This window comes from Bradyrhizobium yuanmingense (assembly GCF_029167105.1).
GTDB lineage: Bacteria > Pseudomonadota > Alphaproteobacteria > Rhizobiales > Xanthobacteraceae > Bradyrhizobium > Bradyrhizobium yuanmingense_A.
Map to the genome: position 1 here is coordinate 288358 of NZ_JARFML010000004.1, position 57671 is coordinate 346028.

50 protein-coding genes and 1 pseudogene (2 of these 51 only partly in view) are annotated in these 57671 nt (G+C 65.1%); 19 read left to right on the plus strand and 32 right to left on the minus strand.

Going from position 1 to position 57671, the window contains the following annotated elements; genetic code table 11:
• The 6 genes from P0R31_RS07760 to hpaR all read right to left on the minus strand — a co-directional run.
• Positions 1-1281, minus strand: the beginning of a protein-coding gene (locus tag P0R31_RS07760) for a DUF2126 domain-containing protein (RefSeq protein WP_275513554.1). 1989 nt of this gene lie to the left of the window's left edge; 1281 of the gene's 3270 nt are visible here — the first part of the coding sequence; the start codon lies at positions 1279-1281; its stop codon lies beyond the left edge, outside the window.
• Positions 1282-1616: 335 nt separating this feature from the next.
• The gene (locus tag P0R31_RS07765; RefSeq protein ID WP_275513555.1) at positions 1617-2921 is read right to left on the minus strand and encodes a methyl-accepting chemotaxis protein; all 1305 of its coding nucleotides are present in this window, start codon (positions 2919-2921) and stop codon (positions 1617-1619) included.
• Positions 2899-3417, minus strand: a complete 519-nt coding sequence (locus tag P0R31_RS07770; RefSeq protein ID WP_275513556.1) for a PAS domain-containing protein — start codon at positions 3415-3417, stop codon at positions 2899-2901. The genes P0R31_RS07765 and P0R31_RS07770 overlap by 23 nt, the downstream gene beginning before the upstream one ends.
• Before the next feature lie 230 nt (positions 3418-3647).
• Complete coding sequence (locus P0R31_RS07775) at positions 3648-5171, minus strand: UxaA family hydrolase (protein WP_275513557.1); 1524 nt, start codon at positions 5169-5171, stop codon at positions 3648-3650.
• 174 nt (positions 5172-5345) lie between these two features.
• Positions 5346-6122 (minus strand): HpcH/HpaI aldolase family protein, encoded by a 777-nt coding sequence (locus P0R31_RS07780; protein WP_128262697.1) that lies wholly within the window; start codon positions 6120-6122, stop codon positions 5346-5348.
• A gap of 114 nt (positions 6123-6236) precedes the next feature.
• Positions 6237-6755, minus strand: coding sequence for a homoprotocatechuate degradation operon regulator HpaR (gene hpaR, locus P0R31_RS07785; protein WP_275513558.1), 519 nt, complete (start codon positions 6753-6755; stop codon positions 6237-6239).
• A gap of 111 nt (positions 6756-6866) precedes the next feature.
• Here hpaR and hpaH point away from each other — a divergent pair, with 111 nt between their 5' ends.
• From hpaH to P0R31_RS07815, 6 genes are all read left to right on the plus strand, one after another.
• Complete coding sequence (gene hpaH, locus P0R31_RS07790) at positions 6867-7673, plus strand: 2-oxo-hept-4-ene-1,7-dioate hydratase (protein ID WP_275513559.1); 807 nt, start codon at positions 6867-6869, stop codon at positions 7671-7673.
• Between the two features lie 28 nt (positions 7674-7701).
• The gene (locus P0R31_RS07795; protein ID WP_275513560.1) at positions 7702-8100 is read left to right on the plus strand and encodes a 5-carboxymethyl-2-hydroxymuconate Delta-isomerase; all 399 of its coding nucleotides are present in this window, start codon (positions 7702-7704) and stop codon (positions 8098-8100) included.
• Positions 8093-9631 carry a 5-carboxymethyl-2-hydroxymuconate semialdehyde dehydrogenase gene (gene hpaE / locus P0R31_RS07800; RefSeq protein WP_275513561.1) on the plus strand — a complete coding sequence of 513 codons (1539 nt, stop codon included), beginning with the start codon at positions 8093-8095 and terminating at the stop codon, positions 9629-9631. The genes P0R31_RS07795 and hpaE overlap by 8 nt, the downstream gene beginning before the upstream one ends.
• A 134-nt stretch (positions 9632-9765) precedes the next feature.
• Positions 9766-10749 (plus strand): 3,4-dihydroxyphenylacetate 2,3-dioxygenase, encoded by a 984-nt coding sequence (gene hpaD / locus P0R31_RS07805; RefSeq protein ID WP_275513562.1) that lies wholly within the window; start codon positions 9766-9768, stop codon positions 10747-10749.
• A complete protein-coding gene (locus P0R31_RS07810; protein WP_275513563.1) occupies positions 10749-11618 on the plus strand; it encodes a fumarylacetoacetate hydrolase family protein in 870 nt (289 codons plus the stop codon). Before hpaD ends, P0R31_RS07810 begins: the two co-directional genes overlap by 1 nt.
• A 25-nt stretch (positions 11619-11643) precedes the next feature.
• Entirely contained in the window at positions 11644-13269 is a 1626-nt protein-coding gene (locus P0R31_RS07815) for a thiamine pyrophosphate-dependent enzyme (protein ID WP_275513564.1), read from the plus strand.
• Here P0R31_RS07815 and P0R31_RS07820 read toward each other — a convergent pair.
• From P0R31_RS07820 to P0R31_RS07840, 5 genes are all read right to left on the minus strand, one after another.
• On the minus strand, positions 13247-14488 hold the full coding sequence (locus P0R31_RS07820; RefSeq protein WP_275513565.1) for an MFS transporter: 1242 nt from the start codon (positions 14486-14488) through the stop codon (positions 13247-13249). The genes P0R31_RS07815 and P0R31_RS07820 overlap by 23 nt on opposite strands.
• 53 nt (positions 14489-14541) lie before the next feature.
• Entirely contained in the window at positions 14542-15195 is a 654-nt protein-coding gene (alkB, locus tag P0R31_RS07825) for a DNA oxidative demethylase AlkB (protein ID WP_275513566.1), read from the minus strand.
• Positions 15196-15204: 9 nt separating this feature from the next.
• A complete protein-coding gene (locus P0R31_RS07830) occupies positions 15205-15951 on the minus strand; it encodes a 2OG-Fe(II) oxygenase (RefSeq protein WP_275513567.1) in 747 nt (248 codons plus the stop codon).
• A gap of 278 nt (positions 15952-16229) precedes the next feature.
• Positions 16230-16916 (minus strand): DUF2848 domain-containing protein, encoded by a 687-nt coding sequence (locus tag P0R31_RS07835; RefSeq protein ID WP_275513568.1) that lies wholly within the window; start codon positions 16914-16916, stop codon positions 16230-16232.
• Positions 16909-18258, minus strand: coding sequence for an amidase (locus tag P0R31_RS07840; protein WP_275513569.1), 1350 nt, complete (start codon positions 18256-18258; stop codon positions 16909-16911). Before P0R31_RS07840 ends, P0R31_RS07835 begins: the two co-directional genes overlap by 8 nt.
• A gap of 187 nt (positions 18259-18445) precedes the next feature.
• Here P0R31_RS07840 and P0R31_RS07845 point away from each other — a divergent pair, with 187 nt between their 5' ends.
• The 3 genes from P0R31_RS07845 to P0R31_RS07855 all read left to right on the plus strand — a co-directional run bounded on the left by P0R31_RS07845 (position 18446) and on the right by P0R31_RS07855 (position 21055).
• Positions 18446-18859, plus strand: a complete 414-nt coding sequence (locus P0R31_RS07845; protein ID WP_188102081.1) for a Zn-ribbon domain-containing OB-fold protein — start codon at positions 18446-18448, stop codon at positions 18857-18859.
• A gap of 4 nt (positions 18860-18863) precedes the next feature.
• The gene (locus P0R31_RS07850; protein WP_275513570.1) at positions 18864-20003 is read left to right on the plus strand and encodes a thiolase C-terminal domain-containing protein; all 1140 of its coding nucleotides are present in this window, start codon (positions 18864-18866) and stop codon (positions 20001-20003) included.
• Positions 20004-20140: 137 nt separating this feature from the next.
• On the plus strand, positions 20141-21055 hold the full coding sequence (locus P0R31_RS07855) for an SDR family NAD(P)-dependent oxidoreductase (protein ID WP_275513571.1): 915 nt from the start codon (positions 20141-20143) through the stop codon (positions 21053-21055).
• Between the two features lie 69 nt (positions 21056-21124).
• On the opposite strand, the gene ppc is transcribed toward P0R31_RS07855, so the two are convergent.
• Entirely contained in the window at positions 21125-23923 is a 2799-nt protein-coding gene (gene ppc / locus P0R31_RS07860; RefSeq protein ID WP_275513572.1) for a phosphoenolpyruvate carboxylase, read from the minus strand.
• Between the two features lie 856 nt (positions 23924-24779).
• Here ppc and P0R31_RS07865 point away from each other — a divergent pair.
• Positions 24780-25424: a cation transporter gene (locus P0R31_RS07865; protein ID WP_275513618.1), complete on the plus strand. Its 645-nt coding sequence runs from the start codon at positions 24780-24782 to the stop codon at positions 25422-25424.
• Between the two features lie 108 nt (positions 25425-25532).
• On the opposite strand, the gene P0R31_RS07870 is transcribed toward P0R31_RS07865, so the two are convergent.
• The 5 genes from P0R31_RS07870 to P0R31_RS07890 form a co-directional block, all read right to left on the minus strand.
• Positions 25533-25937, minus strand: a complete 405-nt coding sequence (locus P0R31_RS07870) for a YccF domain-containing protein (RefSeq protein ID WP_275513573.1) — start codon at positions 25935-25937, stop codon at positions 25533-25535.
• A 167-nt stretch (positions 25938-26104) separates the two neighbouring features.
• The gene (locus P0R31_RS07875; protein ID WP_275513574.1) at positions 26105-27190 is read right to left on the minus strand and encodes a rhomboid family intramembrane serine protease; all 1086 of its coding nucleotides are present in this window, start codon (positions 27188-27190) and stop codon (positions 26105-26107) included.
• An 87-nt stretch (positions 27191-27277) separates the two neighbouring features.
• On the minus strand, positions 27278-28072 hold the full coding sequence (locus tag P0R31_RS07880; RefSeq protein WP_275513575.1) for an enoyl-CoA hydratase/isomerase family protein: 795 nt from the start codon (positions 28070-28072) through the stop codon (positions 27278-27280).
• Positions 28073-28099: 27 nt separating this feature from the next.
• On the minus strand, positions 28100-29644 hold the full coding sequence (locus P0R31_RS07885; RefSeq protein ID WP_275513576.1) for an acyl-CoA synthetase: 1545 nt from the start codon (positions 29642-29644) through the stop codon (positions 28100-28102).
• Positions 29645-29799: 155 nt separating this feature from the next.
• The gene (locus P0R31_RS07890) at positions 29800-30609 is read right to left on the minus strand and encodes a crotonase/enoyl-CoA hydratase family protein (protein ID WP_275513577.1); all 810 of its coding nucleotides are present in this window, start codon (positions 30607-30609) and stop codon (positions 29800-29802) included.
• 105 nt (positions 30610-30714) lie between these two features.
• Here P0R31_RS07890 and P0R31_RS07895 point away from each other — a divergent pair, with 105 nt between their 5' ends.
• A complete protein-coding gene (locus tag P0R31_RS07895; protein ID WP_271545324.1) occupies positions 30715-31587 on the plus strand; it encodes an SDR family oxidoreductase in 873 nt (290 codons plus the stop codon).
• Positions 31588-31766: 179 nt separating this feature from the next.
• Positions 31767-33344 carry a fatty acid--CoA ligase gene (locus tag P0R31_RS07900; protein ID WP_275513578.1) on the plus strand — a complete coding sequence of 526 codons (1578 nt, stop codon included), beginning with the start codon at positions 31767-31769 and terminating at the stop codon, positions 33342-33344.
• Between the two features lie 178 nt (positions 33345-33522).
• Here P0R31_RS07900 and P0R31_RS07905 read toward each other — a convergent pair whose 3' ends face one another.
• Positions 33523-34797, minus strand: coding sequence for an acyl-CoA dehydrogenase family protein (locus tag P0R31_RS07905; RefSeq protein ID WP_275513579.1), 1275 nt, complete (start codon positions 34795-34797; stop codon positions 33523-33525).
• A gap of 211 nt (positions 34798-35008) precedes the next feature.
• On the opposite strand from P0R31_RS07905, the gene P0R31_RS07910 reads away from it, so the two are divergent.
• A complete protein-coding gene (locus P0R31_RS07910) occupies positions 35009-35788 on the plus strand; it encodes an enoyl-CoA hydratase-related protein (protein ID WP_275513580.1) in 780 nt (259 codons plus the stop codon).
• A gap of 274 nt (positions 35789-36062) precedes the next feature.
• Here P0R31_RS07910 and P0R31_RS07915 read toward each other — a convergent pair whose 3' ends face one another.
• The 3 genes from P0R31_RS07915 to P0R31_RS07925 are packed head-to-tail and all read right to left on the minus strand — an operon-like array spanning position 36063 to position 38215.
• Entirely contained in the window at positions 36063-36440 is a 378-nt protein-coding gene (locus tag P0R31_RS07915) for a DUF6285 domain-containing protein (RefSeq protein WP_275513581.1), read from the minus strand.
• A gap of 3 nt (positions 36441-36443) precedes the next feature.
• Complete coding sequence (locus tag P0R31_RS07920) at positions 36444-37430, minus strand: phosphotransferase family protein (protein ID WP_275513582.1); 987 nt, start codon at positions 37428-37430, stop codon at positions 36444-36446.
• On the minus strand, positions 37427-38215 hold the full coding sequence (locus P0R31_RS07925) for an enoyl-CoA hydratase/isomerase (protein ID WP_275513583.1): 789 nt from the start codon (positions 38213-38215) through the stop codon (positions 37427-37429). Before P0R31_RS07925 ends, P0R31_RS07920 begins: the two co-directional genes overlap by 4 nt.
• A 166-nt stretch (positions 38216-38381) precedes the next feature.
• Between P0R31_RS07925 and P0R31_RS07930 the strand changes: the two genes are divergently transcribed.
• The 3 genes from P0R31_RS07930 (at position 38382) to P0R31_RS07940 (ending at position 41261) form a co-directional block, all read left to right on the plus strand.
• Positions 38382-39161 carry an SDR family NAD(P)-dependent oxidoreductase gene (locus tag P0R31_RS07930; protein WP_275513584.1) on the plus strand — a complete coding sequence of 260 codons (780 nt, stop codon included), beginning with the start codon at positions 38382-38384 and terminating at the stop codon, positions 39159-39161.
• 106 nt (positions 39162-39267) lie between these two features.
• Positions 39268-39648: a VOC family protein gene (locus P0R31_RS07935; protein WP_275513585.1), complete on the plus strand. Its 381-nt coding sequence runs from the start codon at positions 39268-39270 to the stop codon at positions 39646-39648.
• A gap of 335 nt (positions 39649-39983) precedes the next feature.
• On the plus strand, positions 39984-41261 hold the full coding sequence (locus P0R31_RS07940) for an acyl-CoA dehydrogenase family protein (protein ID WP_275513586.1): 1278 nt from the start codon (positions 39984-39986) through the stop codon (positions 41259-41261).
• A gap of 159 nt (positions 41262-41420) precedes the next feature.
• Here P0R31_RS07940 and yghU read toward each other — a convergent pair whose 3' ends face one another.
• Complete coding sequence (gene yghU / locus P0R31_RS07945; protein WP_275513587.1) at positions 41421-42293, minus strand: glutathione-dependent disulfide-bond oxidoreductase; 873 nt, start codon at positions 42291-42293, stop codon at positions 41421-41423.
• 284 nt (positions 42294-42577) lie between these two features.
• On the opposite strand from yghU, the gene P0R31_RS07950 reads away from it, so the two are divergent.
• Positions 42578-43711: a nitronate monooxygenase gene (locus P0R31_RS07950; RefSeq protein ID WP_275513588.1), complete on the plus strand. Its 1134-nt coding sequence runs from the start codon at positions 42578-42580 to the stop codon at positions 43709-43711.
• 141 nt (positions 43712-43852) lie between these two features.
• A complete protein-coding gene (locus P0R31_RS07955) occupies positions 43853-45361 on the plus strand; it encodes an acetyl-CoA acetyltransferase (protein WP_275513589.1) in 1509 nt (502 codons plus the stop codon).
• A 129-nt stretch (positions 45362-45490) separates the two neighbouring features.
• Here the strand turns inward: P0R31_RS07955 and P0R31_RS07960 are convergent, their stop codons facing one another.
• From P0R31_RS07960 to ltnD, 5 genes are all read right to left on the minus strand, one after another.
• On the minus strand, positions 45491-47185 hold the full coding sequence (locus P0R31_RS07960) for a methyl-accepting chemotaxis protein (protein WP_275513590.1): 1695 nt from the start codon (positions 47183-47185) through the stop codon (positions 45491-45493).
• Between the two features lie 229 nt (positions 47186-47414).
• Complete coding sequence (locus tag P0R31_RS07965; protein ID WP_275513591.1) at positions 47415-49106, minus strand: methyl-accepting chemotaxis protein; 1692 nt, start codon at positions 49104-49106, stop codon at positions 47415-47417.
• Between the two features lie 168 nt (positions 49107-49274).
• Positions 49275-50549, minus strand: coding sequence for a 3-oxo-tetronate kinase (gene otnK / locus P0R31_RS07970; protein ID WP_275513592.1), 1275 nt, complete (start codon positions 50547-50549; stop codon positions 49275-49277).
• On the minus strand, positions 50546-51328 hold the full coding sequence (gene otnI, locus P0R31_RS07975) for a 2-oxo-tetronate isomerase (RefSeq protein WP_275513593.1): 783 nt from the start codon (positions 51326-51328) through the stop codon (positions 50546-50548). Before otnI ends, otnK begins: the two co-directional genes overlap by 4 nt.
• A 13-nt stretch (positions 51329-51341) precedes the next feature.
• A complete protein-coding gene (ltnD, locus tag P0R31_RS07980; RefSeq protein WP_275513594.1) occupies positions 51342-52259 on the minus strand; it encodes an L-threonate dehydrogenase in 918 nt (305 codons plus the stop codon).
• Between the two features lie 105 nt (positions 52260-52364).
• Between ltnD and P0R31_RS07985 the strand changes: the two are divergent.
• A pseudogene (locus P0R31_RS07985) lies at positions 52365-53036 on the plus strand (aldolase); the annotation flags it as partial.
• 325 nt (positions 53037-53361) lie between these two features.
• Here P0R31_RS07985 and P0R31_RS07990 read toward each other — a convergent pair.
• The 5 genes from P0R31_RS07990 to P0R31_RS08010 form a co-directional block, all read right to left on the minus strand.
• Positions 53362-54066: an ABC transporter ATP-binding protein gene (locus P0R31_RS07990; RefSeq protein ID WP_275513595.1), complete on the minus strand. Its 705-nt coding sequence runs from the start codon at positions 54064-54066 to the stop codon at positions 53362-53364.
• A complete protein-coding gene (locus P0R31_RS07995; RefSeq protein ID WP_157281206.1) occupies positions 54050-54781 on the minus strand; it encodes an ABC transporter ATP-binding protein in 732 nt (243 codons plus the stop codon). The genes P0R31_RS07990 and P0R31_RS07995 overlap by 17 nt, the downstream gene beginning before the upstream one ends.
• Positions 54778-55761 carry a branched-chain amino acid ABC transporter permease gene (locus P0R31_RS08000; RefSeq protein ID WP_036004933.1) on the minus strand — a complete coding sequence of 328 codons (984 nt, stop codon included), beginning with the start codon at positions 55759-55761 and terminating at the stop codon, positions 54778-54780. Before P0R31_RS08000 ends, P0R31_RS07995 begins: the two co-directional genes overlap by 4 nt.
• On the minus strand, positions 55761-56594 hold the full coding sequence (locus tag P0R31_RS08005; RefSeq protein WP_240538114.1) for a branched-chain amino acid ABC transporter permease: 834 nt from the start codon (positions 56592-56594) through the stop codon (positions 55761-55763). Before P0R31_RS08005 ends, P0R31_RS08000 begins: the two co-directional genes overlap by 1 nt.
• A gap of 190 nt (positions 56595-56784) precedes the next feature.
• On the minus strand, positions 56785-57671 hold the 3' portion of the coding sequence (locus P0R31_RS08010) for an ABC transporter substrate-binding protein (protein ID WP_275513596.1). The gene runs 358 nt beyond the window's last position; 887 of the gene's 1245 nt are visible here — the last part of the coding sequence; its start codon lies beyond the right edge, outside the window — the gene reads right to left on this strand; it ends in the stop codon at positions 56785-56787.

Sequence of the window (57671 nt, forward strand, 5' to 3'; positions counted from 1 at the left end):
CTCGGCGTCCTTCACCTCGGCGCGACGCGGGTTTTCGATCTTCGCGATGAGGTCGGCGTTCTTCCAGATCGGCACGCCGTCCTTGCGCCAATAGAGGCCGAAGGCCCAGCGCGGCAGGCTCTCGCCCGGATACCATTTGCCCTGGCCGTAATGCAGCAGCCCGCCCGGCGCGAAGCGCGTGCGCAGCCGGCGGATCAGATCGTCGCCGAGCGCGCGCTTGGTCGGGCCGACCGCTTCCGTGTTCCACTCGCCGGCCTCGAGATCGTCGACCGAGACGAAGGTCGGCTCGCCGCCCATGGTGAGGCGCACGTCCGCGCTGGCGAGATCGCCGTCGACCTGCTCGCCGAGATCGTTGAGGCGCGCCCAGGATTCGTCGGAGAACGGCTTTGTGATGCGCGGCGCCTCGCGGATGCGCCTCACGCTCATGTCGAAGGAGAACTCGACCTCGGCAAAGCCGGCCCCACCGGAGATCGGCGCTGCCGAACGGTAGTGCGGCGTGGCTGCGACCGGGATGTGCCCCTCGCCTGCGAGCATGCCCGAGGTCGCGTCGAATCCGATCCAGCCGGCACCCGGCAGATAGACCTCGGCCCAGGCGTGCAGATCGGTAAAATCGTTCGCCACTTCCGGCGGTCCCTCGATCGGATCGATGTCGGGACGGATCTGGACCAGATAGCCCGAGACGAAGCGGGCGGCGAGCCCGAGATGGCGCAAGGTCTGGATCAAGAGCCAAGCGGAATCACGGCACGAGCCTGCGCCGGAGGCAAGCGTCTCCTCCGGCGTCTGCACGCCCGGCTCCATGCGGATGATGTAGCGGACCTTCTTCTGGATCTCGCGATTGAGGTCGACCAGGAAATTGACCGTGTTCGGGGCTTCGTGCGGAATCGAATCGAGGAATTTGGCGAACAGGCGATCGGGCTTGATGGTCTCGAGATAAGGCGCGAGCTCCGTCTTCAGATCCTTGGGATATTCGAACGGGAAGCTGTCGGCATAGGGCTCGACGAAGAAGTCGAACGGATTGACCACGGTCATCTGCGCCGTGAAGTCGACCTCGAATTTCAGCTCGGTGGTCTTCTCCGGAAAGACGTAGCGCGCCAGCCAGTTGCCCTGCGGGTCCTGCTGCCAGTTCACGAAATGATTGGAAGGCGTGACCTTGAGCGAATAGCTCAGGACCGGCGTGCGCGTATGCGGCGCCGGTCGCAGCCGGATGGTCTGCGGGCCAAGGTCGATCGGGCGGTCGTATTTGTAGTGCGTGACGTGGTGTAGCGCGACGTAGATCGACACGGGATGCGGTGCTCCAGCAGCTTTTTTGAGCAGAACACCGGAGGGGAGTGCGATCAAGCACTAACAACGGGCACGGGCTGCCTAGGTAAGGTGCGGGGCGGACGCTCGTGGATTCCTCTTCCCTTCCCCCCTTGTGAGAGAAGGTGGCATAGGCGGCCTCCGGCCGCCGTCTTCAAGAACGCCGAAGCGAAGCTTCGGCTACGGCGCCGGATGAGGGGTTCTCTCCACCCGCAAGGCTAGTCGTGAGGATAGAGACCCCTCACCCGGCTTCGCTTTCGGCGAAGCCACCCTCGCCGCAAGGGGAGAGGGTTAGCAGCGTGCCCTTGGCACGAACTCTACGCCGCAGAGGTCAGCCTTTGCAGGAACTGGGTCACTTCGCGGCGGAGCGTCTCGACTTCGCCGTGGACGCGTTCGGAGGCGTGATTGACGCGGGCAGCGACGCGGCCGGTGTCGGCGGCGGCCTCGCTGATGCCCGTCACGTTGGAGGAGACCTGCGAGGTGCCGGCAGAGGCTTCGTGAACGTTGCGGGCGATCTCGCGCGTCGCCGCCCCCTGCTGCTCGATCGAGGCGGCAATCGAGGCGGTGATGCCGTTGATCTCGGCGATGGTCTGCGCGATCGCCTCGACGGCCGCGACCGAATTGGTGGTCGATTGCTGCATCTCGCCGACCTTGGCGCTGATCTCTTCGGTCGCCTTGGCGGTCTGGTTGGCGAGGCTCTTGACCTCGGAGGCCACCACCGCGAAGCCGCGGCCGGCGTCGCCCGCGCGGGCCGCCTCGATGGTGGCATTGAGCGCGAGCAGGTTGGTCTGCGAGGCGATCTCGCTGATCAGCTTGACGACGTCGCCGATCTGCATCGCGGCGTCCGCAAGGCTCCGGATCTCGCTGCCGGCGCGATTGGCTTCGTTCACCGCCCGACCCGTGCTCGCGGTCGAGCCGGCCACCTGGCGGTTGATCTCGGCGATCGACGATGCAAGCTGCTCGGCGGCGCTGGCGACAGTGGCGACGTTGCGCGAGGCCTGGTCGGACGCGCTGAGCACGCCGGAGGTTTGCAGGCTGGTCTTCTCCGCCGCCGCCGCCATCTGGCCGGCATCGGATTCGAGATCGGTCGCGGCGCCCATCAGCGTGCCCGCAACCTGATCGAGATGCGTGCCGAATTGCCTGGCAAGGTCCGCGATCTCGACGACGCGGCGGCCGAGGCTGTCGGTGCCGGCATTGATCACGGTCGCCGAGCGGCGGAACGAGCCGGGCAATCCGCGCGCCAGGATCTTGCGGAAATACTTGCCGCGGCTGGCATACTCCATCGACGCCGAAGCTTCGCGCTGGAACGCATCGGTAATGTCGAGCATGTCGTTGACCGATTTCTGGATGGCGCCGATGCGCCCGGCCTGCCGCTCGCTGAGGATGCGCGCCTCGAGATCGCCGTCCGCCGCCTTGCGGCACACATCAGCGACCTCATCGACGGCAACCGCGGTGCGGTGCTGGCACCAGACGGCATAGCTGGAGAGCGCGATCGTCGCGCCAAGAGAAGCGGCACTCGTGATACCGGTTATGCCGAGAAGCGAGAGAACGAACGCAACGACGGCAAGACCACACGCGAGCGCGGTTGCTCCCTGCGCCTTAGAGAGAGAGCACAAATTCATCGTAACCGACACCCTGTTGCTTGAGCAGCCCGACCATCGCCTCGAAGCTCGCCTGCATGCCCTCCTTGGCATTGGCATGCCGCGCCTCTTCGGTGCACAGCGTCTTGTAGATCGGCTTGATGCGCCCGATCTGCGCGGGATCCGGCTTGCGACGGTTGGAGTGATAGCCGACGATGTTGCCGCGCTGGTCGAATGTCGGCGTGACGTGGGCGAACACCCAATAGTGACTGCCGTCCTTCGCCAGATTGACGACGTAGGCGAAGATCTCCTGCTTGGACTGCAGCGTGTCCCACAGCAGCTTGAAGACGCAGCGCGGCATGTCGGGATGGCGGATCAGGCTGTGGGGCGCGCCCATCAGCTCCTTCCACGAGTACTTCGCCATGCGGATGAAGACGTCGTTGGCGTAGGTGATGCGGCCCTTGAGATCGGTCTTCGAGACGATCAGCTCCTCGTCGCCGAGGAGATTTTCTACCCCAGTGGGACGTATCGCTTGCATCGGTTCGATCCTTAAAGCGCGGCCGGCCCCACCACGCTGTGGAGCCGCACCACTCCCGTGTCTACGGCAACAATCTTAACCAGATGTAAGCCGGGGAACTCTTGCGGGCCGCGCCTGCCTCCGTATCACTACTTAGCGAGGGATCGTTGCATCGGGCGCAACTACACGCGGCGCCGTCATCGGCTTTTCAATTGCGACTGCGTTGCGATTGCGCCGTGCGCGCGGCGCGACTACATCGTCGCGCCCAGCACCCAGGGCGCGAACTCGGCGCCGCCGAAGTCAAAGCTCTCGCTCTTGGTCGGCTGCCCCGAGGCAGTCTTCAAGATCAACTCGAAGATCCGCTGGCCGCATTGTTCGACGCTCTCCTCGCCTTCGAGGATGGTGCCGCAATTGACGTCCATGTCCTCTTCCATGCGCTTGTACATGGGCGTGTTGGTGGCGAGCTTGATCGAGGGCGCCGGCTTGCAGCCGAACACGCTGCCGCGGCCCGTGGTGAAGCAGACGAGATTGGCGCCACCGGCGACCTGCCCGGTCGCAGCTACCGGATCGTAGCCGGGCGTGTCCATGAACACGAAGCCCTTCTTGGTGACGGGCTCGGCATAGCGCAGCACCTCGACGAGGTTGGTGGTGCCGGCCTTGGCCATCGCGCCGAGCGACTTCTCCAGGATGGTGGTGAGGCCACCGGCCTTGTTGCCAGGGCTCGGATTGGCGTTCATCTCGGCGCCTTCGCGCGTCGTGTATTCGTCCCACCAGCGCATCAGGTCGACCAGCTTCTCGCCGACCTCGCGGCTGACGGCGCGGCGGGTGAGCAGATGCTCGGCGCCATAGGTCTCCGGCGTCTCCGACAGGATCACGGTGCCGCCGTGGCGCACGATGAGGTCGCTGGCCGCGCCCAGCGCAGGGTTGGCCGATACGCCGGAATAGCCGTCCGAGCCGCCGCATTGCAGCGCCACGGTGAGCTCGCTCGCCGGCACCGTCTCGCGCTGGACCTTATTGGCGTCAGTCAGCGCCTCGCGCACGAAGGCGATGCCGGCCTCGACCGTCTTGCGGGTGCCTCCGACCTCCTGGATGTCCATCGCACGCAGGCGGCCGGCGAGCTTCTGCTCTTCCATCAGGCCGCCGATCTGGTTCACCTCGCAGCCGAGACCGAGCACGATGACGTGGGAGAAATTGACGTGGCGCGCATAGCCGCCGAGGGTGCGGCGGAGCAGCGCCAGCGGCTCGTTCTGCGTCATGCCGCAGCCGGTCTTGTGGGTCAGCGCGACGACGCCGTCGACGTTGGGGAAGTCGGCGAGCGGATTGTCGCCGGTGAAAGGATTCTTCTTGAAGACGTCGGCGACGAGGCTGGCGACATGCGCGCTGCAATTCACCGAGGTGAGGATGCCGATATAATTGCGCGTGGCGACGCGGCCGTCCGGACGGCGGATGCCTTCGAAGGTCGCCGGCAGGTCGAAATTCGGCGTCGGCTTGACGTCGGCGCAATAGGCGTAGTCCTTGGCGAAATCACCCATGCCGCAATTCTGCACGTGCACGTGCTGGCCCGGCGCGATGGCTTGCGTGGCAAAGCCGATGATCTGACCGTAGCGCCTGATCGGCTCGCCTGCCGCGATCGGCTTGATCGCGACCTTGTGGCCGGAGGGAATGCGATCGACCGTGGTCACGCCGTCGGCGACCAATGTTCCCGGCGGCAGGCTCGCGCGCGCGATCACCACGCCATCATCGGGATGCAGGCGGATGACGGGGCTGATGGTCATGGGAGTCTCCTTGGGTCTCTTACTTCACCTCTCCCCGTTCTTACGGGGAGAGGTCGGATCGCACAGCGATCCGGGTGAGGGGCAAGCCGCGCGCTCAATCGTTAGATTTAGTCGTGTTGAGAGAGGCCCCTCACCCTGACCCTCTCCCCGTAAGAACGGGGAGAGGGAAAGAGCTCAGGCTTTGCCGCCCGAATCCTTGCGGGTCGCGTTCACCTGCATCTTGGCGTAGGTCGTCATCAGTCCGACTTCGTTGGACAGCGTCACCAGCTTGAAGCCCATGTTGATCGCACGCGCTGCGCCTTCGGCGCCGCTGCAATGGATGCCCGGGTTGAGGCCGCGCTTGCCGCACTCCTTGATGATCTTCTCGTAGATCGCGAGGATCTCGGGCTCGCTGCGGTCGAGCTTGGGCTCGAGGCCGTAGGAGAAGCCGAGATCGGACGGGCCGATATAGACGCCGTCAATGCCTTCGACGTCGAGGATCGCTTCCATATTCTCGACGGCGGTCCGCGTCTCCATCATCGGCAGCAGCACGATCTCGTCGTTGGCCGTCTTCTGATAGGAGCCCGCGGTGCCGTACATGCCGGCGCGGATCGGACCGTTGGAGCGCACGCCCTTGGGCGGATATTTCGCATAGGAGACCAGGTTCCGGGCTTCCTGCGGGGTGTTGACCATCGGGCAGATCACGCCATAGGCACCGCCGTCGAGCACCTTGCCGATGATGCCGGGCTCGTTCCAGGGCACGCGGACCATCGGGGTAACCGGATGCTTGTCCATGGCCTGGAAGCATTGCACCATCGACAGATAGTCCTGCACGCCGTGCTGCATGTCGACCGTGACGCTGTCGAAGCCGCATTGCGCGATCATCTCGGCCGAGAAGCCGGAGGGGATGGCAAGCCAGGCGTTGACGACCGCCTTGCCCGACTTCCAGATCTCTTTGACTTTATTCGCCACGTTGCCTTTCCTTCCCTGTTGCTCTCACTCGCCGCGGATCGGGTTGGGCGCACTTTGAGCGAAAAAAAGCGTGAATGTCCATGGCTCTCGCCGCGCACGCGCGCATATCTGGTTTCACTCCCCGGCTATTGTCTCATCCGCGCCGCCGAGCCCCGCAAGGCTCCGTTCGAGCTCGCCGAGCATGTCCTGCAATTCGGCGAGCTTGCGGGCGCCGAAGCGCCGCGTGATCTCGGCATAGATCGCTTCCGAGGTCGGCGCGACAGAGGCCATCAGCTTCAGCCCCTCCTTCGAGATCGAGACCATGCTGCGGCGCTGATCCGCTTTCGCCGTCTTGCGCTCGATCAGGTTGCGCGCCTCGAGGTCGCGCAGGATGCGCGACAGGCTCGGCCCGAGCAGGAACGCGGTGCGCGCGAGTTCCGTGACCTCGACCGCCTCGATCGCCGCCAGCGCCCGCAGGATACGCCATTGCTGCTCGGTCAGGCCGTGCTCGCGCAGCGAGGGACGAAACTGCCGCATCACCGCTTCCCGGGCCCGCAGCAGCGACATCGGCAGCGAGCGCGAGAAATCGCGCATCGGCACCTGGCGCGCGGCCGGCGGGTGACCGTTGGCGGGATCGGCGGATTTCTTCGTCATGACGCCCTTTCAAGCCGCAAAACGTTTGCAGTGCAGCAAGCCGAATTTGTGTTTGACGCATTCACTTAACATGTTAAGTATCTCGCGGCACCACGATTTGTAAGATCACAAATGGCGCTTTCCAACGACGATATCCAAGCTTGTGCAAGGCGTCTGCATCAGGCGGAGAAGACCCGCACGCAGATCCGGCAGCTTTCGCAAGACTTCCCAGACATCAGCATCGCGGATGCCTACGCGATTCAGAAGGCCTGGGTCGACGTCAAGATCGCCGAGGGGCGCGTGGTCAAAGGCCACAAGATCGGCCTCACTTCGAAGGCGATGCAGAGCGCGCTTGGCATCGACGAGCCGGATTCGGGCGTGCTGCTCGACGACATGTTCTTCGCCGATGGCGGATTGGTACCGACCGAGCGTTTCATCGCCACGCGCGTCGAGGCCGAGCTCGCCTTCGTCATGAGCAAGCGCCTTTCAGGGCCCGACTGCACGATCTTCGACGTGCTCAACGCCACCGACTTCGTGGTGCCGGCGCTGGAGATTTTGGATACGCGGATCGAGCGCGTCGATTCCAGGACCAAGGCGACGCGAAAGATTTTCGACACCATCGCCGACAATGCAGCGAATGCCGGCATCGTGCTCGGGGGGCGGCCGATCCGTCCGCTGGATGCCGACCTGCGCTGGATCGGTGCGCTCTGCTTCAAGAACGGCCAGCTGGAAGAGACCGGCCTTGCCGCCGGCGTGCTCAACCATCCCGCCACCGCCGTCGCCTGGCTCGCCAACAAGATCGCCCCGCTTGGGCTGGCGCTCGAGCCTGGCCAGGTCGTGCTCGCCGGCTCGTTCATCCGTCCGATCGAGACCCGCAAGGGCGACACAATCCAGGCCGATTATGGCGCCTACGGCTCGGTGAGCTGCTACTTCGCCTAGGCGGAAGAAGACAGGGAGTGAAACCGCGATGCCGCATTTCACCATCGAATATTCGGCCAATCTCGACGGCCGTCTCGACATCGCCGCGGTGTGCGAGGTCGTGCGCAAGGCAGCCGTCGAGACCGGCATCTTCCCGCTCGGCGGCATCCGTGTTCGCGCTGTCAGGTGCGAGCATTATGCGATTGCGGATGCACGCAACGATTACGGTTTCCTCGACATGGTGCTGCGCATCGGCGAGGGGCGCGACCTTCCCACCCGCCAGAAGGCCGGCGAGCACGTCTTCCAGGCGCTCTCGCGACACCTCGATCCCGTCTTCGCCGCCAGCAAGTTCGCCCTGTCGTTCGACATGCAGATCAACGACAAGGACACCAGTTGGAAGCGCAACAACATTCACGACGCCCTGAAAGCGGAGGCCGCTCATGGATAAGCCCACGCCGAAAGCCGATCTGTTCCAGGCCAACCGCGACCGCCTCGCGCCGCTGCTGAAGAAGCTGCAAGCGGACGGTATCGGCCACATGATCGACGGCAAGACCGTCGCCTCGATCTCGGGCGAGACGTTCGAGACCAGGTCGCCGGTCGATGGCGCCGTGCTCGCCAGCGTCGCGCGGGGCAATGCCGAGGATATCGACGCTGCCGCGACCGCAGCAGCGCTCGCCTTCAAGTCCTGGCGCGACATGGGGCCGGCGATGCGGAAGAAGCTGCTGCATCGGGTGGCCGACGCGATCGAGGACAATGCCGACGACATCGCAGTGCTCGAATGCATCGACACCGGCCAGGCCTATCGCTTCATGGCCAAGGCCGCGATCCGCGCCGCCGAGAATTTCCGCTTCTTCGCCGACAAATGCGCCGAGGCACGCGACGGCCTCAATACCCCGAGCGACGAGCACTGGAACATCTCGACTCGCGTGCCGATCGGCCCGGTCGGCGTGATCACGCCATGGAATACGCCGTTCATGCTCTCGACCTGGAAGATCGCCCCTGCCCTGGCGGCCGGCTGCACCGTCGTGCACAAGCCGGCTGAATGGTCGCCGGTGACGGCCTCCATTCTGGGAAGGCTCGTCAAGGAAGCCGGCGTTCCCGACGGCGTGCTCAACACCGTGCACGGTTTCGGCGAGGAAGCCGGCAAGGCTTTGACCGAGCATCCCGCCATCAAGGCGATCGGCTTCGTCGGCGAGAGCGCGACCGGCTCGGCCATCATGATGCAGGGCGCGCCCACGCTGAAGCGCGTGCATTTCGAGCTCGGCGGCAAGAACCCGGTGATCGTGTTCGACGACGCCGATCTCGATCGCGCGCTCGATGCCGTCGTGTTCATGATCTACTCGCTCAATGGCGAGCGCTGCACCTCTTCGAGCCGCCTGCTGATCCAGCAGGGCATCGCGAAAGAATTCGTGGAGAAGCTGACCGCGCGCGTGAAGGCGCTAAAGGTCGGCCACCCCCTCGATCCCGCCACCGAGATCGGGCCGCTGATCCATGAGCGGCATCTGGCAAAGGTCTGCTCCTATTTCGACGTGGCGCGCCAGGACGGCGCCACCATTGCAGTCGGCGGCAAGGCCTATGACGGCCCCGGCGGCGGGCATTATGTCGAGCCCACCTTGGTCACCGGCGCGCATGGCAAGATGCGCGTGGCGCAGGAAGAAGTGTTCGGGCCGTTCCTCACCGTGCTGCCGTTCCGCGACGAGGCGGACGCGATCGAGATCGCCAACGACATCCGCTATGGCCTCACCGGCTATGTCTGGACCAATGACATGGGACGCGCACTGCGCGTTGCCGATGCACTGGAAGCCGGCATGATCTGGCTGAACTCGGAAAACGTCCGCCATCTGCCGACGCCGTTCGGGGGCATGAAGGCTTCAGGCATCGGCCGCGACGGCGGCGATTACTCGTTCGACTTCTACATGGAAACCAAGCACGTCTCGCTGGCGCGGGGCACGCACAAGATTCAGAAGCTGGGAATTTAGCGGCGGTGTAATTCCGGGGCGGCTCGAAGAGCCGAACCCGGAATCCATCGAGCAGCAGAGTTGGTGGATGAATGGATTCCGGGTTCGTGCTTCGCACGCCCCGGAATGACGAAGCCGAGAGAGGGGAAACGCACATGCCGGTACCGCAACATGTCTTCGAACCGCCGTTCAACATCATCCGCTCCAGCCATGTCGTGCTCGACGTCACCGATCTGAAGCTGAGCCGCGAGTTCTATGAGACCGTTGTCGGCCTGCATGTCGAGGATTCTGACGACGAGGTCGTGTACCTGCGCGCGGCCGAGGAGCACCAGCATCACTCGCTGGTGCTGCGCAAGGCCGCGGTGCCGGCTTGCGCCCGGCTCGGGTTCAAGGTCGGCAACGACAAAGATCTCGACAAGGCCGCCGCGTTCCTGTCCGAGAACGGCCTCGCCTACGCCTTCGTCGACCAGCCGTTCCAGGGCCGCACGCTGCAATTCACCGATCCCTTCGGCTTTAGAATCGAGCTCTACGCGGCGATGGAGCGGCGGCCGCACCTCTTGCGCCGCTACGACCTCTACCGGGGCTGCCATCCGCAGCGGCTGGATCATTTCAACGTCTTCGCGGCCGAAGTGCAGGACACGATCGAATTCTACGCCCGGCTCGGCTTTCGCCTCACCGAATATGCCGAGGAGGACGGGCCGAACGGGCGCATTGCGGCGGCCTGGATGCATCGCAAGGGCAACGTCCACGATTTTGCCATCACCAACGGCAAGGGCCCGCGCCTCCATCACTTCGCCTACTGGACACCGACGGCAATGAACATCATCCATCTCTGCGACGTCATGGCTTCGCAAGGTTTTGTGAAGAGCATCGAACGCGGGCCAGGACGCCACGGCATCTCGAACGCGTTCTTCCTCTATGTGCGCGATCCCGACGGACACCGCCTCGAACTCTACACCAGCGACTATTTTACGGGCGATCACGACCACGAGCCGTTGCGCTGGTCGCTGCGCGATCCGCGCCGTCAGACGCTGTGGGGCGCTCCTGCCCCGCGGTCCTGGTTCGAGCAGGGCTCACCGTTCACGGGGCAGGCCGTGCGCGAGCCGAAATTCGTGGCCGATGTACTGGTGGCGGACTGATGAAGCTGCCTCGTCTCGCCACCTATTCCGTCAAGGGGGATGTCAGCTACGGCGCCGTCCTGGAGGGCGGCATCGTCGATCTCTCCGCGCGTCATGCAAGAGACTATCCCACGCTGCGCGAGGTGATCGCCGCCGGCAAGCTCATCAGCTTTGCCGAAGAGGCTGCCGGTCGCAAACCCGATCACGCGCTCACTGAGATCACCTGGCTGCCGCCGGTCCCCGCGCCGGAGAAGATCATCTGCATCGGCGTCAACTATCCCGACCGCAACGCCGAATACAAGGACGGCCAGGAGGCGCCGAAATATCCGAGCATGTTCATGCGCTCGCCCCGCTCCTTCGTCGGGCACGACACGCCGCTGGTGCGCCCGCGCGCCTCGGCGCAGCTCGACTATGAGGGCGAGATCGTGCTGGTGATCGGCAAGCCAGGCCGGCACATTCCGGAAAGCGCCGCGCTCGATCACATCGCCGCGCTCACGCTCTGCAACGAGGGCTCGGTGCGCGACTGGCTGCGCCACGCCAAGTTCAACGTGACGCAGGGCAAGAACTTCGATTCCAGCGGCAGCCTCGGCCCGTGGCTCGTGCCCTACACATCGGAATCGCAGATCGCGGACATCAGGCTCACCACGCATGTCAACGGCGAGCTCAGACAGGACGATCGCACCAGCCGGCTGATGTTTCCGTTCCGCTATCTCTTGAACTATATCTCGACCTTCGCAACCCTAGTCCCCGGCGATATCATCGTCACGGGCACGCCGACCGGCGCGGGTGCGCGGTTCGATCCGCCGCGATATCTGAAGCCCGGCGACATCGTCGAGATCGAGGCCGAGGGGATCGGACGCTTGAGCAACGGCGTGATCGACGAAGCCTGAACAACAAGCGAAATGGAATAGCCAAATGACCAGCCTCACCGGCGGCGAAGCGATCGTAAGCGGGCTTGTCGCCCACGGCGTCGACACCGTGTTCGGCCTGCCCGGCGCGCAGGTCTACGGCCTGTTCGACGCCTTCCACCAGGCCCAGCTCAAGGTGATCGGCGCGCGGCACGAGCAGGCCTGCGGCTACATGGCATTCGGCTATGCGCGCTCCAGCGGCCGGCCCGGCGTGTTCAGCGTGGTACCCGGCCCGGGCGTGCTCAATGCCAGCGCCGCGCTGCTCACCGCCTTCGGTTGCAACGAGCCGGTGCTGTGCGTCACCGGGCAGGTGCCGACGCAGTTTCTCGGCAAAGGTCGCGGCCATCTGCATGAGATGCCGGACCAGCTCGCGACCTTGCGCACCTACGTGAAATGGGCCGAGCGCATCGAATATCCGGGCGATGCGCCTACGATCGTCGCGCGCGCGTTCCAGGAAATGATGTCGGGACGGCGCGGCCCCGCCTCGGTCGAGATGCCCTGGGACGTCTTCACGCAGCGCGCCGACGCGGCGCCTTTCAAGGTGCTGGAGCCGCTGCCGGCGCCGCAGCCCGATCCTGATATGATCAAGCAGGCGGCGACGCTCATCAGGACCAGCAAGGCGCCGATGATCTTCGTCGGCAGCGGCGCGATCGAAGCGGGTGAGGAAATCCTCGAGCTCGCCGAGATGATCGATGCGCCCGTGGTCGCCTTCCGCAGCGGCCGCGGCATCGTCTCCAACGCGCACGAGCTCGGGCTCACCATGGCCGCGGCCTACAGGCTTTGGCCGAATACCGATCTCATGATCGGCATCGGTACGCGGCTGGAGCTGCCGACCATGTCGCGCTGGCCGTATCGGCCCGCTGGCCTGAAGAGCATCCGCATCGACATCGATCCGGTCGAGATGCGGCGATTCTCGTCCGACACCGCGGTCGTCGCCGATGCCAAGGCCGCGACCCGCGATCTCGCCGCCGCCGTGCGCAAAGCCGGCTACAGCAAAACCTCCGGACGGCGCGGCGCGATCCGCGAGGCCACCGCGGCCGCGCAAGCCGAGATCCAGCGGGTCCAGCCGCAGATGGCCTATCTCAACATCCTGCGCGAGGTGCTGCCGGCGAACGCGATCGTCACCGATGAGCTATCGCAGGTCGGCTTCGCCTCCTGGTACGGCTTTCCTGTGTATGAGCCGCGCACCTTCATCACCTCGGGCTACCAGGGCACGCTCGGCTCGGGCTTTCCGACCGCGCTCGGCGCCAAGGTCGCCAATCCCGACAAGCCGGTGGTGGCCATCACCGGGGACGGCGGCTTCATGTTCGGCGTGCAGGAGCTTGCCACCGCCGTGCAGTTCAACATCGGCGTGGTGACGCTGGTGTTCAACAACAATGCTTACGGCAACGTCCGCCGCGACCAGCGCGAGCGCTTCGACGGCCGCGTAGTGGCCTCCGATCTCGTCAATCCGGATTTCGTCAAGCTCGCGGAGTCCTTTGGCGTGACTGCTGCGCGCGTCACTGCACCGGAGCAGTTCAAGGCGGCGATGGAGAAGGCGCTCGGCCACGGCGGGCCGGTGCTGATTTCCGTCGAGGTGCCCAGGGATTCCGAAGTCAGCCCGTGGACCTTCATTCACCCGCCGAAGCCTTGAGGCCGGACCTTCCCTGCAGCCGCGCGGCTGCAATCACCAGCAGACCCGCGCCTGCGACCGACCAGCAGGCGACCGGCGCCCAATGCAGCGGCGGCGCGTATTCCGGCATCTTCTGCAGGCCGCCGGCAACCGCCGCCATCCGTGCGAAGGTGCCGAGGGCGAGCGCCGAGAAGACGAGGCCCGTGACCTTGCCTTCCGCGCCGGTCGAGCCGATCGCGAGCGCAGCCGAGACCGCGCTCATCAGCATGCAGCCCCACGCGGCTCCGGCGAGAAATTGCGCGGCGATCAGCGTGTTGAGGTTGCCGGCGAATTCGGCCGCCGCAATCGCCACCGCACCGAACAGGCCGGCGACGCCCATCACGACGAGGCCGCCACGATGCTTGACGACCAGGCTTGCCGGAAACATTGCGATGTTGAAGCCGATCCAGAATACCGGCATCAGCCATTGCAGGTCGCCGGGAGCAGCAAAGCGCAGATAGGACGGCGCGCTGTTCATGGCAAAGTGCAGCTGGTAGCCGAGGGCGAGCGCGATCATCGCGACGATGAAGGCGATCGGAACGAGACCGAGCGGTTTTGCCCTTTCGTCCGGTGCGGGCGGCACGGTGTCGCGTGCCACGTCATGCTCGATGCGCGACATCCCGAGCGCAGTCAGGAGCAGCACCGCGCTGGAGATCACGAAGGGCAACCGCGCATCGTGCTCGCGCAGCACCACCCCGAGATAGGGCGAAACCGCCCCGGCGATGCCGTAGCCGAGCATGGCGAGCGCGGCGAGGAACGGCACCTGCGGCTTGGCGCGGTACTTGCCGAGCAAGGTCAGCGGCGGAGCGCGGAGCGCCGATGACGTGATCGACCAGATCACGATCAGCGCGATGAACCAGCCCTGCGCCGCCGCGCCGGCTGCGGCAACGAAGGGCAGCGCGACGAAGGCGCCGCAGGAGATCGCGCTCACGAGGGCGACGAACAGGCCGAGCCTGCCGACATGGGGCGCGAGCTTGTCGGCGGCGATTCCCATCGCGGTATCGGCAATGGTGAAGATCGCCTGATCCAGCATCAGGATGAGGATCACGGCGGACGGCGCGATGCCGACCTCGGCAGCCAGCTTTGGCAGGTAGACGACGTAGGTCGTCCAGCCCAGCGTGAACACCAATTGCAGGCCCGCGAGATAAAGCCCCGTGCGGTTCGCCGTGCCCGTGCCGGCCGCGCCCTGTGTGGTCGTCATACTGCCGCCTCCCCGCCCCAAGCTTAGACGAGGCAGGGCTGCGAGGAAACGCGTCAGCGCGTCCTGCGGAAGGTCAGATTGATCCGCTTCTTTCCCAACAGCGGATGCTCGCCGTCGGCGAGCGGCGCGACGCCGTGATAGGCGAGCCTGCTGGCCCCGCCCCAGACCACGACGTCGCCATGGACGAGCCGGAAGCGACGCGGCTTGTCATTGCGCGCGAGGCCGCCGAACAGGAAGGTCGCGGGCAGGCCGAGCGAGACCGAGACGATCGGCGCGGAATAGTCCAGCTCGTCCTTGTCCTGATGCAGCGACAGCCGCGTGCCCGGCTCGTAGCGGTTGACGAGGCAGGCATCGGGGGCAAAGCCATCAAAGCCGCCCTGCTCCGCGGCGCGGCGGGCGAGATCGCGGAGCAGCGGCGGCATCGCCGGCCATGGCGCACCGGTGCGCGGATCGATCGGGTCGTAGCGATAGCCGGTGTGATCGGTGATCCAGCCGCGCTCGCCGCAATTGGTCATCGCCACCGACATCAGATGGCCGCCCGGCGTCGTCATCCGCCGGAACGGCGACTGCGCCACGATGGCGCGCACGGCGTCGATCAGCTCGCTCTCGATCGGCTTGACGAAGCCGCGCAGCAGCACGGCCCCATCGGCGATGTTTTCGCACGACGGTTGGGCTTCGGCGACGCTATCGAACAAATCAGCCGTCAACGGATCCGCTCATTTGGCATCGTGAAAAATCACACCCAGCGTGTGGCGCTGGCCGGACCTGATCCGGCTGACGCCGTGGCGGAGATTAACGCGGTAGGTGCCGCGTGTCCCCTGCACCGGACGATGATGCACAGCGAAGGCGACCGCATCGCCCTGTGCCAGCGGCACCACCTCGGCCCGCGACTGCATGCGCGGGCGCTGCTCGGTCAGCACGAACTCGCCACCGGTGAAATCGCGTCCGGGCTCGGACAGCAGGATCGCGACCTGGAGCGGGAACACGTGCTCGCCATAGAGGTCCTGGTGCAGGCAATTGTAGTCGCCGGCCTCATATTGCAGCAGCAGGGGCGTCGGCCGCGCCTGCCCGGCGTCGTGGCAGCGCTTCAGGAACGCCGCGTGTGCGGCGGGATAGCGGATGTCGATGCCCATCGCCTCGTTCCAGCGGTTGGCGACGGCTTGAAGGTGCGCATAGAGCGCCGGGCGGAGCTGCGCGATCAGATCGGGCAGCGGATAGGCGAAGTACTTGTACTCGCCGCGGCCAAAGCCGTGGCGGCCCATGACGATGCGGCTGCGGAAGCGCGCATCGTCCGGGTAGAGCGCGGCGATGGCGCGGCACTGGTCGGGCGTCAGCAGGTTCTTCAGGACGGCGCAGCCCTGGGCGTCGAGCTCGGCGGCGATCTGCGGCCAGTCGAGGGCATCGACGTGGGCGGCGAGGTCGGCTCCAGAGTCTGGTGCGGCAACACGTTTGGCAGTGGCCATAGGGATATCCAATCCACATCCGTCATTCCGGGGCGCGCCACTTGGCGCGAGCCCGGAATCCATACTCCCGATCGTGGTTATGGATTCCGGGCTCGCGACTTCGTCGCGCCCCGGAATGACGGATGTGGGTGTGGCAAATCGCCAGCGCTACGGCCACCCGATTTCCGATGATCGTCTCCCCCGTCATTGCGAAAAGCCCTTGCGACGAAGCAATCCAGAGTCCCGCCGCGGAACCAGTCTGGATTGCTTCGCTTCGCTCGCAATGACGCGGAGAGGATTCAGCCCCTCACCGGCAGGGTCACCACGTCGTAGCCATGCCTGATGGTCCGCTTCAGCACGGGGTCTTCCAGCTCGAAGTCGAAGCGGTCGGCCGGGCGGATGCCGCCCTTGGCGGCGAAGGTGCCGCCGAACATGGCGCAGCCGTCGGGGAACTTGCCGCCGTCAAAGCCGCGCGCGATGAGCTCGGTGACCGGCAGCATCGCATCGAGCGTGCCTTCCTGGTAGAGCACGCGCTCGCCCTTGATGGTGGCGTAGGAGCGCAGGATCATCCTGTCCCAATGGCCGATGACGTCCTCGAGCTCCCAGAGCGTCGAGGCGATCGGCTTGTCGCACATCTGCTTGGAGACCGTGACGTTGTAGGCCTCGACCCTGCGGTCGGTGTGATCGGAGCCGCAGCCGACGAAGATGCGGCCCTGCCAGCCGATCAGCACGAACTCGACCTCGCCGCTAGAATCGCCGCCGGTGCATTCGATGCTGTCCTCCTGGGTCAGCCGCCGCGCCGAGGCGCGGTAATAGATCGGCGTCGAGGCCGGGCGGGCGATGCCCATCTCCTCCAGCTCTTTGATGTGCTTGTCGCGCGCGACCGTGTCGCGGCCGGTCCAGCCAGCGATAACCAGCTGGTCGATCGCCAGCGTCAGCGGCGTGGTGGTGTCCTGGGCGTCGACGGTGAAAGTGAGATCAAACACGAATGACGGCCTCCATGCCGGCAGCAAGCTCGAAGATACGGCGGTCGGAGCCGCCTGCGCCCGCCAGCATCAGGCCGACGGGAACGTCGCCTTCGCGATGACAGGGCAGCGAGATGGCGCAACCGTCGATCAGGTTGATCAGGCTGCAATTGCGCAAGGCGCGGATGTTCTCGCGGGTGAATGCCTGATCGTCGGCGAGGTCGGCGATCTTCGGCGGTGTGTTGGGCGTGGTCGGCAGCACCAGGGCATCATAGGGCGCGATGCGCGCGTTGACACGCGCGATCAGCGAGCGGCGTTCGTTAAGCAGGTCGATGTAGTCGGCCGCGCTCTGCGCCTCGCCGCGCATAATGCGCACCGCGACCCTGGGATCGTAGACGTCGCCCTTGGCCGTGATGAGATAGCGGTGCCAGGCATAGCTTTCGGACGCGGCAAAGCCGCCCTTGGCGTTCATCGGGCCGACGTCGTGGAACTCCGCCATCTCGATACGCTCGACGATGGCACCGTGATCGGACAGCGTCTTCAGCGCGCGCTCGAAGGTCTTGGCCACCTCCGCGTCGAGGTCATCGAGCGCGATCGTGGTGGGCACCGCAAGGCGCATGCCCTGGATCGGCCGCGGCCTCAAGGCGACGATCGGCTCGCCCGCGAGCACGGCATCGAGTATGGCACAGCAGCTGACCGATCGCGCCAGCGGCCCGATGCTGTCGAGCGAGAACGACAGCGGCACCGAGCCGTCGAGCGGCACGCGCCGCTGCGTCGGCTTGTAGCCGACGATGCCGTTGAAGGCGGCCGGAATCCGGCAGGAGCCGCCGGTGTCGGTGCCGAGCGCGCCATGCGCCATGCCGTCGAGCACGGACACCGCCGCGCCGGCGGACGAGCCGCCGGGCACGTGGCCTTCGGACCGGTTCCAGGCCCCCTTCGGCGTACCATAATGCGGATTGATGCCGATGCCCGAATAGGCGAACTCGGTCATGTTGGTGCGGCCGATGACGACGAAGCCGGCCGCGCGCAGCCGCGCCACCGTCGCGGCATCGTGCTCGGCCGGGGCTGAGTCGTCGAGCGCGCGCGAGCCGGCGCGCGTCACCTGGCCCTTGATGTCGAACAGATCCTTGATCGAGATCGGGATGCCGGCATAGCGCGACGGCGCCGCCTTGGCCTTGCGCAAGCCATCCATCGCATCGGCGGCCGCGAGCGCGGCGTCCTTGTCGACATGGATGAAGGCGCGCTGGCCCTCGCCGGCGGGATCGGCGATCCTGGCGAGGCAGGCCTCGACCAACTTGCGGGAGGTGGTGCGGCCGCTTTCGAGGTCTTCGGCGAGCTGCGCCAGTGTCGGAAAATCGGGCATGTCTGTCTCACGGAATATTTCGCGCGCAATCTATAGCGCTGGCTCAGCTCGACACAAGCATTGTGCGCATGATGGCATGCATGCGCATTGCTGGACCGTTGACGCGCCATGGTCGATTGTCGCATCAAGTTCGAAACCGGCGGGCGCGAGGCCTGTCGCTCGGAGTCTCTTGGGAGGAGCCGCCAACATGGCCGAACCGCAGCGCGCGCGACCGAAACCGACGCCGGAGACCCAGCACTTCTGGGACGGCACCAAGGCCGGCGAATTGCGCCTGCAGCGCTGCGATGCCTGCGCCCATGTCTACTTCCCGCCGCGCCCGTTCTGCCCCTCCTGCGCCTCGCGCAAGGTCAGCGTCTTCAAGGCCAGCGGCAAGGGCTTTCTCTACAGCTACGTGATCAACCATCGTCCGGCCGCGCCCGGCTTCACGCCGCCTTACGCCATCGCGGTGGTCGAGCTCGACGAGGGCCCGCGGATGATGAGCAACATCATCGACTGCCCGCAGACCCCCGAGGCGCTCGAACTCGACATGAAGCTCGAGGTCGCGTTCCAGGAGCTCGACGACAAGATCGCCCTCCCCGTCTTCCGCCCGGCGAAGGGGTAAGGCCATGCGCAAGAACCAGGTTGCCGTCGTCGGCGCGGCCGAGACCACCGAGCTCGGCGTCATCCCGAACGCCTCGCAGCTCCAGCTGCATGCGGATGCCGCGCTCAACGCCATTGCCGACGCCGGGCTGAAGCTGTCCGACATCGACGGCTTTGCCACCGCGGTTGAGACACCGCAGCAGGTCTGCCACTATCTCGGCATCAAGCCGACCTGGGTGGACGGCACCTCGGTCGGCGGCTGCTCCTTCATGCTGCACGTCCGCCACGCGGCGGCGGCGATCGAGGCGGGTCTCTGCAAGACCGTGCTGATCACCCATGCCGAGAGCGGCAAGTCGATGATCGGCAAATTGCCGCGCTCGACGCCGGCCGACAGCCTCAACGGCCAGTTCGAGGCTCCTTTCGGCGTCTACGGCCCGCCCAGCATGTTCCCGATTCCCGTGCTGCGCTTCATGAAGACCTACGGCATCACCCACGAGCAGCTTGCTTCGGTTGCGGTGGTGCAGCGGGAATGGGCGGCGAAGAATCCGCGCGCGATGATGAAGGACCCGATCACGGTCGCCGATGTCCTGAACTCCCGCATGATCGCCTATCCGTTCCGGCTTCTGCAGTGCTGCCTCGTCACCGACGGCGGCGGCGCGCTGATCCTGACCTCGGCCGAGCGCGCCAGGGATTTTCCGCGCAAGCCGGTCTACATCATGGGCACCGGCGAGAGCGTGGAAACGCCGATGGTCAGCCAGATGGAGACGTTCAACTCCTCGCGTGCGTTCAAGACGGCCGGGCCGCTGGCGTTCAAGGAGGCCGGCATCGCGCACAACGACGTCGACCATCTCATGATCTACGACGCGTTCGCGCATCTGCCGCTGTTCGGCCTCGGCGATCTCGGCTTCATGCCCTATGAGGAGACGGGCAAGTTCATCGCAGACGGCAACACGAGGCCGGGCGGCAAGCTGCCGCTCAACACCAACGGCGGCGGATTGAGCTACATGCATTCGGGCATGTACGGAATGTACGCGCTGCAGGAGAGCGTGCGCCAGATGCGCGGGATCGCGCCGGCTCAGGTGCCGAACGCGAAGATTTCGGTGTGCCACGGCGTCGGCGGCATGTTCGCCGCGAGCGGCACGATCGTGTTTACGAACGAGAGGTAGCGGCGCGGCAATACCCAGCCGTCATTGCCGGGCTTGACCCGGCAATCCATCTTCGTCTGAAGATGGATGCGCGGGTCAAGCCCGCGCATGACAAGCTGAGTTAGACGCGGCGATGGAGACAACATAGAGAGGCCCACATGACAAAATCACTGCAGGACAAGGTCATCATCGTCACCGGCGCAGGCCGCGGCATCGGGCGCGAGATTGCGCTTCTGTGTGCGGCCGAGGGCGCCAAGGTCGTCGTCAACGATCCCGGCGGGGCCGCCGACGGCGCGGGCGCGAACGCGGCGCCCGCCGAGGAGGTGGTCGAGGAGATCAAGAAGCGCGGCGGCACGGCGGTCGCCAATTTCGAGAGCGTCGCGGAAGCTATTCCCGCCAGCAAGATCGTGAAGACCGCGACCGATCATTTCGGCCGGCTCGACGGCGTCGTCAACAATGCGGGCATCCTGCGCGACATGATCTTCCACAAGATGAGCGTGGAGGCATTCGAGGCCGTCATCAAGGTGCATCTGATGGGCTCGTTCTACGTCAGCCACGCCGCGGCACGCATCTTCCGCGAGCAGGAGTCGGGCTCGTTCGTACACTTCACCTCGACCTCCGGCCTGATCGGCAATTTCGGCCAAGCCAATTACGCGGCGGCCAAGCTCGGCATCGTCGGGCTGTCGAAGTCGATCGCGCTCGACATGGGCCGCTTCAACGTCCGCTCCAACTGCGTCTCGCCGTTCGCCTGGACCCGCATGATCGGCACCATCCCGACCGAGACCGACGCTGAGAAGGCGCGCGTCGAGAAGATCAAGCAGATGGGCCCGGAGAAGATCGCGCCGCTCTGCGGCTATCTGCTCGGCGATTCCGCCAAGGACGTCACCGGCCAGATCTTTGGCGTGCGCATGAACGAGATCTTCCTGTTCAGCCAGAACCGTCCGATCCGCTCAGTGCAGCGGAACGAAGGCTGGACTCCGCAGTCGATCGCGGAACACGGCATGCCGGCGCTGAAGGGCTCGTTCTACAAGCTGGATCGTTCGGCCGACATCTTCACCTGGGATCCGGTGTAAATTGCCCGAATGGTGAGTGGCGAATGGCGAATAGGGGTTCTATTCGCTACTCGCCATTCCCAACTCGCTCTACCCCGTATTCCTCAACCCCGCCGAGATGCCGTTGATCGTCAGCTGAATCCCGCGCAGCACCTGCTCGTCCGGGTTCTGCGCGCGATGCTCCTTCAAGAGCTCGACCTGCACGTGGTTGAGCGGATCGAGATAGGGGAAGCGGTGGCGCACGGAACGCTCTAGCAGCGGGTTGCCCTGGAGCAGCCGGTCCTGGCCCATGATGTCGAGCAGTGTCTCGATACAGGAATGCCATTCGCGGCGGATGCGGCCGAAGATCTTCTCACGCAAGGCTTCGTCCGGCACCAGCTCGGCATAGCGCGAGGCGATCGCGATCGAGCTCTTGGCCAGCACCATGTCCATGTTCGACAGCAACATGCGGAAGAACGGCCATTCCTTGTAGAGCTCTTTCAGGAACGGCATGCCCTGCTCTGGATGCTCCGCGATCCACTGCTCGACCGCGCTGCCAAAACCGTACCAGCCCGGCAGCATCAGGCGGCATTGTGCCCAGGAGAACACCCAGGGAATCGCGCGCAGATCCTCGATCGCCCGGGTCTTCTTGCGCGAGGCCGGACGGCTGCCGATGTTGAGCGTGGCGATCTCGTTGATGACGGTCGACGACCAGAAGTAGTCGACGAAGCCTTCGGTCTCGTAGACGAGGCCGCGATAGGCCTTGAAGGCGAGGTTCGACAATTCGTCCATCGCGGTCAGATATTCGCGGCGCGGCGCGCTCTGGCGCGGATGCAGCAGACTTGCCTCCAGCGTCGCCGCGGCGAGGATTTCCAGATTGTTGCGGCCGACCTCTGTGTTGGAATATTTCGACGAGATGATCTCGCCCTGCTCGGTGATGCGGATCTGGCCGTTCACGGCGCCGCCGGGCTGCGCGATGATCGCGTCATAGCTCGGCCCGCCGCCGCGCCCCACGGAGCCGCCGCGGCCGTGGAACAGGCGTAAGCGCACATGGTGCCGCTCGAACACTTCGACGAGGCCGATCTCGGCCTTGTAGAGCTCCCAGCCCGAGGTGACGAAGCCGCCGTCCTTGTTGCTGTCGGAGTACCCAAGCATGACCTCCTGCACGCTGCCGCGGCTGTCGACGAGCCGGCGGTAATCGTGCAACGACAGCATGCGGTCCATGATGCTGCTCGAAGCCTGCAAGTCTTCGATGGTCTCGAACAGCGGCACGATGTTGATGGCGCTGCGGCCGGAGGGATGGACGAGGCCGACCTCCTTCAGGAGCACGGCGACCTCGAGCATGTCCGACATGCCCTTGCACATCGAGATGATGCATTGGGGAATGGCGTCCGAGCCGAATTTCGCATGCGCTTCCGCGGCGGCATGGAACACGTTGAGCTCGCCCATGGTCTCATCGCTGTATTTGACGAAGGGCGAGACCAGCGCGCGCGTCGAGCGCAATTCGTTGGTCAGCAGCGAGATGCGGGCGTCCTCGCCGAGCGCCAGATAGGACATGCCGGGATTGGCGGCGTCGATCAGCTCAGCGATGGTGCGCTCGTGGATGGCCGAGTTCTGGCGGATATCGAGCCGGGCCAAGTGAAAACCGAAGCAATCCACCGCGCGGCGCAATAGCCGCAGCCGACCGCGGGCGATGACGCGGGCGTTGTTGGAGATCAGCGAGCGGTGCAGCACGTCGAGATCGGCCAGCAACTCCCTGACGCTCTCGTAAGGCGCCGCTTTGCCGACCGGCCGGCGCGTGATCTCGACTTCGAGCTTTTCAGCCGTTGCCGTGAGACGGGCATAGATGCCTGATACCGCGAGGCGATAGGGCTCGCCGCTCCGGTGCGGCGAGGTATCCGGCGAGCGTTCCGCCAAGTTGCGCAGCTCCTCCGAGACGTCGGCGAGATGGGCCGCGATCGACAGCTCCGCGCCGAGCACGTGCAGCTCGTTCAGATAGAATTGCATCACCCGGCTCGACTGCAGCCGCAGCGTGCCGCGCATCACGTCGGCGGTGACGAAGGGGTTGCCGTCACGGTCGCCGCCGATCCAGCTGCCCATGCGCAGGAACGAGGCGAGCTCGCCGGCCGCCTGCTCGCCGCCCTCCTCCAGCCGGTCCTCCAGCGCGTTGATGAGCCGCGGCACCTCGCGCAGGAAGGTGTAGTCGTAGAACGACAGGCCGTTGGCGACCTCATCCAGCACGGTGAGCTTGGTCCGGCGCAAGAGATTGGTCTGCCACAGCGTCAGCACCTCGCGGCGGAGCTGCTCGTCGCTGGCAGCCGCCTCCTCCGCGGTCATGGCGACGCGCTCGCGTCGGTCGAGCAGGGCTGCGATCTCCATCTCGCGGTCCATGGTGCTCTTGCGGCGGACCTCGGTCGGGTGCGCGGTCAGGACCGGGCTGACCAGCGCGGACTTGAAGAAGCTGCGGAGCTGGTCGGGGCCGATGCCCGCCGTCTTGGCGTGCGCCAGAGTCTCCGCCAGCACGCCGGAGCCGCCATTCTTGGCCGCCGCGCGCGCGCGCATCTGTCGAATGTTGTTCTGGTCCTCGGCGATGTTGGCAAGGTGCGAGAAATAGCTGAAGGCGCGGACGATGCGCACCGTCTCGGAGATCGACATGCTGTCGAGGATCTGCTCGAGCTCGCGGCGGGCGAGCCGGTCCTCGTCGCGGTGGAACCGGATCGAGGTTTGGCGGATACGCTCGACCAGGTCGAACAATTCGGCTCCCTCCTGATCGCGCACGGTGTCGCCGAGAATGCGCCCGAGCAGGCGGATGTCGTCCCGCAGCCGGGCATCGGCCTCCATCGCCTGGACATCCTCAGGGCGGTTGGGGCGCTGCTCACTGGCGTCGGATGATACGGTCTGGAGGGACATGGCTCGCTCCCCTGCTCGCGCCCTTGGCGGCCCGGTCCGGCGGAGTGTGCGCTATTTTTCTACCGCAGTGCAAGGTGAAGTTGGGGGCGGTGCGGCAGGCGGCGACTACGTGGCAGGACACAGTTTGTCGAGCTCGCGGCGCAGGCGCCCGAAGTTTTGCTGTCCGTTTCGCCCTCATCGAGAAGCAAGGGCGCAGGGAAGGCAGGGCGCCAGCCGGCACCCAAGGTCCGCACGCGACAAGACGCACGCGGATTTGACCACAGGTGATGCCGGAACATCCCGGCCTTCCCTGCGCAATGGTTTTACGGCTTATGGCGCGCTCTCCCCGGGGAGCGATGCACTATTGCCCCCGTCGCCTTGCGGATCACTGATGCGCGCACCCGGTCGGGCCGCTTCACCACCGCAAGCCTTGACGCACAGACCCCGGGCGTCAGGACCACACGCTTTTGCCGTCCGCGGACGTCCCTCCCCGGACAGTCGGAAGCTCGCGCGTGCTCGCCCCCAATGCCGAAAAGCAACTTGACCACACCGTGTCGTGCCGCGGATCGCGATGGCTCACGGGTTTGCCCGCCCTGCCATCCCGTCACGCGCCGGCGCTGCCGCGTCCATCGCATCCCGGCCTACGTATCGTGACGATCGCGAAACGTCCCTTTGACGAGCCGGGATGGAATGCGGTTTAGCCGAAACAGTAGTTTCGGTCAATCAGAATTTTGTATGGCGATGGCCCTTGACCTGCATCTGGCGTGTTTTGCCCGTCGGGCACCGCGAGGGATCGTATGCGGGTGTCTCGACCGCGCGGCCGCGTTGCGAGATGAGCGGACTCGCAACACGCCTCGATCCGTCTTATCTTCGAGCCATGAATGACTGCTGTTGCGCGCCACCGCCTTTGGACCTGGGCGGGAACAGGAAGCGGGATGCCGCCTACCGACGGGTGCTCTGGACCGTGCTGGGGATCAACGGCGCGATGTTTGCCGTCGAAGTGGCAGCGGGTCTCGCCGCGGGCTCGGCGTCGCTGCAAGCCGACTCTCTCGACTTCCTCGGGGACGCCGCAAACTACGCCATCAGCCTGCTCGTCGTCGGCATGGCGCTCCGCTATCGTGCGGGCGCCGCCCTTGCAAAGGGCGCCACGATGGGCCTGTTCGGTCTATGGGTCGTGGCGGCCGTCATCTGGCATATTCTGCACGAAACGCTGCCGAATGCTTTTACGATGGGCACCGTCGGGGCTGCCGCTCTCGCCGCGAACGCAGCTTCGTTCGGACTGCTTTGGGCGTATCGTCATGGCGACGCAAACATGCGATCGGCATGGATCTGCACGCGCAACGATGTGCTGGGCAACCTCGCCGTGCTGTTGGCGGCGGCTGGCGTGTTCGGGACCGGTACGGGTTGGCCCGACGTCATCGTGGCGGCAGTCATGTCGCTGCTCGCGCTTCAAGGAGCGATAGTCGTCGTGCGGCATGCGATCGGAGAGCTGCGGATCGGCCGACTAGCGGCGGCCGAGTAGTACTTAGGATGGGTTGAGCTCTTGCGAAACCCATCATGTTTCGTCATCGGCGGACGGGTTGACGGGTTTCGCTGGCGCTCTGCCCAACCTACTGGCTACGCGTTCACCCTAGGCCGGCACGATCACCTTGCCGATCGGCCAGAGCGCAATGCCGGCGAGCTTCAGGTGGGCCCAGGCGAAGGGAATGCCGATGATGGTGATCGCGAGCGCCAGCGCGGTTAATAAGTGGCCGAGTGCCAGCCACCAGCCGGCGAGCACGAACCAGATGATGTTGCCGATCACCCCGAGCGGGCCGGTGCCGATATCCTCGACACCGGTGACGTCGTAGCGGTTGACCGCCCGGGAGCCGAACGGCAGCAGCGTGTAGACCGCAATGTTGAACGCCGCCCGCGCCCAGGGCAGGCCGATGATGGTGATCGCCATGATGACCGCGGCGACCACCCAGCCGAACGCCATCCAGGCGCCGCCGAAGAGGATCCAGAGGATGTTGAGCAGCATGGAAACGGGGGTCATGGCATGATCCGGAAAACGACGATCCCGTGCATATAGGTACGAAATCTGTCTCTGCTACGACAGTAACGTAGCCCGGATGGGCGAAGCGACATACGGGACTTGACTCTCACCCTCCCGGGTATCGCTGCGCTCACCCGGGCTACGGGCATATAGCACGTCCCGCAAGGTCATAGTCCATGACGCCGGCTGCGTTCCGCGCGCAGCGATGTGCCGACGAACCCGACATCCTCGATCCCGCGCGTAATCTCCTTCGCACAGAGCCAAAGCGTCAGCGCGGCGACCCCGACCGCGGCGAGCCCCGAGACGAGAATGGGATTTGGGCAGAACATGACCGGGAAAACGTCGAGCGGAAGATACCCAATTGGCATATGCGGCTGACAATAAAAGGCCAAGGCCCAACCGCACAGCATCACGACGGCGGCGTTCACCCCGGCCAAGGCCGTCACGACGATCGCGAGACCCTTCTTCATGGAGAGCCCGAAATCGACCAGCTTCACGACGGCACAACCTGCGACCGCGATCATGATCACCGGTGCCCAACCGGAAGCCCCCACGGCGATGGCCTGGGCCGGACCGCTCCAGACCCACAGTGCCATCACGCAGGCAAGCACGACCAGATTGACCTTCACGGCTTCGGGAAACTTGCAGCGAAGCAGATAGGCATTCGCCTTCTCGACCAAGTCCAGCAGTGCGCAGACGATCAGCCCGGCCGCAAAGCCGCCGAGGTGGACGCCCCAATCGATCCGCGAATTGCCGAACACGAACGCAATGTTCAAGCCGATGTTGATTGCGAGGAAATCGAACCCGACCTCGAGCTTGCCGAGGATCCACAAGCAAAGCAGCGCGCCCAGAATGCCCGACGTGGCGCCGGACGCGCCGACCATCAAATAGGGCGTGGAATGGATACCATTGCCTATGACGGCGCCGAGCACCATTGCGCAGAGATAGATGAGGAGGAAATAGGCCGAGCCGACCCGCCGTTCCAGATGCGCGCCCCAAAGCACGAGACACAGCATGTTCATGGTGAGATGAACGAAATTGACGTGCAGGAAACCATAGGCGACGAGGCGCCAGTATTCGCCCCGCGCGATCGCGCCCGCATACATGCCGCCGTAGCGATACAGCAACTCCGCCGGCGCCGCCGGACCGCCTGCCTGGATGAAGCAGAAACCCGACGCGAGGACCGTCACGGTCATCAGCGTATAGACGGCAGCATGGGGGACTTCGAAGAAGCCGGCACGATAGGAGGACATGGATGACCGCAACGAATTGGCGTGGGAACGCCAACCTAGCCGAGCCGTCCGATAATTGCTACTCCAGCGCGTACCAGGTAGTCTCGGCTACCGACCCTCGAACTTCGGCTCGCGCTTCTCCATGAAAGCCTTCATGCCCTCGGCCATGTCCCCGGTTTTGAACAGCGGCAGGAGCTGGAGATAGACGTGGTGGACGTGGTCGTGAAAATTCTCGTTCAGGCCCATCCGCATCATGCGCTTGGAGGCCTGCACCGCGAGCGGCGCGTTGGCGGCGATCTCGCGGGCGATCGCCGTGGCGCGAGTCATCAAGTCGGCATCCGGCACCACCTCGTTGGCGAGGCCCCAGTCCAGGCACTCGCGCGCGCTGAGCGTACGGCCGGTGAAGATCAGCTCGGAGGCCTTGGCCCAGCCGAGCATGCGCGGCAGCAGCCAGGTGCCACCGGATTCCGGAACCACGCCACGCTTGACGAAGGCGGCGGCGAGCTTGGCCGACTCCGCCATGATGCGGATGTCGCAGCCAAGCGCGGTGTCCATGCCGTAGCCGGCCGCGCCGCCATTGACGGCGCAGATGGTCGGCTTGTCCATCGCCTGCAGCACCGTCGGCGGGGTGTTGCGGAGGTTGATCGTGGTCGGCGATGAGGCGGCGCTGAGACCGTTGACGTCGCGCTCCTTGCGCAGGTCGAGGCCGGCGCAGAACGCCCTGCCCTTCCCGGTGAGGATCACGACGCGGACATTGTTGTCCTCATTGGCCTCGGTCAGCAGCCGGGCGAGGTCGTTCAGCATCGGTCCGGAGATGGTGTTCATGCGCTCCGGCGCGTTCAGCGTGATGGTCGCGATGTGGTCGGCGATCGTGTAGAGGACTTCGCTGGCGGTATCGGTCATGAACGCTCTTCCCTGTGTTCGTAGCCCTCATATCTTCCGCCCCGCCTGCTCCCAATAGGGATCGCGCAGGCGGCGCTTGAAGATCTTGCCGGAATCTTCGCGCGGCAGCGAGGAGCGAATCTCGATGTGCTTGGGCACCTTGTAGTCGGCCAGATGCGCCTTCAGCGCGGCGCGGACGGCGGCGGCATCGAGCGTTGCGCCCGGCTGCGGCTCGACGACTGCCATCAGCGCCTCGCCGAACTCGGCGTCGGGGATGCCGAACACGGCGCAATCATGCACGCCGGGCACCGCATGGAGAACGGATTCGATCTCGGCCGGGTAGATGTTGACGCCGCCTGATATCACCATGTCGCGCTTTCGGTCGCAGATGAAGACGTAGCCGTCTTCATCGATATAGCCGACGTCGCCGGAGGTGATGAAGCCGTCGCGGTCGATCTCGGCGCGCTTCTCCGGCTTGTTGTGATAGGTGAAATCGGCCATCTCGGCCATGCGGGAATAGATCTCGCCGATCTCGCCGACGCCGAGCACGCGGCCGTCGTCGCCGATGAAGCGCAGCTCGGCACCGGGGGAGATCCTGCCGACGGTGCCGGGCTTCCTCAGCGCATCCTCCGAGGTTGCGAAGGTCACGGCGCTGGATTCCGTCGAGCCGTAGAACTCGTAAATCACCGGCCCCCACCATTCGATCATGGCGCGCTTGACGTCGGCCGGGCACGGCGCGGCGGCGTGGATGACATGGCGCAGCGAGGAGACGTCGTACCTCCTGCGCACCTCCTCCGGCAGCTTCATCAGGCGGATGAACATGGTCGGCACCATGAAGATGGTGTCGATCTCGAAGCGCTCGATCGCCTGCAGAAATTCCTCCGCCTCGAAGCGCGGCATCAGCACCAGCACCCCGCCGAGCTTGCCGGCGCGGATGCCGAACGAGTTCGGCGCGGAATGATAGAGCGGCCCTGGCAGCAATGCGCGGGCGCCGGGTTTGAGCCCATAGATCATCGCACGCATGCGCTCACCGGCAGCCTGCTGCTCGGGTGTCGGCGCGTTGCGGCGGACGCCCTTGGGATGGCCGGTGGTGCCCGACGTGTAGATCATGTTCATGGGCTGCGGCACGATCGGACCGTCATAGGACGGATGTTGCGCGAGCCAGGACTCGAAATCGATCGCGAAGACAGGCGTCGTCAGATGATCGGGATCGATCTTGTAGTTGGTGCGGATCTCCGGCGGCGTCGGCACGCTGAGCACGGTGACGCCACGCGGGATCGCATCGCGCAAACCATGCAGCATGTCGGCATGCGCGATCAGCACGGCGGTGCCGGAATCCTTCAGGATGTAGGTGATCTCCTCCGGCTTGAAGTGCCAGTTGATCGGCACGCCATAGGCGCCCAGCCGCATCGCGGCATAAGCAGCCTCGATGAAGGCGATGTCGTTGCGCATCAGCATGCAGACGCTATCGCCCTGGCGGACGCCGATCTTGGCGAGGCCGGAGGCAATGCGGTCGGCGCGCTCAGCGACCTCGGCGTGAGAGCGGCGGCGGTCGCCGGAGACGATGCCGAGGAAGGGGGAGGTTTGGCTCATTGTTGGTTTCCGATCTTTCGTCGGGTTCGAGATCTTAGCCACAATCGCGGTCGTCATTCCGGGATGCGCCGAAGGCGCAGGCCCGGGATCCATACTCCCGATCGTGGTTACGGATTCCGGGCTCGATGCTTCGCATCGCCCCGGAATGACGGAATTTAATCCGCAAAATTCGGCGCACGCTTCTCCAGATTGGCGCGCACGGCTTCGGTCTGGTTGGGGCTCCCGATCAGTTTCTGCTGCTCGACGGATTCGGCGAGCAACGCCGGGCCCGGATCGACCGAGAGATTGTTCAGCATCCGCTTGGCCGCGCGGATCGCATCGGGGCTCTTGCCTGCGATCTCGCGTGCGACCTCCATAGCCGCAGCGCGCGGATCCTCGCAGATGCGCGTGGCGAGCCCGTAGGTCATCGCCTCCTGCGCAGAGAAGATGCGCCCGGTGTAGGTGAGGTCGCGCAGGATGTCGTCGCGCACCAGCGAAGCCAGGATCGGCGTGCCCGCCATGTCGGGCACGAGGCCCCATTTGATCTCCATGATCGACATCCGCGCATCCGGGCTGAGAAAGCGCATGTCGGCGCCGAGCGAGAGCTGGAAGCCGCCACCGAAGGCGACGCCGTGCACGGCCGCGATCACCGGCATCGGAAGCTGGCGCCAGCCCCACACCGCCTGCTGCGCGAAGTTGGCCTTGCCATATGTGCGAATTGTGAGATCGCGATTTTCGCCACCCGGAATTCCGTTGCCGCCCTTCTCCTTCATGGCGGCAAAACGCCCCATGTCCAGCCCCGCGCAGAAGGCGCGGCCTTCGCCCGAGAGCACGACGGCGCGCACGCCTTTCTCCTTCGAAAGCCGGTCCGTTGCGGCGACAAGGGCCTCGAACATGGGCTGATCCAGCGCGTTCATCTTGTCGGCGCGCACCAGGCGCACATCGGCGACGCCTTCCGAGATCGAGATCGAGACGCGATCGTCCATGGACGAATTCTCCCCTGTTCTTGTTCAGTGCCGCTTTACAGGACGCTGGCGGCCGGATTTAGTCAATCGACCAATTAACTGACAATCCCTACGGGGGAAACAGCCATGTTCAAGGAAAATCTTCTGGCCGGCCGGCGCATTCTCGTGACCGGCGGCGGCACCGGTCTCGGCAAGTCGATGGCGGCGCGCTTTCTCCAGCTCGGCGCCGAGGTGCACATTTGCGGCCGGCGCAAGATCGTGTGCGACGAGACCGCAACCGAGCTGATGGATCTCTACGGCGGCCGCGTCACCAGCCACGGCGTCGACATCCGCAACGCGCTTGCGGTCGAAGAGATGATCGAGACCATCTTCCGCGATGGCCCCCTCACCGATCTCATCAACAATGCGGCCGGCAATTTCATCTCGCGGACCGAGGAGCTCTCGCCGCGCGGCTTCGATGCGGTCGCCAACATCGTCATGCACGGCACGTTCTACGTGACACATGCGGTCGGCAAGCGCTGGATCGCCTTGAAGCAGCCCGGCAACGTCGTCTCGATCACCACGACCTGGGTGCGCAACGGCTCGCCTTACGTGGTGCCCTCGGCGATGAGCAAGTCGGCGATCCACGCCATGACGATGTCGCTAGCCACCGAATGGGGACGACACGGCATCCGCCTCAACACCATCGCCCCGGGCGAGATCCCGACCGAAGGTATGAGCAAGCGCATCAAGCCCGGTGACGAAGCCGGCGCGCGCACCAAGGCGATGAACCCGATGGGCCGCGTCGGCACCATGGAGGAACTGCAGAACGTGGCCGTGTTCCTGATCTCCGGCGGCTGCGACTGGATCAACGGCGAGACCATCGCCATGGACGGCGCCCAGGCGCTCGCCATGGGCGGCAACTTCTACCAGCTCCGCGACTGGAGCGACGACGACTGGAAGACCGCGCGCGAGAGCATCATGGCGCAGAACGAAAAGGACCGCGCGAAGCGGGGGTGATGTCGCAATGCAAAGGCGTGGACGTGTAAGGGACTGACGTTTTCACCACGCCCCCAGTTGTCGTCCCCGCCTAGTGCGCAAAGCGCACGGGGGCGGGGACGACAGCGGGGCCCATCTTGTCTTCACCCGCGGATGACGCCACACTCCCCGGCATAAAAACAAGACGCCACGGGAGAAACATGTCCACACAGCCATTGGCGAACCTCGCCGACATGGTGCGCGAGCGTGCGAAGAGCCGCGGCAGCGCTATTGCCTATGAATTCGAAGGCCGCACCACCAGCTTCGCCGAGTTCGACATCAAGACCAACAAGGTCGCGAACGCGCTCCTCGCGATGGGCGTGAGATGCGGCGACCGCATCGCCTATCTTGGCAAGAACAGCGATATCTATTTCGAGCTCCTGATGGGCGCGATGAAGGCAGGCGTCGTCATGGCGCCGGTGAACTGGCGGCTCGCGGGGCCCGAGGTCGCCTTCATCGTTTCGGATTGCAACGCGCCGGTGCTGTTCGTGGGACCGGAGTTCATCACGCTCGTCCGCCAGATCAGGGATCAGATTCCGGGCGTCCGCACCATCATCACCACCGAGGGCGGCGCGCCGGAATGGCCGGATTTTACGGCCTGGCGCAATGCGCAGAGCGGCGACGATCCCAAGGTGCCGATCGACACCCGCGACATCGCGATCCAGCTCTACACGTCGGGCACGACAGGTAAGCCGAAGGGCGCGATGCTGAGCCACGCGAACTTTCTGAACCTCGTGCAGACCGGCAACGCCGAGGACAAACCGGAATGGAACCGGTGGTCGACCGACGATGTCTCGCTTGTGGCGATGCCGATCTTTCACATCGGCGGCTCCGGATGGGGCGTCATGGGGCTCTATCACGGCGCCCGTGGCGTGATCGCACGCGAGTTCGATCCGACCAAGGTTTTGGATTTCTTCGAGCAGTCGGGCATCACAAAGCTGTTCATGGTGCCGGCGGCGATGCAGTTCGTGGTGCGGCAGCCCCGCGCCAGGACGGTCGACTTCTCGCGGCTGAAATACATGCTGTATGGCGCCTCGCCGATTCCTGCAGCACTGCTGAAGGAATGCATCGAGGTCTTCAAATGCGGCTTCGTGCAGATGTACGGCATGACCGAGACCACCGGCACCATCGTCGCGCTCCCGCCGGAGGATCACGTCGAGGGGCTGGAGCGGATGCGCTCGGCCGGCAAGGCGCTGCCGGGCGTCGAGATCGCGATCCTGGATGTTGACGGCAAGCCGCTGCCGCCGCGGCAAGTCGGCGAGATCGCAACGCGCTCGGGCTCCAACATGGCGGGCTACTGGAACCTGCCGGAGGCGACCGCTGCCACGCTCCGCGGCGACGGCTGGCTGCGCACCGGCGATGCCGGCTACATGGACGAGGACGGCTATCTCTACATCCACGACCGCATCAAGGACATGATCATCTCGGGCGGCGAGAACATCTATCCGGCCGAGGTCGAGAGCGCGCTGTGCGACCATCCCGATGTCGCGGAAGCCGCCGTGATCGGCGTGCCCGACGACAAATGGGGCGAAGCGGTGAAGGCGGTCGTGGTGATGAAGCCCGGCAAGGAGGCGACCGCCACCGACATCATCAACTTCACCCGGACGCGCATCGCCGGCTACAAGACGCCGAAGAGCGTGGAGTTCCTGCCGGCGCTGCCGAGGAATCCGTCTGGCAAGATCCTGCGGCGGCAGCTGCGCGAGCCGTATTGGGCGGGGAAGGATCGAAGGGTCAACTAGCCTCGAGGTGCAGCCATCGAGACTACCTTCTTTCAGAGATGCTGGATTGCTTCGCTACGCTCGCAATGACGGAGGAGAGAGCCGTTGCTCTCTCCGCGTCATTGCGAGGAGCCCTTGCGACGAAGCAATCCAGACTGCCTCCGTACGAAAATTCTGGATTGCCTACCCTCGTCATCAGTCAATGCTTTCCCGGCCCCATATAGCCGAACAAGAACCCCGCCACTTTCCGCATCTGGATCTCCTCGCTGCCTTCGGTGATCCGGTAGCGGCGATGGTGACGGTAGATGTGCTCGAACGGCTTGTGGCGTGAATAGCCCATACCGCCATGGACCTGCATGGCGCGGTCGGCGGACTCGCAGCAGAGGCGGTTTGCCCAGTAATTGCACATCGAGACGCGGTCGGACAGCGTGCGCTCGATCTGCTCCTCGTTGAGCTGGTCCATCTCCCAGGCGGTCTTGCGGATCAAGAGGCGCAGCATCTCGGCTTGGGTGGCGAGCTCGACCAGCGGGAACTGGATCGCCTGGTTCTCGGCCAGCGCCTTGCCGAACGGCTTGCGCTCACGCGCGTATTTCACACTCTCGTTGATGCAGTAGACCGCGGCGCCGAGCGAGCTTGCCGCCTGGCGAATGCGGTTCTGGTGCACGAAGCATTGCGCCAGCGACAGACCGCGGCCGACCTCGCCGAACAGCGCATCCTCCGGCACGAAGACGTCGGTGAAGCTGACGCGCGGGTGGTCGGTCGGCATGTTGAAGGTCCACATATATTCTTCGACCTTCACGCCATGGCTCTTCGCCGGCACCAGGAAGCAGGTGATGCCGCGGGCGTCGCCGTCGTTGCCGCTGGTGCGCGCAAACAGCGCGCAGTGCGTGGCCACATGCATGCCTGTCGTCCACATCTTCTCGCCGTTGATGATCCAGCCCTTGACGTTGTCGCGGGTCGCTGCCACCGCGCGCGTCTCCATGTGGGTGGCATCCGAACCGTGATGCGGCTCGGTCAGGCCAAAGGTGATGCGGTATTTGCCCCTGATCGAGCCGTCGATCATCGCCTTCTGGTCGTCACGGCCGTAGCGGTCGAGCATGGTGACGACGGGGAAATTGCCGACGATGGAATGCTCGTTCTGGAGGTCGTTGTGCAGGCCAAGGCCTTTGGCGGCAAAATGCTCGCGGATCACGGCCATCCAGAGGTTGGAGCCGTCCTTGCCGCCGTATTGCTTCGGCACCGGAAAGCGCAGATGCCCGGCGGCGTCGGCGAGGTCCTTGGCCTTGCGCAGCAGCGCTTCCCATTCGTGGCGCGGCAGGCCGCCGTTCTCGAAATCGGTGCGCGCCCATTCGCGGCGATGGTCGAAGAAGCGGATGTTGTCATCGGCCTGTTCCAGCGGCTTGATCTCGCGGTCGATGAAACGGTCGAGCTCTCCGAGATAGGCGACGAGATCAGCAGGCAATGTGAAATCCACAGGTTCTCTCCCGGATTGATTTTATCGTTTTGCGTTAAGGCGCTAGGCGCATTCTTGCTTGACTCGATTAAGGTGAGAAGAGCGCGTGCAAGTCAAGCAAGCCGAGACGTGAGGAGCGCAAGGCGCGCCCGCGCAATTCGATGGTGCTCTGGCGCACCCGCACGGTAGTATGGCGCCAATATTCCTTCACGAGAAAATGCGGGAGCGCGCGATGGAGCTGAAATTTTCAAAGGTGGAACGCAAGGGACCGATCACGATCGTGACGCTGTCGCGGCCCGAGGTCTACAACGCGCTGCACACCGATGCGCACTTCGAGCTTCAGAAGGTGTTTGACGATTTCTCCGCCGATCCCGAACAGTGGATCGCGATCGTCACGGGCAGCGGCGATAAGGCGTTCTGCGCCGGCAACGATTTGAAATGGCAGGCGGCGGGAGGAAAACGCGGCTGGGACAAGGGCGGCTTCGCCGGTCTCACCTCACGCTTCGACTGCGACAAGCCGATCATCGCTGCGGTGAACGGCGTCGCCATGGGCGGCGGCTTCGAGATCGCGCTCGCCTGCGACCTCATCATCGCTTCGGAGAATGCAACCTTCGCCCTGCCCGAGCCGCGCGTTGGACTTGCCGCGCTCGCCGGCGGCCTGCACCGGCTGCCGCGGCAGATCGGCCTCAAGCGCGCCATGGGCATGATCCTCACCGCCCGCCATGTCAGCGCCAAGGAAGGGCTCGAGCTCGGCTTCGTCAACGAGGTGGTGCCACAGGGCGAGGCGCTCGCCGGCGCCCTGCGCTGGGCCGAGATGATCGCCAAGAATTCGCCGATGTCGATCCGGGCCTCGAAGCAGGCGATCCAGAAGGGGCTTGGCGTGTCGCTGGAACAGGCGATCGCGGAGCAGCGGGATTATCCGGCCGTGCAAGCAATGGTCGCCTCGCAGGACTACATCGAGGGCCCGAAGGCGTTTTCCGAGAAGCGGCCGCCGAAATGGGTGGGGAAGTGACCGCGCTCTGCGCGGTCATTCCGGGCGCGCCCCTTAGGCGCGAACTATGATGCGCAATTGCGCATCTGAGAATCCATTGAGCATCAGAGACGGTGGATGAATGGATTCCGGGCTCGTCGCTCCGCGACGCCCCGGAATGACGGTCGAGAGTGGACACCGCTCTCGCCACACCGTCATTGCGAGGAGCGCTTGCGACGAAGCAATCCAGACTGCCTCAACGGATAGATGCTGGATTGCTTCGCTGCGCTCGCAATGACGGTGGATGGGGCACTACCTACCCGCCTCTCGAAAGCTCCCGCTTGTACGACGCATAATTCGGCTGATCGACCGCGAGCTTGTCCAGCGTGGTCGCCCAGAGATGTTCTGCGAGACCGGGCGTCGCCAGATCGACTTCGCCCCTGGCGATGCGCTCGGCGAGCGCGCGGTTCAACTCCATGACCGAGCCGTCGATGCCGAGCAGCGCGCGCAGGCGCTCCACCTCCTTCGCATCGCTCGCCACCTCCTGCGTCAGCTGGCGCGTGACGAGGTCGAGGATGTTGATGGCGACGCGCAGCTTGAAGGCCTGGTGGCCGGAGATCAACGGCGTGATGTCGCTGCGGAGGAAATCGGCGACTGCCTTGGTCAGCTCGATCGGGGTCGGCTCGTCCTGCATGTGTCAGCTCCCGCGCGGCGCCAGGAGGCGCAACAGATCGATCTCGGTCTCGCTGGCGCGGCGGCCGATCATGGCGCGCTCCATGGAATGGTCGGGCCCCTCGCGAAAGCGCTGCATCATGCCGCCGCACATGATGCCCCAGCGCAGCGTGCCCATCACTTCCCAGAATTTCACGCGCTCGGGGTCGACCCTGCGGCCCGCAGCCTCATAGCCGGCGAACAACTCCTCGCGCGTGCCAAAACCGCCGACGGGCTTGTCGATCTCGCCGAAACGCCAGGAATTGACGCAGACCCAGCCGAGATCCTCCATGGGGTCGCCGAGATGGGCGAGCTCCCAGTCGAGCACAGCGCGAACGCCATCCGCGCCGATGATGAGATTGCCGTTGCGGAAATCGCCGTGCACCAGCGTGGTCTCGGCCGAGGGGCCCGGATCGCGGTCGCTCAGCCAGCGCAGCGCCAGCTCGAACACGGGCTTGGGCCAGTTCAGGCTGCGATAGTCGCGCTCGAACTCGGCGATCTCCTGGGTCGCGCCCCTGCTGCGCAACGCAGGCAATTTGTCCTGCGGCAGCCGATGGAGACCTGCGAGAATGCCGCCGATCTGCCGCGCCAGACGCGGCCGCGCCGCCGCAAATTCCTGGTCGCGAAGAATCTTGCGCGCGATGGTCTCGCCCTCGACCCGCTGCATGATGAAGCCGGTGCCGAGATCGTCCTCCGGCACCAGCACATGCAGCACGCGCGGCGACGGCACGCCGGCCTCATAGGCGAGCTGCATCAGCTGCGCTTCCGCGCCAAGGCCAGCCGCACGGGTCGGCGCGGCGCCATAGCCCTTTGGCGAGCGGCGCAGGATCGCGCCGATCGGCCCGTCGGGATGGGTGATGTCGAAGCGCCAGGTTTCCTGGCTGGCGCCGCCGGAGAGCTTTGCCGCACAGGTCGCGCCGGTCGCCCCTTTGCACCAGCGCTGGACGCTGCGTGAAAGCGCCGCCTCGATCATTTGCCCTTGAACTGCGCGGGCCGCTTCTCGAGGAAGGCGCCGACGCCCTCGCGGAAATCCTCGGTGTCACCGGCGCGAAGCTGGCACTGGAACTCGAGATTGAGCTGATCCTCGAAGGAATTCTCCGGGCTGTCCCAATAGAGCTTGCGGATCAGCGACAGCGCCACGGTCGGGCCGCTGGCGAGATCGCGCGCCAGCTTCATCGCTTCCTCCATCAAGACGCCGTCATCATAGACGCGGTTGACGAGGCCCCATTCCAGCGCCTTCTCGGCCGGCAGCCGCTCGCCCATCAGCGACAATTCGATCGAGCGCGCGCGCCCGACGAGGCGCGGCAGCAGCCAGGTCGAGCCGCAATCCGGCACGAGGCCGATGCGGCGGAAGGCCTGCAGGAAATAGGACGAGCGCGCGCACAAGATCATGTCGCCGAGCAGGGCGAAGCTCATGCCGGCGCCGGCGGCCGGGCCATTGACCGCGGTGACGATCGGGCAGTGCAGGTTGCGGATGCGGCGCAGGAAGGGATGAAAGCCGGTCTCCAGCGTAAGGCCGGCCTTGGTCTTCTTCGCTTGGTTGTTGCGGCCTTGCAGATTGGCGCCCGTGCAGAACGCCCGCCCCGCACCGGTCAGCACCACGCAGCGCACCTCGTCCTTCTTCTCCTCGATCGCATCGAGCGCCTCGGAAAGACCGCCCAGCATGTCGACGGAGACCGCGTTCATCACCTCCTGATGGTCGAGCTTCAAGATCGCGACCGCGCCATCGAAATCGAGCGTGACGTGTTTGAACTGCATGGTTTCCTCGTCGGTTGCGGCCCGCATCAGTTTCGCAGGCCGGAATTCGTCTTGCCGGGGCGCATATTTGATTTTTGGCGCGGTCTTGTCCATGGTGATCGGAGCATAGCAAGCAATCTTGTGCGCAGCGGCTGATGCGCCGCGGTCTAAAAACAGGAAACGCGCCATGAACCTCTTCGACCTTTCCGGCCGCGTGGCCGTGATCACCGGCGGCAATGGCGGCATCGGGCTCGGCATCGCGCAGGCGCTCGCGGGCCAGGGCTGCAACGTCTCGATCTGGGGCCGCAATGCTGACAAGAACAACGCCGCTGCCGCGAGCATGGCGGGCCTATCCGGCAAGGTCGACAGCCGCGTCTGCGACGTCAGCGATCCCGCCTCGGTCGCTTCAGCGATGAAGGCGACGCTCGACACCTTCGGCCGGGTCGATGGCTGCTTCGCCAATGCGGGCATCGGCGGCGGCGGCCGGCGCGCCTTCATCGAGCGCACCGAGGAGGAATGGCGCACGATGTTCGCGACCAATCTCGACGGCGTGTTCCACGCGTTCCAGGCGGCCGCCAAGCACATGACGGATCGCGCCAATGCCGGCGATCCCTTTGGCCGGCTGGTCGCGACCTCGAGCCTCGCCTCGATCTTCGGCACGGCGCGCAACGAGCATTATGCGGCGACCAAGGCCGCCATCAACGCGCTGGTGCGCGCGCTCGGCGTCGAGCTGGCACGTCACGGCGTCACCGCCAATGCGATCCTGCCGGGCTGGATCAAGAGCGACATGACCGCAGGGCTCATGGCGAACGACAAGTTCGTAGCCAACGTGATGCCGCGGATTCCGCTGCGGCGCTTCGGCGAAGCCTCGGATTTCGGCGGCATTGCGGTCTATCTGATGAGCAAGGCGTCGTCGTATCACACCGCGGATACGTTCGTGATCGACGGCGGCTATACCGCGTTTTGATTCTCGTAGCCTGGATGGAGCGCAGCGAATCCAGGGCGGCCAAAAGCAAGCAAGACCCGGATTTCGCTCTGCTCCATCCGGGCTACAACACTGAGGGAACGGGCAAATGTTTTCACACGTCATGATCGGTACCAACGACCTGGAAAAGGCCAAGGCGTTCTACGACCAACTGCTCGGCACGCTCGAGGTGCGGCCGGCCAGGGTCGACGGCCACCGCATCTTCTACATCACCAAGACCGGCGTGTTCTCGGTGTCGAAGCCGATCAACGGCGAGCCGGCGACATGCGCCAACGGCGGCACGATCGGCTTTGCCGCCAATTCGCCGGAACAGGTCGATGCGTGGCACGCGGCGGGCGTTGCAGCCGGCGCAAAATCGATCGAGGATCCGCCCGGCGTGCGCCAGGGCCCTGGTGGCAAGCTGTATCTCGCCTATCTGCGCGATCTCGATGGCAACAAGATCTGCGCGATGCACCGGATGGCGAACTAGCCGCATGCTCAGTGTCGTCCCCGCCTAGTGCGCAATTGCGCACGGGGGCGGGGACCCATACACTCAGGGAGTAGTTGTCGGACGAACTGGTAACTACGCATCTTCGCCAAACTTCTCCCTGTGGTTATGGGTCCCGGATCTGCGCTCCGCTTCGCTGCGCTTGTCCGGGACGACACTTGGAGGGACTTCACCCAGCCCCATTCAAACAACATTTCAAACGGCCTTGCGATATTCCATCGCATGGCATGGCCTCGCGCGTGAAAATGCGCGCTCGCACTTTGTCGGCGCTGCGACTATCTTGCGCTCAACACATTCTAGCGATCCCGGGAGGACCAATGACAAAACACACCTACATTCCCCGCACCACCAACTACACGCTCAATCCCGGCGACGAGCTCAACGACTTGCGGATGTCGGACCAGGTCCGGCCGCTCTACGATCACGTCAAGAAGTTCATCCGCGATACCGTCGAGCCGATGTCGATCGAGTTCGCCAAGGCCGGCGAGGGCAAGGAAGATCGCTGGAGTTTTACGCCGAAGCAGCTCGAAGTGCTGGAGAAGGCCAAGAACAAGGCCAAGCAGGAAGGCCTTTGGAACTTCTTCCTGCCCGATGACGAGACCGGCCAGGGCCTGAAGAATCTCGACTACGCCTATATCGCCGCCGAGCTCGGCAAGAGCCCGCTGGCCTCGGAGACGATGAATTGCTCGGCGCCCGACACCGGCAACATGGAGGTGCTGGAACGCGTCGGCACCAAGGAGCAGAAGGAGAAGTGGCTGAAGCCGCTGCTCAACGGCGAGATCCGCTCGGCCTATGTCATGACCGAACCGAACGTCGCCTCCTCCGACGCCAAGAACATCTCGACCACCGCAAAGCTGGTCGGCGACGAATGGGTGATCAATGGCGAGAAGTACTACATCTCGGGTCTCGGCGATCCCCGCTGCAAGATCCTTATCGTGATGGTGAAGACCAACCCGGACGCGCCGCCGAGCAAGCAGCAGTCGCAGATCCTGGTGCCGCGCGACACGCCCGGCGTCGAGGTGCTCGGTCCCATGCACGTGTTCGGCCAGGACCACGCCCCGCGCGGCCACATGCACATGCGCTTCAACAACGTGCGCGTGCCGAAGGAGAACATCCTGCTCGGCGAAGGCCGCGGCTTCGAGATCTCGCAGCTCCGCCTCGGACCGGGCCGCATCCATCACTGCATGCGTACCATCGGCAAGGCCGAGAAGGCGCTCGACCTGATGGTGCAGCGTGGCCTTACCCGCGAAGCCTTCGGCAAGAAGATCGCCCATCTCGGCGGCAACATGCAGATCATCGCGCAGGCGCGCTGCGAGATCGAGGCGATGCGGCTGATGGTGCTGAAGGCAGCGAAGGCGATGGACGTGCTCGGCAACAAGGAGGCCCGCGTCTGGGTCTCCATGGTCAAGGCCATGGTGCCCGAGCGCGCCTGCAAGATCATCGACCAGGCCATCCAGATGCACGGCGCCACCGGCATCTCGCATTGGACCCCGCTCGCCGAGATGTACCAGGACGTGCGGCACCTGCGCTTCGCCGACGGTCCGGACGAGGTGCACTGGATGGTGGTGGGCCGCCACGAGCTGAGCATGGCGTGAAGGTCTCTCCTCCGCCTCTCCCCGTTCTTACGGGGAGAGGGTTGGGGTGAGGGGCCTCTCTCCACGCGTGAGATTGTCGAATGACCTGTACCCCCTCCCCCGGATCGCAAGCGCGATCCGACCTCTCCCCGCAAGCGGGGAGAGGTGAAGAACCCGTTACTACGTCGCGGGCACGAGCTTGTCCTGCGTCTTCGTTTCGAAATCGGAAGCGTCGTGGCGCTCGTGGAGCTGGCTGGCGGGATCGCCGGAGACGCGGTTGACCATGCGGCCGCGCTTCACGGCGGGGCGCTGCGCAATCTGGTCGGTCCAGCGTTGCACGTTCTTGTAGTCCTGCACCGACAGAAATTCGCCGGCGCCATAGACCAGCCCCTTGGCGAGCGCGCCATACCAGGGCCACACCGCCATGTCGGCGATGCTGTATTCCTTGCCCGCAAGATATTCGTTGTCGGCGAGACGCCGGTCCAGCACGTCGAGCTGGCGCTTGGTCTCCATTGCGAAACGGTCGATGGCGTATTCGATCTTGGTCGGCGCATAGGCATAGAAATGGCCGAAGCCGCCGCCGAGATAGGGCGCGCTGCCCATTTGCCAGAACAGCCAGGACATCGCCTCGGTGCGGGCCTTGACATCGTTCGGCAGGAAGGCGCCGAACTTCTCGGCGAGGTAGAACAGGATCGAGCCGGACTCGAACACCCGGACGGGTTCGGGGCCGGAACGGTCCATCAGCGCCGGGATCTTGGAATTCGGATTGATGTCGACGAAGCCGCTGCCGAACTGGTCGCCGTTGCCGATCCTGATCAGCCAGGCGTCATATTCGGCTCCCTTGTGGCCGAGCGCCAGCAGCTCCTCCAGCATCACGGTGACCTTGACCCCGTTCGGCGTCGCGAGCGAATAGAGCTGAAGCGGATGCTTGCCGACCGGCAGCTCCTTGTCGTGGGTGGGGCCGGCGATCGGCCGGTTGATGTTGGCGAACTGACCGCCGTTCTCCTTGTTCCAGGTCCAGACTTTGGGCGGCACGTACGGGGCGTCGGTCATGCGGGGGCTCCGGGGGAAAAAGATGCGTCTGCATTAATTAGACCGGGAACGGCCGATGGCAAGGGCACCGCACGCATTGCCGGATGGGACAACTCTGCGTTTTGTCATGGCAGCCCCTCCCCTCCGTCATTCCGGGGTACCCGCAGGGCCTGCGGCCCGCGGATCGAGCGCGACGTCTACACACAAGATGCCTCGCCAGATCCGGCATGTCATCGATCGCTAGCGTCACTTTGCTTTGACAGCGAAAGCAACGAGAATGCGAAGCCTGCCGCCGGGAGAGAGCCATGAAATCGCCGATCTGCGACATGCTGGGGATCGAATTCCCGCTGCTCGCCTTCAGCCATTGTCGCGACGTCGTTGCCGCCGTCAGCCGCGCCGGCGGCTTCGGCGTGCTGGGCGCGACCGTGCATACGCCGGATACGCTCGAGCGTGAGCTGACGTGGATCGACGATCACGTCGACGGCAAGCCCTACGGCATCGACGTGCTGATCCCGGAAAACATCTCGACCGCGGGCGAGAAGGACGTCACCTGGAAGAGCCTGGAAGCGCGCGTGCCGCAGGACCACCGCAACTACACGCGCGATCTCCTGAAGAAGTACGACATCGAGCTGACCACCACCGAGGTCGCGGACAACCAGCCGCAGCCGTTCGACGGCAAGACCGCGCTTCAGCTGCTCGAGGTCTCCTTCAATCATCCGATTCGCCTGATCGCCAATGCGCTGGGCGTGCCGCCGAAGGCGATGATCGAGATGGGCAAGAAGCACGGCGTGCCGGTTGCCGCGCTGGTCGGCGCCAAGGAGCACGCGCTGCGCCAGGTCGCCGCCGGCGTCGACATCCTCGTGGTGCAGGGCACCGAGGCCGGCGGCCATTGCGGCGAGGTCTCGACCATGGTGCTGGTGCCGGAGGTGATCAAGGCGATCAAGCCGATCCGCGACGTGCCGGTGCTGGCGGCCGGCGGCATCATGACGGGGCGGCAGATGGCGGCCTGCATGGCGATGGGAGCGGCCGGCGCCTGGACCGGCTCGGTGTGGCTTGCGACGGTGGAGGCCGAGACCAGCGAGATCTTTCGCGAGAAGATGATCGCGGCCTCCTCGCGCGATGCGGTGCGCTCGAAGGGCCGCACCGGCAAGCCGGCGCGGCAGCTCCGTTCGGTCTGGACCGATGCCTGGGACCGTGCGCCCGACAGCCCGGGCGCGCTACCGATGCCGCTGCAAAGCATCATCAGCCGCGACGCCTTCCATTCGATCGACCGAGCCGCCGCAAGCGGCAACGCCAGGGCGCGCGATCTCGTCAGCTATTTCGTCGGCCAGGGCGTCGGCCTGATCGACAGCGTGAAGTCGGCAGGCGCCGTGGTACAGGAGTTCAAGCAGGATTTCGCCGAAGCCGTCGAGCACATGAATGCGCTTGTGGCGGAATGATGGTGTAGATCCTCATGGTGAGGAGGCGCGCAAGCGCCGTCTCGAACCATGAGAGCCCGCGGCCCATCCTTCGAGACGCCTGCTTCGCAGGCTCCTCAGGATGAGGTCTTAGATGTCTGAGAGAGTGAAGAAGCAAGAACAATGACGACTGTTTCCTCTGACTGCATTCCCGTCATCGTCGGCGTGGGCGAGATCGTCGACCGTCCGAAGGAGATCACTGAAGGGTTCGAACCTCTCGACCTGCTCGAACAGGCGCTGCGGCGGGCTGAACAAGACGCCGGCGCAAAACTGCTGGGCGAGGTGCAATCGCTCGACATCGTCAATTTCCTGAGCTGGCGCTATCGCGATCCGGAGCAGCTTTTGGCTGAGCGCCTCGGCATCTCGCCCGCGCATTGCTATTACGGGCCGGTCGGCGGCGAGAGCCCGATCCGCTACATCCACGAGGCGGCCAAGCGCGTCGCGCGCGGCGAGTGCAGCGTGGCGGCGATCTGCGGCGCGGAGGCGCAATCGACCGCGACCAAGGCGGAGCGCGCCGGCATCAAGCTGCCGTGGACGCCGTTCGCTCATGACGTCGAGGAGCCGAAGCGCGGCGCGGCCTTCCAGAAGCCGCTGGCGGTGAAGCTCGGCGTGTTTCGACCTGTGACCGTTTATCCGTTCTATGAAGCGGCCTCCTCCGCGCATTGGGGGCAGACGCCGCGCGAGGCCATGGCGGAGTCAGGCACGCTGTGGTCGCGCTATTCGGAAGCCGCCGCGCAGAATCCAAACGCCTGGCTGAAGCGGCGTTATGCGCCGGAGGAGATCACGACGCCGACCGCGGATAACCGGCTGATCGCCTGGCCCTACAACAAGCTGATGGTGGCCAACCCCAGCGTCAACATGGGCGGTGCACTGCTGCTCACCAGTCTCGCCAAGGCACGCGCGGCCGGGATCGCCGAAGACAAACTGGTCTACCCGCTCGGCGGCGCCTCCGCGGAAGAGCCGCGTGACTATTTGATGCGCGACCAGTTTTACGAGAGCCACCCGCAGAACGCCGTGCTGAAAGCGGCGATGGACCTCGCCGGCGGCGACGGCAAGTCCTTCGACGCGATCGAGCTCTACAGTTGTTTCCCCTGCGTGCCCAAAATGGCGCGGCGGATGCTGGGCTTAGGTGCCGACGTGCAGCCGACCGTGACCGGCGGCCTCACCTTCTTCGGCGCGCCGCTCAACACCTACATGACGCATGCGGCCTGCGCGATGGTGCGCCGTTTGCGCGACGGCGCCAGGCTCGGCCTGCTCTACGGCCAGGGCGGCTTCGTCACCAAGCACCACGCGCTGGTGGTGTCGAAGACGCCGCCGCGCGAGGCGCTGGTGCAGGAAACGAGCGTGCAGGCCGATGCGGACCGCAACAAGCGCGCGGTGCCGGAGTTCGTCGCGGAGACCACGGGCAAGGGCAAGGTCGAGAGCTTCACCGTGCTTTACGGCCGCGGCGGCGATATCGAGCATGGCGTCGTGATGCTGCGGACAGAGGACGATCGCCGTTCGCTGGCGCGGATCCCGGCGAGCGACGGCGCGACGCTGGCGCATCTGCTCGACATGGACCGCACCCCGGTCGGCTCGCTCGGCGAGATCGCTATGGCAGAAGATGGCGTGCCCGAGTGGCGGGTGGCCTAGATCATGATGAGATCAGGGTTTGATTGCTACATCGTAAGTGCACTCCCTCTCCCGTTTGCGGGAGAGGTTGCACCGAGCCCGTGGCAATCGATTCAACCTAAAGCCATTCCGCTCTAGCGATTGCGCACCTCAGGCGGCGCGAACCGAGTTCAGGAACTTGCCGACCTCGAGCTTGAGGCGGTTGGAATCGCGGGACAGCATCTGGGCCGCCGACAGCACCTGCGTGGACGCTGATCCCGTCTCCGAGGCGCCGCGCTGCACGTCGCCGACGTTGGACGAGACCTGCTGGGTGCCCAGGGCGGCCTGCTGCACGTTGCGGGCGATCTCCTGGGTGGCTGCGCCCTGCTGCTGCACGGCCGCCGCGATGGCCGAGGCGATCTCCGACAGACGCGCGATGGTGCCGCTGATCTCGCCGATGGCGCTGACCGAATCCTGCGTCGCCGCCTGAATGCCGCCGACCTGCTGGCCGATCTCGCCGGTGGCCTTGGCCGTCTGCTCGGCGAGTGCCTTGACCTCGGAGGCTACCACCGCGAAGCCGCGGCCGGCTTCGCCAGCCCGCGCCGCCTCGATCGTGGCGTTGAGTGCCAGGAGGTTGGTCTGGCCGGCAATCGCATTGATGAGTTCGACGACGTCGCCGATCCGCGCCGCAGCCCGCGACAACTCGCTGACACGCTCGGTGGTGGCATGCGCCTGGCTGACCGCCTCGCTGGCGATCCGGGAGGAATCCTGCACCTGCCGCCCGATCTCGCGCACCGAGGACGACATCTCCTCGGCAGCCGAAGCCACCGAATGGACATTGCTGGAGGCGGCCTCCGAGCCGGACGCGACCACCGTGGCCAGCTCCTGGGCTCGGCCCGCAGTCGAGGACAGGGTCGAAGCCGACGCCTCGAGTTCGGTCGCAGCCGAGGACACGGTCTCGACGATCTCCCCGATCGCGGCCTCGAAACCGTCGGCAAGCTTGGTCATGTCGGCCTTGCGCTGCGCCTCGGCGCGGCGCTGCACCGCCTGCACCTCGTCGCGGCTGAAACGGACGATGGTCTGCACGGTCTGAAGGTTGCGCAGCGCCTCGCCGATCTCGTCGTCGCGCTCGATCACGATGCGGTTGTCAAGCTTGTCCTGCACGAGGTTGACCAGCGTGTCGTTGAGCTGCCGCATCGGTCCCCGAATAGCACGCATGGTCGCAAGGCCCGCGAAGCCGGCGATGGCCGCACCGGCGACAGCCAGCAGCGACAGGATCAGGCTGGCCGAACCGCCGGTGGCGACCGCGCCACCGATGCCGAGCGCGAGCATGAACAGCGCCTGCAGCACCATCATCGTGACCAGGCGCGCCTTCAGCGTCCCGGTAAAGATGCTGAAGCGGTCGAGCCAAGAGCGGCGGCGGATGATGCCGGCGTCGATGCGATAGCTGTGCGGCTTCTTCTCGCGGATGGCGGCATAGACCTCTTCGGCGAGCTTGCGCTGGTCGGCCGGCAGCTTGGTGCGGATCGACGTATAGCCCTTGACCTCGCCGTTCTCGCGGATCGGAGAAGCCGTCGCCAGCACCCAATAGAAGTCACCGTTCTTGCGGCGGTTCTTGACGGCGCCGAGCCAGGGCTTGCCGGCCTTCAGCGTGTCCCAGAGATTGTCGAACGCCTCCGGCGGCATGTCGGGGTGACGGACGATGTTGTGCGGCTGGCCCATCAGTTCCGCCGACGTGAAGCCGGCGGCCGCGAGGAAGTCCTCGTTGAAGTAGGTGAGCTTGCCCTTCAGATCGGTCCGCGAAACGATCAGCGTCTCGTCGCTGACGGGATATTCGACTGCGGTGACGGGGAGGTTCTTGCGCATCGTGGGCCCCAAATGAATTGATTATCGTTTTCCAATTCGGACGGCCGCTGTTGGAGTCGTCTTTACGCGATTCTCGTAAAACGACTTTAACTAACCGTGAAAACAGCACCTACGTAGGTTTACGGGTGCCCCCGATGATACTACCTGCAAGCGACATCAGGCTACCGGCGAAGAAATGAAGAGCGGCGCTTTCGGCGCCGCTCTTCGATTGATGGCTCGCCGCGAGGATCTACGCGGCGCGCACGTTGGTCAGGAACTTGCTGACCTCACTCTTCAGCCGGCCGGAATCGTTCGACAGCATTTGCGCCGCCGACAGCACCTGCGAGGAGGCCGTGCCGGTCTCGGTCGCGCCGCGCTGCACGTCGGTGATGTTGGACGACACCTGTTGGGTGCCATGCGCCGCCTGCTGAACGTTGCGGGCGATCTCCTGCGTCGCGGCGCCCTGCTCTTCCACCGCAGCGGCGATGGCCGACGAGATCTCCGACAGGCGCTCGATGGTCGAGGAGATCTCCTTGATGGCGCCGACGGAGTCGTTGGTCGCCGCCTGGATGCCGGAGATCTGCTGGCCGATCTCGCCGGTCGCCTTCGCGGTCTGCTCGGCGAGCGCCTTTACCTCGGAGGCGACGACGGCAAAACCGCGGCCGGCTTCGCCTGCGCGCGCCGCCTCGATGGTGGCGTTCAGCGCCAGCAGGTTGGTCTGGCCGGCGATGGTGTTGATCAGCTCGACGACGTCGCCGATGCGCGCAGCGGCCTTGGAAAGCTCGCTGACGCGATCGGTGGTGGCGCGCGCCTGGCCGACGGCATCGCCCGCCATCCGCGCCGATTCCTGCACCTGGCGGCTGATCTCGCCGACCGACGAGGCCATCTCCTCGGTCGCCGAGGCCACCGATTGCACGTTGGTGGAGGTTTCCTCCGAAGCGCCGGCCACCGTGGTCGCCAGCCGCTGCGAGCGGTCGGCGGTCGCAGTCAGGGTCGATGCGGAGGCCTCTAACTGGGTCGAGGCCGACGACACGGTCTGGACGATCTCGCCGATCATCGTTTCGAATTCGCGGGTGATGTTGTCGACGCGGCGGCCGCGCTCGATCTTGGCTTCGGCGTCGGCCGCGGCGGCTTCGTCGGCGGCCTTCTTGGCGATCAACGCCTCCTTGAAGATGTGGAGCACGTCGGCCATGGCGCCGATCTCGGTCTTCTCGCCGCGATGCGGGACTTCGGCGGAGAGGTCGCCTCGGCCCAGCGCCTGCATCGGCAGGGTGATCGAGTTGATGCCGCTAGAGACGTCGCGGACGAGATAGAAGCTGACGGCGATGCCGATGACGATGGCAGCGCCGAGAATGGCCGAGACCAGCATGAAGGTATAGGCGTAGCTGTCGGCGGCGTCCTGGGCCGCCTGTTCTCCGCCCTTGGTGTTGAGCTCGATGTCCTTGGTCAGGACCTCGTCTGCCTGAAGACCGAGCTTGTTGACGGTCTTCGTATTCAGCTCCCGGGCCTCGTGTGGGATCTTGCCGGCTTCCTTGCGCGAGAGCGCCATCACCTCTTCGGTGCCCCTCTTGTAATCGTCCCAGAGCTTTGCCCATTGGGTGTAGAGCGCCCGCTCCTCAGGCGAGGTGATCATCGGCTCGTAGCGGCTGCGGTATTTGGCAAGCGCCTCGAGCACCGTTACGGCCGTCTTTTCGTTGGCGAGCTTCTCGTCCAGCGTGTCGGAAAGCATGTGCTGGCGGACCACGTTGCGATAGGTGATGACGCTCGCCCGAAGCTCGCCGAGCACCCGCACGCTGGGCATCCAATTCATCGTGATGTCGACCGTGTTGGCGTTCATCGACCGCATTTTCATGATGGCGAGCAGGCCCATGCCGGCCATCGCGACGAGCAGGAACGCCACGACACTGATGATCTTGGCGCGGATGGAAATGTTGGCGAACATAATCGGATCTCGTTGTGCTGGCGCGGATGCGCGTCGAAGCTCTAAGAATCAACCAAAGAGGAGCTGCGGCGACATCTGAGCGCAGAGCACCTGCGCAAATGTTAACTGCGGCTCCGTACGAGTACCGAAGCCGAAAGAAATGAACGACGGACTAAGGAGGCTCTGCGCTCAGCGCATGAGCCTAAGCGCGTCGGAGAAGAAGTCCGGACCGCCAAAGTTTCCGGATTTCAAAGCGAGCAACATCTCGCCGGAGCTTGCACCGACCGCGCGCAGCACCGGGACTCCCGCCGCGATTTCTACTCCTACGAGAAATCCCGGAATCTTCAACCGATCGACCACCGCGCCGGATGTCTCGCCACCGGCGACGATCAAGCGACGGACGCCGGCCTGCACCAGACCCTCGGCGATGCCGGCCATGGCCTGCTCGATGGCGTGGCCTGCGGCATCGCGGCCATGGCGTGCCTGCACGGCCGCAACGGCGTCCGGCGTCGCGCTCGAAGCGATCAGCACCGGACCTTCCGCAAGCCGCGGCCTCGCCCAGTCCAGCGCACGCTGCGCTTCAGCGGCGCCCGCGACGATCCGCTCCGGATCGAGATGAAGCACCGGCATGATGCGTTCGGCGCTGGCGATCTGCTGAAGCGTCGCCTGCGAGCAGCTGCCGGCAAGGCATGCCGCCAGGCCGCCGACGGCCGCGCCGGTTTCGCCGCTCGGTGCCGGCTTCACCTTGCCCGTCGACACCAGCGCGCGCGCAAGCCCGAGGCCCATGCCGGACGCGCCGACCGACAGAAGACGTTCAGCGGCGACGAGACCGATGGTCTCGAGGTCGCGGTCGAACACGGCGTCGATGATCGCAGCACCGATGCCCCTGGCGGCGAGCTCGGCCAGCCGTGCCCGCACGGCCTCCGCGCCGCGCGCGACGGTGGCGAGATCGACGAGGCCGATCTGCGTGCTGCTCTGTCGCGCCAGCACGCGCACCAGGTTGGAATCATGCATCGGGTTGAGCGGATGGTCCTTCAGCGGGCTCTCGTTGAGCGGCACGGCGCCGACGAACAGATTGCCCTGATAGACGGTGCGCCCGGTCTCCGGAAAGGCGGGTGTCACCAGAACATTCGCCTCGCCGCAATCGGTGCGCAGCGCATCCATGACCGGGCCGATATTGCCCGCGTCGGTGGAATCGAAGGTCGAGCAGATCTTGAACAGCACGTGGCCGGCGCCGCGGCCGCGCAGCCATTTGTCCGCGGCGCGCGAGCGCGACACGGCAAGGCCGGCCTCGATCGAGCGGCTCTTGAGCGACACCACGACGGCATCGACCTCGGGTAGCGCGAGATCGTCGGCAGGGATGCCGATGGTCTGGACGGTGCGCAGGCCTGCGCGCGTCAGCGTGTTGGCGAGATCGGAGGCGCCGGTGTAGTCGTCGGCGATGCAGCCTAACGCTGGGGTCACGGCTTCACTCCCGCATAGGGCTTGAACCAGGCAAGCCCATCGGTGGTCTTGCCGCGCGGATTGTATTCGCAGCCGACGAAGCCGGCATAGCCGAGCCGGTCGAGCTCAGCGAACAGGAACGGATAGTTCAGCTCCTCGCCGTCGGGCTCGTTGCGCGAGGGAATGCTGGCGATCTGGACGTGGCCGATGATCGGCATCATCTCGCGCAGCCGCATGGTGACGTCGCCATGGATGATCTGGCAGTGATAGATGTCGAACTGGAGCTTCAGGTTCGCAAGCCTCAGCTCCTGGATCAGATCCCGCGCGAAGCCGAAATCGTTGAGGAAGTAGCCGGGCACGTTGCGGGCATTGATCGGCTCGATCACGATGTCGATGCCGTGCGGCGCAAAAAACTCGGCAGCCCATGCCACAGATTTGTAGAAGGCCTCGATCGCGACGCGCTCGCCGCGGTTGGCGATGCCGGCCATCAGGTGCAGGCGCTTGACGCCGGTCGCCTTGGCATAAGGCAGCGCTGTCTCCAGGCTCGCCTTGAGATCGGAGAAGCGTGATGGCAGAGCGGCAAAGCCCTTCTCGCCGGCGTTCCAGTCGCCCGGCGGCAGGTTGAACAGCGCCTGGGTCAGGCCGTTGCGCTTGAGCCGTTCGCCGACGGCCTCGGCGGGATGCTCGTACGGAAACAGAAATTCCACCGCGGTGAAGCCCGCTTGCGCGGCGGCATCGAAGCGGTCGAGGAACGGCACCTCGGTGAACATCATCGAGAGATTGGCGGCGAAACGGGGCATTGGAGATCCTCTGTTACTTGTCGCCGGGCAGCTTGACGCCGGTGACCTGCGCATACATGCGCGCGACCGATGCGTCATCGTCGCGGCCCATGCCGGCGGCCGATGTCATCAGGAACATCTGGAGCGCGGCGGCGGAGACCGGCACGGGGAATCGGGCGCTGCGCGCCATGTCCTGGATGATGCCGAGGTCCTTGACGAAAATCTCCACCGCGCTTCGCGGCGTGTAGTCGCCGTCGAGCACGTGCGGCATGCGGTTCTCGAACATCCAGGAATTGCCGGCCGAGGCCGTGATCACCTCGTAGACCTTGCGGATGTCGAGGCCCTGCTTGGCTGCGAACGCCATGGCTTCGCTGGCGGCGGCGATATGAACGCCGGCGAGCAGCTGATTGATCATCTTGAACGCAGCGCCCTGCCCGGCGGCATCGCCGAGCTCGTAGAGCTTTGCGGCCATGGCATCGAGCGCCGGCCGCGCCTTGGCAAAAGCGGCCGAGCTGCCTGAGGCAAGAATCGTCAATTCGCCTTGCGCGGCGCGCTGCGCCCCGCCGGAGATCGGCGCATCCAGATAGTGCCGGCCGGTCGCCTCCAGCTGCTTGGCAAGACGGCGCGCCACGTCGGGATCCATCGTCGCCGAGGAGACGAACACGCTGTCCTTCGGCATGGTCTCGGCGGCGCCATCCTTGCCGAACAGGATGGTTTCGGTCTGCGCCGCATTGACCACCACGCTGACGACGATGCCAGCGTCCTTGGCCGCTTCGGCCGGCGTCTTGGCCCCCGCGCCGCCGTCCTTCACGAAACGCGCGACGGCATCCGCCGAGACGTCGCAGCCGGTCACGGCATGGCCGGCGCGCTTGAGCGAGGTCGCCATGCCAAAGCCCATCGAGCCGAGCCCGACAACGGCGATACGCTGACTTTGTGACGTGGAGGCGGACATATGCAACTGACCCTTGCGAACGTTTCCCAATAGCTGCCCTTTGCGGCAGCTTGGCAACCGAATAACACGGCTTGGCCGCGCTGCCAAAGCGTGAGACAAGCAAGCATGACGGCCATGAGCAATGAAACACGGCTGCGCGAGGACATCTGCCGCTTCGGACGATCCCTGTTCGAGCGCGGGCTGACGCCGGGCTCCTCCGGCAATATCAGCGTCAAGCTGGACGATGGCGGCTGGCTGGTGACCCCGACCAATGCCTCGCTCGGCTTCCTCGACCCGGCGAAGCTGTCGCGGCTGGATAGCCGGGGCCGGCTGGTTTCGGGCGATGCTCCGACTAAAGAAGTTCCGCTGCACACGGCGCTTTACGATACGCGCGGAAGCGCGCGGGCCATCGTGCACCTGCACTCCACCCATTCGGTGGCGCTGTCGATGCTGCCCGAGATCGATCCGCGCGCCGCGCTGCCGCCGATGACGGCCTATTATCTGATGAAATGCGGCGCCACCGCGCTCGTGCCCTATTACCGTCCCGGCGATCCCGCGGTCGCGGATGCGATCAAGGGACTGGCCGGGAAATATTCATCCGTGCTGCTCGCCAATCACGGCCCGGTCGTCGCCGGCGACACGCTGGAGGCGGCGGTGTTCGCAACAGAAGAGCTGGAGGAGACGGCGAAGCTGTATCTGCTGCTGCGCGGGATGAATCCGCGGTACTTGTCAGCGGAGCAGGTGATGGACCTGGTGAAGGTATTCGGGGTGACGCTGCCGGAGCATGGGCACGCACATGCACCACCCACAACAGAACGCCCCACCGACGCGGAGGTCGAAGCCGCGGCCCGTGTGCTTGATAAGGCCGGACGTCATCATCATTGGTGGCCGAAGTCCATCAAATCCTACGACCAGATGGCCAAGACTGACCCGATCGGGAAGGATGAATTTGAAGCGATCGTCGAGCGCATGTTGATAGCCGCATCAGAGGCAAAACGAGATGCGGACGACAATACTAGTTAGAGTATCGTAGCCCGGATGGAGCGAAGCGTAATCCGGGACTTTTAGCGCGGCGGGCTAGACCCCGGATTTCGCTGTGCTCCATCCGGGCTACGAACCTGCGTCACAGCCCCAGATACGCCTTCCGCACATCGGGATTTCCCTTGATCTCGCTTGCTGCGCCCTGCATCAGCACGCGGCCGGTCTGCAGAATGTAGGCGCGGTCGGCGATCTCGAGGCACTCGGCCATACGCTGCTCGACGATCAGCACGGTCATGCCGGCGTCGCGGATGCGCTTCACCGCCTGGAAGATCTCATCCACCAATTTCGGCATGATGCCCTGCGAGGGTTCGTCCAGCATCAACAGCCGCGGGCGCGTCATCAGGGCGCGGCCGATCGCGAGCATCTGCTGCTCGCCGCCGGAGAGCGTCTCGGCGCGCTGCTCCAGACGTTCCTGGAGACGCGGGAACAGCTTGAACACGAGGTCGAGCGGCTCTTCACGGTTCGCTTCGCCCCGATAGAGGTAGCTGCCGAGACGCAGATTGTCGCGCACGGACAGGCGCGGGAACAGGCGGCGATTTTCCGGCACATAGGCGATGCCGGTCGCGGTGATGTGGTGCTGCGCCATGCCGTCGAGGCGCTTGCCGTCGAAGGTCACGCTACCCGAGCGCGGGCGCTCGGCGCCGGCGATGGATTTCAGCAGGGTCGACTTGCCCGCGCCGTTGGCGCCGGCCACGCAAACGATCTCGCCCTTCTGGACCTCGATCGAGACCGCGGAGATCGCGACCAGGCCCTGATAGGCGGTGGTGACTTCACGCACCGACAGCATGACGATCTCCCAGATATGCCTTGATCACCTTGGGATCGCGCACGACGTCGGCAGGCTTGCCCTCGACCAGCACCTTGCCGAGATCGAGCACGATGGCCCGGTCGACCAGCGGCATCACGATCTCCATGACATGCTCGACCATCAGGACGGTGATGCCGGCATCGCGCACCTTGCGCACGAGCGCAACACCGGTCTGCGCCTCGGTCGGCGTCAGGCCGGTGAGGACCTCGTCGAGCAGCAGCAGCTTCGGTTCGGTCGCAAGTGCCCGCGCGACTTCGAGGCGGCGCTTCTCGGCCGGCACGAGGTCGCTGGCGAGTACGTCGGCGCGCGCGGCGAGCCCGGTGAATTCCAGCACCTCATGCGCCTTGCGGCGCGCCTCGCGCATCACCGTGTTGCGCACGAGGGCGCCGACGATGACGTTGTCGATGACCGTCATGGTCTCGAAGCTCTTCACGACCTGAAAGGTGCGGCCGATGCCCCGCCGGCAGCGTTCGGCCGCCGGCAGTTTGGTGACGTCCTCGCCATCGAATAGAATCGAGCCTTGCGTCGGCGGCAGCACGCCGGCGATCAGATTGAACAGCGTCGACTTGCCGGCGCCGTTGGGGCCGATCAGGCCGACGATCTCGCCGCGGCCGACCGAGATCGAGACGTCGCTGTTGGCGACGAGGCCGCCGAAGCGCTGCCAGACGCCGCGGGTTTCGAGCAGCGCGCTCATCGGGCAGCTCCCGTCTTCTTCGGACGCGAAAACAGGCTGAGCAGACCGCGCGGCAGGGCCAGCGAGATCAGGACGATCAACGTGCCGTAGACAATGAGGTCGACACCCCGTCCCGAGCCGCCGAACTTGAAGCGCGTCAGCTCCGTCAGCGGGATCAGGATGGCCGCCCCCAACACCGGCCCCCAGAGGGTACCGATGCCGCCGAGCACGGCAGGCAGCGCCATCAGCAGCGAGAACTGAAAGCCCATGACGCTTTCCGGATCGATGTAGGAGACGAACTGTGCGTAGAAGCTGCCGCCGACGGCGACCAGAAAGGCGGATACCGCGGCCGCGCCCATCTTGGAATTGAACACGTCGACACCGAGACTCTCGGCCGCCTCAGGGTTGTCCTTGACCGCCCGCCACCAAAATCCCCATTTGGAGTTTTCCAGCCACCACGTTACGAACCAGGCGAGGCAGCACAGCGCCAGCGCGAAATAGAAGTACGGCAGCTTGGTGCGCAGGAACTGGAATTTCAGCCAGCTGTCGCCACGGATCGGAATGGTGATACCCATCGCGGCGCCGGCCCATTCCCAATTATGGAATAGAAGCAGGCCGATTTCGGCGATGACGATGGTGGCGATCACGAAGTAATGGCCACGCAGACGGAAGAAGGGATAGCCGAGCCCCATCGCGATCAGCGCCGACACGACGCCGCCTGCCAGCATGCCGAACCAGGGCAGCACGCCGAATTTCGTGAACAGCAACTCGGTGGTGTAGGCACCCAGGCCGAAATACAGCGCGTGGCCGAGCGAGATCTGGCCGCAATAGCCGGACAGGATATTCCAGCTCTGCGACAATCCCGCATACATCAACGTCAGGATCAGGATGTTCTGGACGACGACGTCCTTCACGAACAACGGCGTCAGCGCGGCAATGGTGGCCAGAGCTGCGGCGATGATGAGATCGCGGCGGCGCCGCGCTGCAAAATCCTTGTCCATCACATCGATCCGAACAGGCCGCGCGGCCGGATGAAGACGACCAGGAGATAGACCGAGTAGATGCCGACCGATTTCAGCGACGGCGGCAGCACCAGCGCGGTGACGGCTTCGACGAGACCGACGATGATGCCGCCGGCGAAGGCGCCGAACACGCTGCCGAAGCCGCCGAGCGCAACCGTGACATAGGCGATCAGCGCAAAGGAGGCGCCGACATCGGGATAGATGTAGAAGAACACCGCCATGATCGCGCCGGCGAGGCCGACCAGCGCGGCGCCGAGGCCCCAGCCGAATGCGAACACGCGGTTCTTGTCGATGCCGACGAGCGCGACTGCCCCGGGATCCTCGCGGGTCGCTTCGATCGCGCGGCCGAAATCAGTGCGGTGGATGAAGAAGTAGAGACCTGCGAAGGCCGCGATCGAGACCAGCGCGCCGACCAGTTGCGGCTCCGGCAGGAAGATGCCGCCGACCGAGATGGTCTTGCCGCCGAGCCAGGACTGCGGAATGCTGCGATAGTCCGGCGTGAAGAAGTACTGCGCAAGCCCGCGCATGACGATGGCAAGCCCGAAGGTGGTGAAGATCTGCACCATGCCGGCATTGGCCTTGGCCCGCATGGCGAAGCGTACAAGGAGCAGATAGACGACCGCTCCGAATATGAAGAGTGCCGCAGCGACCAGCGGCGCCGACAGCAAGGGATCGATGGCGAAAAACGCGAACAGGAAGAAGGACAGATACATCGCGATCATCAGGAATTCGCCATGGGCGAAGTTCGTGACGTCCATCAGGCCGAAGATCAGCGCGAGGCCGACCGCGATCAATCCGTAGAGCAGGCCCATCAGAAGGCCGCTCGCGAGACTCTGGATAATGGCTTGGGCTGTCACTGCATCGTCCCCCACACTCCGACCTCATCCTGAGGAGTGCGCACCAGCGCGCGTCTCGAAGGATGGCCCGCCCTCGTCCTCCGAGACGCGGGCTGCGCCCGCCCTCAGGATGAGGGCGGGAACTACTGTCCCAGTCCGCTAGCGCTTACTTCATCGGCCAGATCGCCTCGGCGATCGCGGCCTGCGGCGGGAAGATGGTAACGAACTTGCCGCCGACATATTGCAGCAGCACCGGATCGGCATCGTTGTTCTGGCCCATCTCGTCGAACTTGACGCGCTTCCAGGGCATGATGGTCTTTTCGCCGGGGATGTCGGTCGCGGCAAGCGCATCGCGGATCTTCTCGCCGTCGGTCGACTTGGCGCGGCTGATGGCGTCGGCGAGGATGATCAGGCCCATGAACTGGCGCGAGGTGAGATCGTTGAAATCCTTGCCGGACCTGGCCTTGAACATCTCGTTGATCTTGCCGACCATCGGCCGCTTCTGCGCGAGGTCGAGCGAGAAGGTGCCGCGCGAGATCACGCCTTCGAGCTTGTCGCCGACGGCATCGTAGAGCGCCTTCTCGGAGAAGCCGGCGTCCTGCGCCACGATCGCATTCGGCTTGTAGCCGAGCTCGGCCATGGTCTTGACCAGGAGGATGCCGTCGGTGGTGTAGCTCGACGGCATCAGCACGTCGGCATTGGCAGTCTTGAGCTGCTGCACCTCGGCCGAGAGCGAGGGCGAGTTGGCGCGATACTTGATGTCGGTGACGATCTTATAGGCGCGCTCGCCGGCGATCTTGGTCTGGGCATTGCCGGAATCGGTGCCGAAGATGGTGTCCTCGTGGAACAGCGACAGCGTCTCGATCTTGGTGTCCTTCTTCTTCATGGCGTCGAAGAAGTCGAACATCGCGGCCGAGTACATCTCGTCGTGCGGCGAGGCGCGGAAGTAATATTTCAGGCCGCGGCGGTGCAGGCTCGGCGAGGAATTGTCGGCGGACAGGAACGGGACCTGATAGCGCTCGCAGATCTGGCTGACGGTGACGGCCACCGCGC

Coding starts and splice junctions, on each gene's coding strand:
- P0R31_RS07920 (WP_275513582.1), bottom strand. CDS start 37,430: ATGATCGAGGCGGCGCTTTCACGCAGCGTCCAGCGCTGGTGCAAAGGG.
- P0R31_RS07770 (WP_275513556.1), bottom strand. CDS start 3,417: ATGCAAGCGATACGTCCCACTGGGGTAGAAAATCTCCTCGGCGACGAG.
- P0R31_RS07990 (WP_275513595.1), bottom strand. CDS start 54,066: ATGCTGTCGGTGCGTGAAGTCACCACCGCCTATCAGGGCCTGGTCGCG.
- ppc (WP_275513572.1), bottom strand. CDS start 23,923: ATGTCCCTCCAGACCGTATCATCCGACGCCAGTGAGCAGCGCCCCAAC.
- P0R31_RS07915 (WP_275513581.1), bottom strand. CDS start 36,440: ATGCAGGACGAGCCGACCCCGATCGAGCTGACCAAGGCAGTCGCCGAT.
- P0R31_RS07890 (WP_275513577.1), bottom strand. CDS start 30,609: ATGGACGATCGCGTCTCGATCTCGATCTCGGAAGGCGTCGCCGATGTG.
- P0R31_RS07815 (WP_275513564.1), top strand. CDS start 11,644: ATGACCAGCCTCACCGGCGGCGAAGCGATCGTAAGCGGGCTTGTCGCC.
- P0R31_RS07925 (WP_275513583.1), bottom strand. CDS start 38,215: ATGCAGTTCAAACACGTCACGCTCGATTTCGATGGCGCGGTCGCGATC.
- P0R31_RS07865 (WP_275513618.1), top strand. CDS start 24,780: ATGAATGACTGCTGTTGCGCGCCACCGCCTTTGGACCTGGGCGGGAAC.
- P0R31_RS07960 (WP_275513590.1), bottom strand. CDS start 47,185: ATGCGCAAGAACCTCCCCGTCACCGCAGTCGAATATCCCGTCAGCGAC.
- P0R31_RS07875 (WP_275513574.1), bottom strand. CDS start 27,190: ATGTCCTCCTATCGTGCCGGCTTCTTCGAAGTCCCCCATGCTGCCGTC.
- P0R31_RS07895 (WP_271545324.1), top strand. CDS start 30,715: ATGTTCAAGGAAAATCTTCTGGCCGGCCGGCGCATTCTCGTGACCGGC.
- P0R31_RS07775 (WP_275513557.1), bottom strand. CDS start 5,171: ATGACCATCAGCCCCGTCATCCGCCTGCATCCCGATGATGGCGTGGTG.
- P0R31_RS07910 (WP_275513580.1), top strand. CDS start 35,009: ATGGAGCTGAAATTTTCAAAGGTGGAACGCAAGGGACCGATCACGATC.
- P0R31_RS07830 (WP_275513567.1), bottom strand. CDS start 15,951: ATGGCCACTGCCAAACGTGTTGCCGCACCAGACTCTGGAGCCGACCTC.
- P0R31_RS07765 (WP_275513555.1), bottom strand. CDS start 2,921: ATGAATTTGTGCTCTCTCTCTAAGGCGCAGGGAGCAACCGCGCTCGCG.
- P0R31_RS07840 (WP_275513569.1), bottom strand. CDS start 18,258: ATGCCCGATTTTCCGACACTGGCGCAGCTCGCCGAAGACCTCGAAAGC.
- P0R31_RS07935 (WP_275513585.1), top strand. CDS start 39,268: ATGTTTTCACACGTCATGATCGGTACCAACGACCTGGAAAAGGCCAAG.
- P0R31_RS08000 (WP_036004933.1), bottom strand. CDS start 55,761: ATGGACAAGGATTTTGCAGCGCGGCGCCGCCGCGATCTCATCATCGCC.
- hpaR (WP_275513558.1), bottom strand. CDS start 6,755: ATGACGAAGAAATCCGCCGATCCCGCCAACGGTCACCCGCCGGCCGCG.
- ltnD (WP_275513594.1), bottom strand. CDS start 52,259: ATGTCCGCCTCCACGTCACAAAGTCAGCGTATCGCCGTTGTCGGGCTC.
- hpaE (WP_275513561.1), top strand. CDS start 8,093: ATGGATAAGCCCACGCCGAAAGCCGATCTGTTCCAGGCCAACCGCGAC.
- P0R31_RS07950 (WP_275513588.1), top strand. CDS start 42,578: ATGAAATCGCCGATCTGCGACATGCTGGGGATCGAATTCCCGCTGCTC.
- P0R31_RS07850 (WP_275513570.1), top strand. CDS start 18,864: ATGCGCAAGAACCAGGTTGCCGTCGTCGGCGCGGCCGAGACCACCGAG.
- yghU (WP_275513587.1), bottom strand. CDS start 42,293: ATGACCGACGCCCCGTACGTGCCGCCCAAAGTCTGGACCTGGAACAAG.
- P0R31_RS07870 (WP_275513573.1), bottom strand. CDS start 25,937: ATGACCCCCGTTTCCATGCTGCTCAACATCCTCTGGATCCTCTTCGGC.
- P0R31_RS08005 (WP_240538114.1), bottom strand. CDS start 56,594: ATGGGCCTGCTCTACGGATTGATCGCGGTCGGCCTCGCGCTGATCTTC.
- P0R31_RS07855 (WP_275513571.1), top strand. CDS start 20,141: ATGACAAAATCACTGCAGGACAAGGTCATCATCGTCACCGGCGCAGGC.
- hpaD (WP_275513562.1), top strand. CDS start 9,766: ATGCCGGTACCGCAACATGTCTTCGAACCGCCGTTCAACATCATCCGC.
- P0R31_RS07795 (WP_275513560.1), top strand. CDS start 7,702: ATGCCGCATTTCACCATCGAATATTCGGCCAATCTCGACGGCCGTCTC.
- P0R31_RS07885 (WP_275513576.1), bottom strand. CDS start 29,644: ATGAGCCAAACCTCCCCCTTCCTCGGCATCGTCTCCGGCGACCGCCGC.
- P0R31_RS07955 (WP_275513589.1), top strand. CDS start 43,853: ATGACGACTGTTTCCTCTGACTGCATTCCCGTCATCGTCGGCGTGGGC.
- P0R31_RS07845 (WP_188102081.1), top strand. CDS start 18,446: ATGGCCGAACCGCAGCGCGCGCGACCGAAACCGACGCCGGAGACCCAG.
- hpaH (WP_275513559.1), top strand. CDS start 6,867: ATGGCGCTTTCCAACGACGATATCCAAGCTTGTGCAAGGCGTCTGCAT.
- P0R31_RS07880 (WP_275513575.1), bottom strand. CDS start 28,072: ATGACCGATACCGCCAGCGAAGTCCTCTACACGATCGCCGACCACATC.
- P0R31_RS07965 (WP_275513591.1), bottom strand. CDS start 49,106: ATGTTCGCCAACATTTCCATCCGCGCCAAGATCATCAGTGTCGTGGCG.
- P0R31_RS07995 (WP_157281206.1), bottom strand. CDS start 54,781: ATGAGCGCGCTGCTCGAAACCCGCGGCGTCTGGCAGCGCTTCGGCGGC.
- otnI (WP_275513593.1), bottom strand. CDS start 51,328: ATGCCCCGTTTCGCCGCCAATCTCTCGATGATGTTCACCGAGGTGCCG.
- P0R31_RS07900 (WP_275513578.1), top strand. CDS start 31,767: ATGTCCACACAGCCATTGGCGAACCTCGCCGACATGGTGCGCGAGCGT.
- P0R31_RS07810 (WP_275513563.1), top strand. CDS start 10,749: ATGAAGCTGCCTCGTCTCGCCACCTATTCCGTCAAGGGGGATGTCAGC.
- P0R31_RS07930 (WP_275513584.1), top strand. CDS start 38,382: ATGAACCTCTTCGACCTTTCCGGCCGCGTGGCCGTGATCACCGGCGGC.
- P0R31_RS07820 (WP_275513565.1), bottom strand. CDS start 14,488: ATGACGACCACACAGGGCGCGGCCGGCACGGGCACGGCGAACCGCACG.
- P0R31_RS07940 (WP_275513586.1), top strand. CDS start 39,984: ATGACAAAACACACCTACATTCCCCGCACCACCAACTACACGCTCAAT.